At 41.2% G+C, this 57,671-nt stretch carries 51 protein-coding genes (1 of these 51 running past the window's edge); 36 read left to right on the top strand and 15 right to left on the bottom strand.

The window, feature by feature from the left end; all coding sequences use genetic code 11:
- Both RYH73_RS11155 and RYH73_RS11150 read right to left on the bottom strand, forming a co-directional pair.
- Nucleotides 1–2,342, bottom strand: the 5' portion of a protein-coding gene (locus RYH73_RS11155) for a S8 family peptidase (RefSeq protein ID WP_335313511.1). The gene continues 166 nt to the left of window position 1, outside the view; only the first 2,342 of its 2,508 coding nucleotides appear in the window; it begins with the start codon at nucleotides 2,340–2,342; its stop codon lies off the left edge, out of view.
- Between the two features lie 19 nt (nucleotides 2,343–2,361).
- Complete coding sequence (locus RYH73_RS11150) at nucleotides 2,362–3,342, bottom strand: AAA family ATPase (protein ID WP_335313510.1); 981 nt, start codon at nucleotides 3,340–3,342, stop codon at nucleotides 2,362–2,364.
- Nucleotides 3,343–3,735: 393 nt separating this feature from the next.
- On the opposite strand from RYH73_RS11150, the gene RYH73_RS11145 reads away from it, so the two are divergent.
- Together RYH73_RS11145 and RYH73_RS11140 are read left to right on the top strand one after the other, a co-directional pair.
- Nucleotides 3,736–3,942: a heavy metal-binding domain-containing protein gene (locus RYH73_RS11145; protein WP_335313509.1), complete on the top strand. Its 207-nt coding sequence runs from the start codon at nucleotides 3,736–3,738 to the stop codon at nucleotides 3,940–3,942.
- Between the two features lie 164 nt (nucleotides 3,943–4,106).
- A complete protein-coding gene (locus RYH73_RS11140) occupies nucleotides 4,107–6,506 on the top strand; it encodes an ABC transporter permease (RefSeq protein ID WP_335313508.1) in 2,400 nt (799 codons plus the stop codon).
- A gap of 627 nt (nucleotides 6,507–7,133) precedes the next feature.
- Here RYH73_RS11140 and RYH73_RS11135 read toward each other — a convergent pair.
- Nucleotides 7,134–7,697, bottom strand: coding sequence for a hypothetical protein (locus tag RYH73_RS11135; protein WP_335313507.1), 564 nt, complete (start codon nucleotides 7,695–7,697; stop codon nucleotides 7,134–7,136).
- A gap of 329 nt (nucleotides 7,698–8,026) precedes the next feature.
- Here RYH73_RS11135 and RYH73_RS11130 point away from each other — a divergent pair, with 329 nt between their 5' ends.
- The 16 genes from RYH73_RS11130 (at nucleotide 8,027) to RYH73_RS11055 (ending at nucleotide 20,635) form a co-directional block, all read left to right on the top strand.
- On the top strand, nucleotides 8,027–8,197 hold the full coding sequence (locus RYH73_RS11130; RefSeq protein WP_335313506.1) for a hypothetical protein: 171 nt from the start codon (nucleotides 8,027–8,029) through the stop codon (nucleotides 8,195–8,197).
- Between the two features lie 64 nt (nucleotides 8,198–8,261).
- The gene (locus RYH73_RS11125) at nucleotides 8,262–8,642 is read left to right on the top strand and encodes a DUF6232 family protein (RefSeq protein WP_335313505.1); all 381 of its coding nucleotides are present in this window, start codon (nucleotides 8,262–8,264) and stop codon (nucleotides 8,640–8,642) included.
- A gap of 575 nt (nucleotides 8,643–9,217) precedes the next feature.
- Nucleotides 9,218–9,556 (top strand): HTH domain-containing protein, encoded by a 339-nt coding sequence (locus RYH73_RS11120; protein ID WP_335313504.1) that lies wholly within the window; start codon nucleotides 9,218–9,220, stop codon nucleotides 9,554–9,556.
- Between the two features lie 27 nt (nucleotides 9,557–9,583).
- Nucleotides 9,584–10,771 (top strand): HlyD family secretion protein, encoded by a 1,188-nt coding sequence (locus tag RYH73_RS11115; RefSeq protein WP_335313503.1) that lies wholly within the window; start codon nucleotides 9,584–9,586, stop codon nucleotides 10,769–10,771.
- A 5-nt stretch (nucleotides 10,772–10,776) separates the two neighbouring features.
- On the top strand, nucleotides 10,777–12,936 hold the full coding sequence (locus RYH73_RS11110) for a peptidase domain-containing ABC transporter (protein WP_335313502.1): 2,160 nt from the start codon (nucleotides 10,777–10,779) through the stop codon (nucleotides 12,934–12,936).
- 63 nt (nucleotides 12,937–12,999) lie between these two features.
- Complete coding sequence (locus RYH73_RS11105) at nucleotides 13,000–13,506, top strand: CPBP family intramembrane glutamic endopeptidase (RefSeq protein WP_335313501.1); 507 nt, start codon at nucleotides 13,000–13,002, stop codon at nucleotides 13,504–13,506.
- Between the two features lie 141 nt (nucleotides 13,507–13,647).
- Nucleotides 13,648–13,821 carry a hypothetical protein gene (locus tag RYH73_RS11100; protein ID WP_335313500.1) on the top strand — a complete coding sequence of 58 codons (174 nt, stop codon included), beginning with the start codon at nucleotides 13,648–13,650 and terminating at the stop codon, nucleotides 13,819–13,821.
- 24 nt (nucleotides 13,822–13,845) lie between these two features.
- Nucleotides 13,846–14,016, top strand: a complete 171-nt coding sequence (locus RYH73_RS11095; RefSeq protein WP_335313499.1) for a hypothetical protein — start codon at nucleotides 13,846–13,848, stop codon at nucleotides 14,014–14,016.
- Nucleotides 14,017–14,176: 160 nt separating this feature from the next.
- On the top strand, nucleotides 14,177–14,680 hold the full coding sequence (locus tag RYH73_RS11090; RefSeq protein ID WP_335313498.1) for a CPBP family intramembrane glutamic endopeptidase: 504 nt from the start codon (nucleotides 14,177–14,179) through the stop codon (nucleotides 14,678–14,680).
- A gap of 440 nt (nucleotides 14,681–15,120) precedes the next feature.
- Complete coding sequence (locus RYH73_RS11085; protein WP_335313497.1) at nucleotides 15,121–16,194, top strand: YbjQ family protein; 1,074 nt, start codon at nucleotides 15,121–15,123, stop codon at nucleotides 16,192–16,194.
- Nucleotides 16,195–16,314: 120 nt separating this feature from the next.
- Nucleotides 16,315–17,133 carry a HipA family kinase gene (locus RYH73_RS11080; protein WP_335313496.1) on the top strand — a complete coding sequence of 273 codons (819 nt, stop codon included), beginning with the start codon at nucleotides 16,315–16,317 and terminating at the stop codon, nucleotides 17,131–17,133.
- Nucleotides 17,130–17,969, top strand: a complete 840-nt coding sequence (locus tag RYH73_RS11075) for a DUF3037 domain-containing protein (protein WP_335313495.1) — start codon at nucleotides 17,130–17,132, stop codon at nucleotides 17,967–17,969. The genes RYH73_RS11080 and RYH73_RS11075 overlap by 4 nt, the downstream gene beginning before the upstream one ends.
- A gap of 518 nt (nucleotides 17,970–18,487) precedes the next feature.
- A complete protein-coding gene (locus tag RYH73_RS11070; RefSeq protein ID WP_335313494.1) occupies nucleotides 18,488–18,625 on the top strand; it encodes a heavy metal-binding domain-containing protein in 138 nt (45 codons plus the stop codon).
- 4 nt (nucleotides 18,626–18,629) lie between these two features.
- Nucleotides 18,630–18,971 (top strand): hypothetical protein, encoded by a 342-nt coding sequence (locus RYH73_RS11065; RefSeq protein ID WP_335313493.1) that lies wholly within the window; start codon nucleotides 18,630–18,632, stop codon nucleotides 18,969–18,971.
- A gap of 162 nt (nucleotides 18,972–19,133) precedes the next feature.
- Nucleotides 19,134–19,949: a hypothetical protein gene (locus RYH73_RS11060; protein WP_335313492.1), complete on the top strand. Its 816-nt coding sequence runs from the start codon at nucleotides 19,134–19,136 to the stop codon at nucleotides 19,947–19,949.
- A gap of 155 nt (nucleotides 19,950–20,104) precedes the next feature.
- Nucleotides 20,105–20,635 carry a hypothetical protein gene (locus RYH73_RS11055; RefSeq protein ID WP_335313491.1) on the top strand — a complete coding sequence of 177 codons (531 nt, stop codon included), beginning with the start codon at nucleotides 20,105–20,107 and terminating at the stop codon, nucleotides 20,633–20,635.
- 348 nt (nucleotides 20,636–20,983) lie between these two features.
- Here the strand turns inward: RYH73_RS11055 and RYH73_RS11050 are convergent, their stop codons facing one another.
- The 3 genes from RYH73_RS11050 to RYH73_RS11040 are packed head-to-tail and all read right to left on the bottom strand — an operon-like array spanning nucleotide 20,984 to nucleotide 23,373.
- A complete protein-coding gene (locus tag RYH73_RS11050; RefSeq protein WP_335313490.1) occupies nucleotides 20,984–21,616 on the bottom strand; it encodes a hypothetical protein in 633 nt (210 codons plus the stop codon).
- Between the two features lie 3 nt (nucleotides 21,617–21,619).
- A complete protein-coding gene (locus RYH73_RS11045) occupies nucleotides 21,620–22,864 on the bottom strand; it encodes an AAA family ATPase (protein ID WP_335313489.1) in 1,245 nt (414 codons plus the stop codon).
- A 56-nt stretch (nucleotides 22,865–22,920) separates the two neighbouring features.
- The gene (locus RYH73_RS11040) at nucleotides 22,921–23,373 is read right to left on the bottom strand and encodes a helix-turn-helix domain-containing protein (RefSeq protein ID WP_335313488.1); all 453 of its coding nucleotides are present in this window, start codon (nucleotides 23,371–23,373) and stop codon (nucleotides 22,921–22,923) included.
- A 599-nt stretch (nucleotides 23,374–23,972) separates the two neighbouring features.
- On the opposite strand from RYH73_RS11040, the gene RYH73_RS11035 reads away from it, so the two are divergent.
- From RYH73_RS11035 to RYH73_RS11025, 3 genes are read left to right on the top strand one after another with little or no spacing between them, the layout of a single operon-like run.
- Nucleotides 23,973–27,584, top strand: coding sequence for a SusC/RagA family TonB-linked outer membrane protein (locus RYH73_RS11035; protein WP_335313487.1), 3,612 nt, complete (start codon nucleotides 23,973–23,975; stop codon nucleotides 27,582–27,584).
- 16 nt (nucleotides 27,585–27,600) lie between these two features.
- Nucleotides 27,601–28,971: a RagB/SusD family nutrient uptake outer membrane protein gene (locus RYH73_RS11030; protein WP_335313486.1), complete on the top strand. Its 1,371-nt coding sequence runs from the start codon at nucleotides 27,601–27,603 to the stop codon at nucleotides 28,969–28,971.
- Nucleotides 28,972–28,982: 11 nt separating this feature from the next.
- Complete coding sequence (locus tag RYH73_RS11025) at nucleotides 28,983–30,494, top strand: TlpA family protein disulfide reductase (protein WP_335313485.1); 1,512 nt, start codon at nucleotides 28,983–28,985, stop codon at nucleotides 30,492–30,494.
- 64 nt (nucleotides 30,495–30,558) lie between these two features.
- Here RYH73_RS11025 and RYH73_RS11020 read toward each other — a convergent pair whose 3' ends face one another.
- A complete protein-coding gene (locus tag RYH73_RS11020) occupies nucleotides 30,559–30,879 on the bottom strand; it encodes a hypothetical protein (RefSeq protein WP_335313484.1) in 321 nt (106 codons plus the stop codon).
- Nucleotides 30,880–31,141: 262 nt separating this feature from the next.
- On the bottom strand, nucleotides 31,142–31,693 hold the full coding sequence (locus tag RYH73_RS11015; protein WP_335313483.1) for a Crp/Fnr family transcriptional regulator: 552 nt from the start codon (nucleotides 31,691–31,693) through the stop codon (nucleotides 31,142–31,144).
- A gap of 268 nt (nucleotides 31,694–31,961) precedes the next feature.
- On the opposite strand from RYH73_RS11015, the gene RYH73_RS11010 reads away from it, so the two are divergent.
- The 5 genes from RYH73_RS11010 (at nucleotide 31,962) to RYH73_RS10990 (ending at nucleotide 35,369) form a co-directional block, all read left to right on the top strand.
- The gene (locus RYH73_RS11010) at nucleotides 31,962–32,099 is read left to right on the top strand and encodes a hypothetical protein (protein ID WP_335313482.1); all 138 of its coding nucleotides are present in this window, start codon (nucleotides 31,962–31,964) and stop codon (nucleotides 32,097–32,099) included.
- An 83-nt stretch (nucleotides 32,100–32,182) separates the two neighbouring features.
- A complete protein-coding gene (locus tag RYH73_RS11005; RefSeq protein WP_335313481.1) occupies nucleotides 32,183–33,214 on the top strand; it encodes an LpxL/LpxP family acyltransferase in 1,032 nt (343 codons plus the stop codon).
- A gap of 68 nt (nucleotides 33,215–33,282) precedes the next feature.
- Entirely contained in the window at nucleotides 33,283–34,350 is a 1,068-nt protein-coding gene (locus RYH73_RS11000) for a hypothetical protein (RefSeq protein ID WP_335313480.1), read from the top strand.
- On the top strand, nucleotides 34,347–35,132 hold the full coding sequence (locus RYH73_RS10995) for a LytR/AlgR family response regulator transcription factor (protein WP_335313479.1): 786 nt from the start codon (nucleotides 34,347–34,349) through the stop codon (nucleotides 35,130–35,132). Before RYH73_RS11000 ends, RYH73_RS10995 begins: the two co-directional genes overlap by 4 nt.
- Nucleotides 35,133–35,171: 39 nt before the next feature.
- Nucleotides 35,172–35,369, top strand: a complete 198-nt coding sequence (locus tag RYH73_RS10990) for a hypothetical protein (protein ID WP_335313478.1) — start codon at nucleotides 35,172–35,174, stop codon at nucleotides 35,367–35,369.
- Nucleotides 35,370–35,439: 70 nt separating this feature from the next.
- Here the strand turns inward: RYH73_RS10990 and RYH73_RS10985 are convergent, their stop codons facing one another.
- The 6 genes from RYH73_RS10985 to RYH73_RS10960 form a co-directional block, all read right to left on the bottom strand.
- A complete protein-coding gene (locus tag RYH73_RS10985) occupies nucleotides 35,440–35,604 on the bottom strand; it encodes a hypothetical protein (protein ID WP_335313477.1) in 165 nt (54 codons plus the stop codon).
- Nucleotides 35,594–35,866, bottom strand: coding sequence for a hypothetical protein (locus tag RYH73_RS10980; RefSeq protein WP_335313476.1), 273 nt, complete (start codon nucleotides 35,864–35,866; stop codon nucleotides 35,594–35,596). The genes RYH73_RS10985 and RYH73_RS10980 overlap by 11 nt, the downstream gene beginning before the upstream one ends.
- A complete protein-coding gene (locus RYH73_RS10975) occupies nucleotides 35,856–36,287 on the bottom strand; it encodes a DUF5675 family protein (RefSeq protein ID WP_335313475.1) in 432 nt (143 codons plus the stop codon). The genes RYH73_RS10980 and RYH73_RS10975 overlap by 11 nt, the downstream gene beginning before the upstream one ends.
- Nucleotides 36,287–37,045 carry a hypothetical protein gene (locus RYH73_RS10970; RefSeq protein ID WP_335313474.1) on the bottom strand — a complete coding sequence of 253 codons (759 nt, stop codon included), beginning with the start codon at nucleotides 37,043–37,045 and terminating at the stop codon, nucleotides 36,287–36,289. Before RYH73_RS10970 ends, RYH73_RS10975 begins: the two co-directional genes overlap by 1 nt.
- A 485-nt stretch (nucleotides 37,046–37,530) precedes the next feature.
- Complete coding sequence (locus RYH73_RS10965; protein WP_335313473.1) at nucleotides 37,531–38,247, bottom strand: LytR/AlgR family response regulator transcription factor; 717 nt, start codon at nucleotides 38,245–38,247, stop codon at nucleotides 37,531–37,533.
- Entirely contained in the window at nucleotides 38,244–39,320 is a 1,077-nt protein-coding gene (locus tag RYH73_RS10960) for a sensor histidine kinase (RefSeq protein WP_335313472.1), read from the bottom strand. Before RYH73_RS10960 ends, RYH73_RS10965 begins: the two co-directional genes overlap by 4 nt.
- Nucleotides 39,321–39,621: 301 nt before the next feature.
- Here RYH73_RS10960 and RYH73_RS10955 point away from each other — a divergent pair, with 301 nt between their 5' ends.
- The 4 genes from RYH73_RS10955 (at nucleotide 39,622) to RYH73_RS10940 (ending at nucleotide 44,403) form a co-directional block, all read left to right on the top strand.
- Entirely contained in the window at nucleotides 39,622–39,846 is a 225-nt protein-coding gene (locus RYH73_RS10955; protein ID WP_335313471.1) for a hypothetical protein, read from the top strand.
- Nucleotides 39,847–39,905: 59 nt separating this feature from the next.
- Nucleotides 39,906–42,230, top strand: a complete 2,325-nt coding sequence (locus RYH73_RS10950) for a TonB-dependent receptor (protein ID WP_335313470.1) — start codon at nucleotides 39,906–39,908, stop codon at nucleotides 42,228–42,230.
- A 17-nt stretch (nucleotides 42,231–42,247) separates the two neighbouring features.
- Nucleotides 42,248–43,060 carry a DUF4249 domain-containing protein gene (locus tag RYH73_RS10945; RefSeq protein WP_335313469.1) on the top strand — a complete coding sequence of 271 codons (813 nt, stop codon included), beginning with the start codon at nucleotides 42,248–42,250 and terminating at the stop codon, nucleotides 43,058–43,060.
- A 245-nt stretch (nucleotides 43,061–43,305) separates the two neighbouring features.
- On the top strand, nucleotides 43,306–44,403 hold the full coding sequence (locus tag RYH73_RS10940) for a Fic family protein (protein WP_335313468.1): 1,098 nt from the start codon (nucleotides 43,306–43,308) through the stop codon (nucleotides 44,401–44,403).
- 673 nt (nucleotides 44,404–45,076) lie between these two features.
- Here RYH73_RS10940 and RYH73_RS10935 read toward each other — a convergent pair.
- A complete protein-coding gene (locus tag RYH73_RS10935; protein WP_335313467.1) occupies nucleotides 45,077–46,165 on the bottom strand; it encodes a serine hydrolase domain-containing protein in 1,089 nt (362 codons plus the stop codon).
- Between the two features lie 1,013 nt (nucleotides 46,166–47,178).
- On the opposite strand from RYH73_RS10935, the gene RYH73_RS10930 reads away from it, so the two are divergent.
- The 6 genes from RYH73_RS10930 to RYH73_RS10905 all read left to right on the top strand — a co-directional run bounded on the left by RYH73_RS10930 (nucleotide 47,179) and on the right by RYH73_RS10905 (nucleotide 57,242).
- On the top strand, nucleotides 47,179–49,662 hold the full coding sequence (locus RYH73_RS10930; protein ID WP_335313466.1) for a T9SS C-terminal target domain-containing protein: 2,484 nt from the start codon (nucleotides 47,179–47,181) through the stop codon (nucleotides 49,660–49,662).
- An 85-nt stretch (nucleotides 49,663–49,747) separates the two neighbouring features.
- Complete coding sequence (locus tag RYH73_RS10925; protein WP_335313465.1) at nucleotides 49,748–51,259, top strand: pectate lyase family protein; 1,512 nt, start codon at nucleotides 49,748–49,750, stop codon at nucleotides 51,257–51,259.
- 112 nt (nucleotides 51,260–51,371) lie between these two features.
- Entirely contained in the window at nucleotides 51,372–52,616 is a 1,245-nt protein-coding gene (locus tag RYH73_RS10920) for a hypothetical protein (protein ID WP_335313464.1), read from the top strand.
- A gap of 4 nt (nucleotides 52,617–52,620) precedes the next feature.
- Nucleotides 52,621–53,652 (top strand): sensor histidine kinase, encoded by a 1,032-nt coding sequence (locus tag RYH73_RS10915; RefSeq protein ID WP_335313463.1) that lies wholly within the window; start codon nucleotides 52,621–52,623, stop codon nucleotides 53,650–53,652.
- Between the two features lie 19 nt (nucleotides 53,653–53,671).
- Complete coding sequence (locus RYH73_RS10910; RefSeq protein ID WP_335313462.1) at nucleotides 53,672–54,448, top strand: LytR/AlgR family response regulator transcription factor; 777 nt, start codon at nucleotides 53,672–53,674, stop codon at nucleotides 54,446–54,448.
- 184 nt (nucleotides 54,449–54,632) lie between these two features.
- Nucleotides 54,633–57,242, top strand: coding sequence for an outer membrane beta-barrel family protein (locus RYH73_RS10905; RefSeq protein ID WP_335313461.1), 2,610 nt, complete (start codon nucleotides 54,633–54,635; stop codon nucleotides 57,240–57,242).
- The last annotated feature ends 429 nt before the right edge of the window (nucleotides 57,243–57,671 follow it).

Below are 57,671 nucleotides of genomic sequence, written 5' to 3'. Positions count from 1 at the left end.
TAGATGGCGATTACGTTACGTGTTGCTAAATCTGCAGCTGTCCCTTCCCAAATATCTTTATGAATAGATCCTTTATTTCGCAATTTATCACCAAGGAGCCAATCCCGTTCTTTACCTTCTTTTTCATAGTCCTCTTCTTGCATATCGCTACTTATCCTTCCGGCAAAGGACTCGGGTGACTCATCTTTATCAATCATCTTAAAGCGTAAACCATGCGACATATAATTTCTTGCCTCCGCATACCTTTTATTGCCCGGATTTGGTTCAATGAAGTAAGAAAGAGTGATAATTAAACGGACAGGAGCCTCGAAGAGTTCGCTCAATACTTCCCGCGGCCATGGCAATTGATATAAATGAAATTGATCCGTTTTTATACGGGATTTTTCTTGTTTATAGGGCTTTAAAATCGCCTCAGCAATCAACGATAGAGAGTTCTTGACACTATGTAAAGCTCTTGGCAGGTTGGGTACACCATAACCAACGGTTTGAAGAAGTTTGGGTTTCTGTTCCGTTTTCAGTTGTCTAATATGCTTTTTGTCTTCTCCAAGCATCTCTGAGGTCCAATCAGCAGTATGTATGATCAGTGCACGTATTGTCTCGGGCCATAATTTTGGATAACGGGTATATACTTGAGCAGCAAATCTGCTAGCCAAAGCAGTGGCACCACTAGTGTCGCCAAAGGTAGTAAGCCAGGTAAGAGTGGTCCCTTTAGAGGTGCTCAAAAGTTGCATTGAATCTGGAGTTAATACACCTTGATGTTGCAGCGCCTGATTGCCACCTTCCATAACGATTTCAGGTTTACGGCACCAAGTATTTTCCCATATGATGGAAGTTGTATTGCAGGGGGACATAGCCCCGCGCCTCGCCAATACTTCGGCGTTCGGGTATTTATCCAGATCTACGTAATCTTTGAGGGTATAGGCACCGACCGTTATGGCGTTAAATGCTTGAGCAGGATCATTAATACTGCAATCTTCGTTAACGATAGGATAAGCATTTCTCTGCTCATCCAATAAATTTCCCGAGGAAACCATAAACAAGGTACTGTTGTTTGGTTCTTCAATGTTGCCGAATGATAGTTGGTCTATTGCCGCCGACCACGCCGTCGGTCTACCTTTATGAAAAACATCATCCGCGGTTACTGCCAGGCAAACAATACGTTTGTGTGCCGGATTTATCGTTATTGCTTTGGATACAGCCTCCATAGTAACCCAACCACGATTATCTGGGTCGTGGGGATGATTGGGATGAATAATCTTTACACTTTCCAAATGATGGAAAATTTTCACCTCTTCTTTTGTTGCTAATACGTCACTAAGATCTCCATAAAGAATCAGGCCTGCCATAGGAGTTCCGTGTCCGGTAGAGCTATTTGAATTGTCTGCTACATCAACCTCTGGAAGTATAGTATCCAAATTCCTTTCGGCCACCAAATCCTTCAAAAGAGGGTTACCTCGTGTAAGTCCAGAGTCCAATAAACATACTGAAATTGTTGTTTCACCTGCTAAATTTTGCACCCGTTTCCGGAGATCATCAATCCACTCATGCTGATCAGCTCTATTGAGATAAGTAAAGAATTCCGCGGTTTCCCGTGGCTTCCTCAATTCGCTTAAGCTGTCTGAATAAAGCAAAGTTTCACTTAACCTTCTAGCACTTGCTTTTATCAATCCAACGGTGTGCTCAGGGAAATCTATCCATTGCTGTCCAATTTGAATTCCAGCCGCCGCAAGTTGTGCTAAAACCCCCTGCTTCACATCTTTTTTATGTTTTTTGTCCAACCACACTTCCCACCATACTACTTCGTCAGAGGGAGGAAATGGTAGCTCTGGTTCTTGCCAAAAGCTTTCTAGTGTCGCCGCCCTTATATCTTCAATATTGGCAATTAACGCGAAGTTTTTTGGTTTTGGATTATTTTTGCGAAGACTTTGCCATGAAAATTCTGTTAAAAATTCTTCAATTTTCCTTAAAAAAGATGATATCGCATCACGGTTGAGAAAAATAGCAGATTCATAATAAACAAATTCCTGCCCAAGAGAGTCTTTTTCAGTTATTGTTTTAACATAGGCTATACGGAACGAACTCTTGTCGTCAAATTTATCAAGGTCCAGTTCAAAATTGATGGCAGATTTAAAAACTAGGTATACAAAATCAGTTTCGTCTCTACCTTCTTTAAAATCTTCAATAGCCTCATTGAAGCGTACCTTTACAAAATCGCCCTGTAGTTCACGATTTATGTCGCTTCTTGCGAGTACGGAAGCGCCACCCTTTAAAACTGAAGTGTAGGAAAGAGCCTTATAAAAACGCTCATCGAGAAATAAGTGATCCAGTGAATTTTCTGGCATAGGTTTATAGAATTAGTCCTTAATAGGGCTTCTTCCTGGCATCTACATATTCAAGCAACTTTTCTTGTGATATGCTTTCTTCACCATAAACCAAAAGGTCTTTCATGACATTGATAGCAATACGGTGGATATCTGCAAAGCTTAGTCCCAAAGCTTTTTGGGCTATGTGGTGTAGGTTTAGTGTATATGATAGGTTAAAGCCGGTTAATTCTAATTCAAGAAGGTGAAGAATATCTTCTTCAGTAGGTAGCGGAAATTGGATAATGTCGTCAAAGCGTCTGAAGAGTGCTTTGTCCAAGGTTTCAGGCATGTTAGTCGCTGCAATAATCAGACTGCGCGAGTCGTCTTTTTCAATCTGTAATAAGAAGCTGTTGAGTACACGTTTAATTTCGCCGACTTCATTTCCCGAAGCACGAGAGGTACCAATGCTATCAAACTCGTCAAACAGATATACGGCACGAAAGTCGTGCATTGCATCAAAAACCAAACGGAGCTTGGCAATAGATTCACCCATGTAACGGCTGATTAAGCCGTCTAGTCTGATAACAAACAACGGTAAACCAAGTTCGCTAGCTAACACGTGCGCACTCATGGTCTTACCACAACCGGGAACACCCGTAAAGAGTAATTTTTTACGTGCTTTCAATCCGTGGCTCTCCAAAAGATCTATCTTCCGTTGTTCATCTAACACGCGTTGCAGCGACTGGCGTACAATAGGGGAGAGCACCATGTCGTTTAGTTTTACATTAGGGTGAATGAGTTCCAAGAGGTCATTCAATTCCTTTTGTGCGCTATTAACAGGAAGCTTTTTGATAATAACAGATTCCTTGCTTTTAGAAAGCTTGGCTTTATCTATCATCTTCTTGAGCTCATCAGCAAGTGCAGAATGACCTTTTCTAGCCTCCGCTGCAGCTATTTGCATAGCCGTAGCGTAGAAACGAGAATCATCTCCTTCTCCGAAAGAACGTATAAGACTCTTTATTTGCTCTGCCGCTGCCATGTGCCTATTTATTGGTGCAAAGATATAAAATACCTTTAAGCTTGTCTAAAGCTAATAAAATTAGTTGGAGACGCAAAAACATAACAAAAATTCTTTACTAAAATTTAAATTATTACGGCTTCCCGTAAAAAACCCAAAAACAGAACCGATTATATTCGTTGAAGCATAGCAGGTCAAGAGAGGAAAATTTCTCAAATTTTCACATATTTTGTGAAATATCATTTAATTTATAAATAGTGGAACTAAACTGGAACTGTTAATCAAACCAAAATCAAAAAACAATAGAAAAATTGATCTCTATGGAGATGGGACGGCAGCACATAAAAAGTAATGCTTGTAGACAGATCCAATAACCAATAATTAATAACAAACAACCAAATCGTCTAAACCGAAATGAACAGCATTATTACTACGACCACCGATACTTTGGATGGTTATACCATTGAAGAATATTATGAACCTATTACGGCCAATGTAGTGGTGGGATCTAATGTGTTCAGTGATATCGCGGCGGGATGGACGGATTTCTTTGGTGGCAGGTCCAAAGGAATTAGCGTTGGTTTTTGGTTCTTTTTTAATTTCCTGTCTCGATGTAATTGATGCCCGGATTGTTACGCTATCACGGTTATGAACGAAAACGAACGTTTAGTGTTCGGATTCGAACAGTTTTATAAGGGCGATAGTTATCCCATAATTCAGATACGCAACATATCGCTTATGGCAAGTTTTTTGATTTTCCTTTATCAATATCAACGCGCGAGATTATGATAAAGACACTTTTTAAAATTTCATGGAGAAACCTTTGGAAGAATAAATCCTTTACGCTGATTAATATAATAGGTTTGGCAATTGGTATGGCAGCATGCCTACTTATTTATACTTACATCAGGTTTGAATTGAGCTATGACAAATTCAATAGCAATGTTGATAGAATTTATCGTTTGTCGGCAGATATAAAACTTCCGAAAGAAACACTTCGGGAAAGCTATTCTGCTTCAGCAGTGGCTTATCAGCTGGCGCAGGATATGCCTGAAATAGAAGATTTCGTACGTTTACTTCCAACCAGTCTGTTAGTACTCAAAGACAATAATAAATACCAGGAATCTCGAACATTCTATGCGGATTCTTCTCTTTTTTCTGTATTCGATCTGCCGTTGATAAAAGGGGATGCAAACACCGCCTTAAAAGATCCTTTCAGTGTTGTCTTATCAGCCTCTACGGCAAAGAAATACTTTGGAGAGGAAGATCCTGTTGGAAAAACATTGCATATTATGCAAGATGCCAAGCCTATAAAAGTAACAGGTGTTATGGCAGATATGCCGCTTGCCTCGAGCTTTCAAGCAGACCTGTTCGTTTCTATAGGTACGTACGGTAAAATATTCAAGTTTCCGGTAAATGATATGTGGGCCAATTTCACGAACGTGTCGTTCCTTCTGCTAAAAAGAAAAACTGATGTCGATCAGCTTGCCAGTAAACTGCCCAGTTTCCTGAAACAAAGAGTTCCGCAAGAACTTAAAGAAAGCAACATGTCTTTTACCCTACATTTGGAGCCTCTAAAAGATATCTATTTAAAGTCAGATCGGATAAGCCATGATAATTTCCAAACGGGAAACCAAAATAATGTTTATATATTCTCCATCATCGCATTTTTTATTTTACTGATAGCGGCCATTAACTTTATTAACCTCACTACGGCAAAGGCAGTTGAGCGATCAAAAGAAGTTGGTATCAGGAAAGTCGCCGGAGCGCACAGAGCACAATTGATCATGCAATTCCTTGCAGAGGGCCTGATTGTTAGCGTTTTTGCCTATCTTGTCAGCTTGCTTTTAGGACAGCTGTTTCTGCCGGCATTTAACGCACTAGCGGGAAAAGAAATCGCTCATACTGTTTTCGAACATTCTAACCACCTTGTATTGTTATTAGCCGTTGCGTTTTCAGTTGGCTTACTTGCAGGTTTATATCCCGCTATTGTATTATCCAGTTTCAAACCTGCGGGTGCGCTAAAAGGTCGGTATATATCATCCTCCAATGGAATTCGGCTTCGTAAAACGCTTGTCGTTGCTCAATTCACCATCTCCATTGCGCTCATCACAATTACGATGATTGTTTACAATCAGCTGCATTTTATGCGGAATAAATCGTTGGGTTTTGATAAGGAGCAAACGTTAGTTGTAGAAACGCGCTTTGATACACAACAGGAAGCGTTTAAAACAGCACTTTCAGATATTCCTGCGGTTAAAGGGGCATCACAGTCAAACAGCATACCTGGCGCTATTAGTAATATGCTCTATACAGAGTTGGAAAATAGTAATGGGGATATGCAGGCTGGCACCATTGATCAATATGTTATTGACTATGAATTCATCCCGCAATATGGAATGAGCGTAATGGCCGGTAGGAATTTCTCGAAAGACTTCGGCGATGATACGACTACCCGGATCCTGATAAATGAAGCTGCTGTACATAATTTGGGGTACACTAATAGCAATGATGTTATTGGTAAAAAGTTTAAATTTAACACGAAAGGAAAAGGTGGTCAGATTATAGGAGTAGTGAAAAACTTTAATTTTCAGTCGCTGCGTCAAGATATCAAACCTTTGAGTATGGCGCTCGGAAAGGTAAATTTTTCCAATTACATTTCCATAAAGCTCCAAGGGAATGATTTATCGGCTACGATGAAAACAATTGAAGATAGATGGAAGCAAACTATTCCCAATCGACCTTTTAATTATTTCTTTGCGGATGAATATGTAGATCAACAATATAAGGCCGAAGTACAATTCGGTAAGTTGTTCCTGAGCTTTACCATGTTTGCCATTTTTATTTCCTGTTTAGGCTTACTTGCACTTACGGCATATAGTGCGCTTCAGCGGCAAAAGGAGATTGGTATCCGGAAAGTTTTAGGTGCAAGTATTACGACGATTGTAAAACTTTTATCTGCTGACTTTCTCAAACCGGTGTTTGTGGCACTTTTTATATCCACACCGATCGTGTGGTTTGCGATGAATACCTGGCTGTCGAATTTTGCTTACCATATTGACGTTGAATGGTGGATATTTGTGTTGGGCGGAGCCTTAGCTATCGTTATCGCTTTTATAACCATATCTTTCCACTCGATAAGAGCTGCTATCATAAAACCTGTAACAAGTTTGAGAGATGAATAAATGAGGAGACAGTAATGTATTGAATTGCCGAAAATTGCATCTTACAATGTATATATCCAACAATCAGTACGTTTCGATAAGGGGTTATTTCTAACGGAGAATTAACTAACCGGTAAAAGCAACCAAGTAATTAATAAACACCTAATCAGTTGGATATTACGGTTTAAATGATGCCATTTCAGATTGATATTGACCATTGCCATTAATATTCGTTTTGCGCCACTTTAAGAGATCAGGGATTACCTTGCCGCTATATAAATAATACAGCGACATGGCCAACAAACTTGATCCGATGGACTTAAAACGGATAATCACCTACATCTAAGATATAGTTTAAACCAAAATTAAAATAAATTAGCGCTATTTTAGCGATACGAAGCTAACTTGTTGATCAGGTAATAACAGATGGTATTTCTATACACAGCGCGGGGTATTTTTGACAGATCTTATGAAAACGGATTATCCTGGGACAGATATATTGCATGGTCGAAACTTTTCCATTTGACTGAGGTAGTTTCTCTCGATTCTCAATTGAACGAACTATTGGTCGAGCCGGACCGTATTCCAATATTTGACCAAGGAACGCTTTGTCTGATGTTTCCGGTTAAAATATTTGTAAGCACATTTTTACTGATCTTTTAGCTGCTTTCTCTTTTTCCGTTTATATTGTCTGAAAGCTTTCATATCCGAAATCGCTTTTGTGATTATTGCCCCGTTGTATCTCCAGCTATAAAACGGAATTTCTTTCTCAAATAACTTCTTCTTAACTTGATAATCAATAATATTATCCAATTGTCTGTCAGCAAAATCTGAGAGTACTCTGGCTTCTTGCAAATTTATTGTGGCAGATGGCGTCCAATAGCGTTTGAAACTATATTGATTGTCCTTTTTCCACTCAATAACGTAAGTGATTCCATCAAAACCCTGAGACCAGTCCTCAATAAATTTATCGCTCGGGATTGGTAAGATATTAAGAGAGTCGATTAATAGCCCAATCTCAGCAGCCTGATTGGGTTTCAACTTAAACGATTTGAAATAATGAGATTCCGTCTGTTTGCCGTCCCAAATTTCGTCTGCATAAAAGATAACCAAGTTTGACTTTTTCGATAGCTCCAAAATATATTTAGTAGAACTTACCCTAAAAAAATCCACATCATCATTAGGATTAACGAGTCCTAACTTCTTAATCATCGGCAAATGGTAAGTTGTCAAAAACGTAGTGTCGCTACCTCTAGTTACTGCAAGTTTCTCCGAAAGAACTTGGCCGTGTAAATCCTTTGGCATCGTAGCTAGCCCATAAACCAAAACTATACAGATAATTGATTTATTCCGCTGAAAGATAAATGATATCAAGTTTATTACTGTAAAAAGGTTCAAGGCCTGGTTTTTCTAAATATTGCTTCGAAGTTAACATTTTCCGGTAGCAGCAGAAATTAAGATCAAGCTCTAGTTTCCGGTTTCCCGTAAAAAAAGAACGCTTCACCTATTTAGCTTTGATGTATAAACTAACAAATTGAATTATGTCAAAAGCACCATTAGGAACACAAGCTAGAACCGGAGAAATTTGTCCGGAATCAGGCGTATGGAAAGTAGTAGGCACCCCTTCAACAACAGCACCAATAGCCAAAGGCAATCGTATGCCTCCATATAATGGAGGGGCCGCTACTTGGGAATTAATAAGCTACGCTTAAACAAAGAGTATCCCATAGACGATGATTTATCGTCTATGGGTTTTATCTGGTCAAACTATTTAATATGGAAACACCAATACAAAACGAAATACACTTCTACCAAGACGGAGACATAATAGTAACGCAGTCTCGCTACATTGCACAAGCTACCACCTACGCAATGAGAAATATATCCTCTGTTAAGCTCAAAAAGATACCGGCGGAAAGAAGGATGGCAATAATTATGTTTTTAGGAGGCTTTTTAATGTTGTTCTCGAGTGATGCCAGGGTGATAGGCGTGCTCCTGATAGCCGTTGCCATTACCCTCTTTGTTTACATTAAAGATGAATTTGCTGTTCGGATAAGTACCAATGCGGGCGAAACCAATACGTTTATTTCGAAAAACAGAGAGCATGTGCAGAAAATCGTAGATGCGCTAAACGAAGCAATAATATATGGCGGATGAAAAGCAGACGAAGTGCTATTTTCTAAATTTCTCAAATTTTCACAAATTTTCCTCTGTAAAACGAGTTTTTGATGGCTGAGGAGAGACCGATAACGGCTTTAGCCCTCATGAACACTAGCAACACGTAACTGGCAACGCAAACCATAAAGGGCTCACAAAGCACAACTGGCAACTGAAAGTTAATAAAACAGCAAATAGAAAAATTAATCAATAAAAAGCGTGATCTATTTTTTTTGACCCATTATTTTACCTCGTTTTTCTATCATTGTACAAACAGATTTTATATCGATAATTATATGGAAATCGCCATAGCCATATTAAGGATGTTAATCATTTACACTCAGGTTTCTGCTTTTAATAACCTTGTAAAGATTCCATCGTTTTGTAGACTTTAATCTTTCTGTGTAAGGAGAAGGCCATTATATGTAATTAAATAGGTTGTTGGTGTAAATTTCTTGTCTTCTACAACATGTTGTTGTACATTAGTAAGTGTGAAAGCTTAGTATCCTAACTTAAAAATCTAAACGGCTGTTTTCAAGTAATAGAGAATTGGTCATGGATTAAAACTTAAACGTATGAAGTTGCTTGTATATATTGAACGAATTAACCTTTTGAATAAATTAATTAAACAAAAAAGGACAGGTAGTCCAAGCGATTTGTCAGATAGACTTGGATTATCAACTTCTCGACTGCATAAAATCATTGAGGAATTAAAGGCAAATGGCGCCCCAATAGCTTATTCGAGACAATACCAGACATATTTTTACAAACACGAATATGAAATTTCATTTTCCGCAACATTTAAGTCATTAAATAATCAAGAAATATCCCTTATATCTGGAGGGACATATTGCACGGCAGATGATATGGAAACTAAAATTGAAAATTTTAGTTTATTGACTGGCTCTATCTAAGGTTTTGGCAGTTTTATTCTTGACGTTATGGATGACAAAGTATTACCCGTGGCTGATCCGGAAATTCTTGAAATTACCTATTTACAGAAGATTAAAGTTAGTTCGCAGATCATATATGTTTTACTGTTGACAGTTGCTTTTACAGCATTGGCCTTGCTTCCTTTTATATATGTAGATGTAAGTGTTAAGTCAACAGGCATGCTGCAAACACCCATGGAAAGAAGCGAAATTCTGGTTCCGATAAATGGTAAACTGGATTATTTTAATTTAAGCGAATATCAAAAAGTAAAAAAGGGAGATACGCTGTTACGGATCGATTCACGAAATTTAACCGATCAGAATTTTTTGATAAACAATCGTATCCGGGAACTGGAATTGCTATTGCAGGATGTGGAGACATTGGGCAGCGTTGATGTCACGGCAAAACAACAGCCTAAGCTAAAAGCACCGAAGTATGTGGCCGCTTGGCAGCAGTCCCGTAAACAACTTACCAATGCGCTGATCTCCAAAACACAAACGCAAAGGGCTTTCGATCGATTTAACCGGCTTCACGAACGGAAAGTCGTCAGTGATGCCGAATATGAAGAACATTTGATGAAAAGGGATCAAGCGGCAGGGGAATACGACTATATTGCCAGTCAGTATAAAACACAATGGCAAAGTGACGCCGATACATACCGTACGGAATTGAGCGGCTTATATAGAGATCGTTCAAATACCAAAAGCCAGGAGATCTTTTACACGGTACTTGCACCTGTAGACGGAAGTGTCCAGAATTTAATCGGTATACAGCTCGGCGCACCTGTTTTCGCCAACCAGAAAATCGCGGAACTGAGTCCCGACTCGTCATTGATTGCCATGATGTTTGTTAAGCCATCCGATATAGGTCTGATTCAAAAAGGTCAATCGATACGGTTCCAGATAGATGCCTTCAATTATAACCAATGGGGCATATTGAGGGGAAAGGTGCTGAATATAGGGGAAGATATGGTGCTGGACGGGAACAAAAACCCGGTATTCAAAGTTATGTGCGAGCTGGACAAGGATCACCTGAAACTCCCTAACGGCTACATCGGTAAATTAAAAAAAGGCATGACCTTACAGGGACGCTTTATTGTGAACAGAAGAAGCCTGTACCAACTGCTCTATGATAAAATAGATGATTGGATCAACCCCAATCTGATAGCGGCAAACAGTTCCGGAGAAGGAAAATAACATTTATGGGAATCAAGGTAAAACAACGGGATATAACAGATTGCGGTGCGGCCTGCCTCGCTTCCGTAGCGGCAAAATACAAACTTAACCTTCCGGTTGCCCGTATAAGACAGATGGCAGGCACGGATAAACGGGGCACCAACGTACTGGGAATCATCGAGGCGGCAGCCAGGATCGGCCTGACCGCCAAAGGTGTCAAAGGACCCTTCGAAAGTCTCAATAAAATCGGACTACCCGCTATAGCACACATTGTCGTTAAAAATGCGCTACATCATTATGTGGTCATCTATAAGGTGACGCCAAAATATATCGAAGTAATGGATCCCGCCGACGGGAAACTGCATAAAAAATCACCTGAGGAATTTAAAGGTGAATGGACCGGTATCCTGATCCTTCTAGCGCCAAATGATAATTTCAGGCAAGGAAATCAAAAGACCTCGACACGTATCCGTTTTTGGTATCTGATCAAGCCCCATAAAACCGTTCTCATACAATCATTGGTCGGGGCCGTTCTATATACCATACTCGGGTTATCGACCGCGTTGTTTGTTCAGAAGATAATCGACTTTGTACTGCCCGACGGTAACCGGAACCTGTTGAACCTAATGGGCACCATCATGGTCTCCGTCCTTGTATTAAAGACGCTCATCAGTGCTTTCAAAACGATATTTACCCTTAAGACGGGGCAGGCCATCGATGCGCATCTGATCCTTGGTTATTATAAGCACCTGACACGGCTCCCGCAGGCTTTTTTTGATAATATGCGGGTCGGGGAGATCATTTCGCGTGTGAACGATGCGGTCAAGATAAGGGCATTCATCAACGATGTATCGCTGAACTTTCTCGTCAATATCTTCATTGTCGTATTCTCCTTCGCACTTATGTTCACGTGGTACTGGAAATTGGCCACGGTCATGCTTTTGGTTATACCGTTCTATTGCCTTGTTTACTACATTACCAACAGGCTCAATAAAAAAGTGCAGCGCAGACTGATGGAAGAAGGTGCCGAGCTCGAATCCCAATTGGTAGAAAGCATCAATGCCATGGGTACCATCAAGCGTTTCGGTCTAGAGGGGCACGCTAATTTAAGGACGGAAGTGCGATTTGTCAGGTTGTTGAAAACGATCTATAAATCCGGATTAAATTCGCTGTTTTCCGTAACTTCTTCCGAGTTTGTTTCCCAATTGTTTACCATTACACTGCTGTGGGGGGGTGCCGGTTTTGTATTGGATGTTGAGATAACACCGGGAGAACTATTGTCTTTTTATGCCCTCATCGGTTATTTCACCGGACCGGCCTCCACACTGATCAGCATGAATAAAACGATTCAGGACGCGGCAATTGCGGCCGATCGTCTTTTTGAAATTATGGATCTGCAACAGGAAGAAAATGACCGAAAAATAGCACTGACAAAAGAGAACATCGGCGACATTGTTTTTGATAAGGTCGGATTCAGGTACGGGACCCGGGTAACGGTATTCGATGAGCTTGATTTATGTATGCCCGTGGGAAAACTTACCGCTATCGTGGGCGAAAGCGGTTCTGGTAAATCGACATTGCTTTCGCTCCTGCAAAACATTTATCCTTTAACCAAAGGCAATATTTACATTGGCGAACACACATTGAAATACATCAGTAACGAATCGCTGCGGAGTATTATCAGCGTGGTACCACAGCAGATTGATCTGTTCAGCGGGAATGTCATTGAAAATATAGCTGTTGGCGATTATGAGCCGGACATACAGCGTATTATTGAGCTCTGCAAGCAATTGGGCATTATTTCATTTATTGAAAGCCTTCCCAATGGTTTCAATACCTACCTGGGCGAGAATGGAGCCAGCCTGTCGGGAGGCCAGAAGCAACGTATAGCGATTGCCAGGGCTTTGTACAAACTGCCTGAAATACTGATCTTGGACGAAGCGACCTCGTCATTGGATCCGGCGGCAGAGGAATATGTACAGCAGGCCATCCACTACCTGCGTAATCAGGGCAAAACGGTGATTCTGATTGCCCATCGTTTAAGTACGGTACAAACTGCGGATAAGATCATTGTTTTGCAGGAGGGCAAATTGCTGGAAGAGGGAACGCATGCGTCATTGATGTCATCAGAAGGCAAGTATTATAGTTTGTGGCAACAGCAGATGCCGATAACAGCCAGCAATTGATATTTCATCTAATAAAATGTAAGTTTAGCGGACAGATCGCGATTATATCTAATGATTAATAAAATGATTGAAACTATAGGGGCTCATGAATATGGTATTCGCAAATACTTTCTGCAAAAGTCCATTCCGGTATTATTCGGAATGTTTTTTTTGATCGATTCTATTTACGTATTCAGTACATCATTTGTTGTTTCTATATTCGATGAATCGCTGTTAGAAACTCCGTTTGACAAGCTTCCACCTTTTAAAGTATTCGTCACTACTGTAATAATGGCTCCCCTATTGGAAACGCTGGTGTTCCAGGTTCTGGTAATTGAGGTATTGCGAAGATTCAGTGTTTCTATGAAGTATGCAATTTTTATTTCCGGTCTTGTTTTCGGCTCGGTTCATCAATATAATGTGGCTTACATGATCGCCATCTTTTTCTCTGGGCTTTTATACGCGTATGCTTACGTAATTGTGAGGTATCGGTTATCCATTTTTAGGTCAGCACTGTTCCTTATAAGTTTACATGCATTGGGGAACTTAATGACTTTTTTTGTTAACCATTTGAGTAAAACGTTGTCATGAAAAAACATACAATCTGATTTTTTTTCTACTCACTGTTTTTTTTGTACACTGGAGGAAATTAACTTTGATAAGTTGATCAACAAAAAGGTGGATTCCGAAAAACCTGAAAATAGAGTAGGAGTATGTAAAGTTTAATGACATATGAATTTTGTTGAATTAGAAATAGCGGAATTCCAAGAATTGGAATTGGCCGAAAAAATAGAAGTAGATGGCGGAAGTATATGGGGAAGAGCTCTTGAATATGCGTTAATGGCTTATGATGCCAGTACAGAATTCATTGGCGGATGGCAAGAAGGATGGAATGCTCCAAGATAATGTTGAACGAAAAAGAAAATAATCATGAAAAAAGAAGAATTAAATTTTGATATAATAGAATTAACTGAATCAGAGCTTATTACAGTTGATGGTGGCGGTTTTTGGAAAGATTTGGGATATTGGGCGGGCCGAGCTTCCAGAGAATATGCTGAATATGCAGCTGAATATGGACAGCATAATGGTTACGGTACCTAATAGACTTAAATAAGCCATAGATATATTAATATATCTATGGCTCACTCAGATAATACATTTTCCAATATTTCAACTATTATAGAACCTTATTCACCCATTATTAGCTTATATTTTATTTGTCTTATTCTGGGTAACAAACGCATTTATAATTTTTGAGTAGATGACTGAAGCAATTGATGGAGTAAAATACAAATTAAATGTCTACCTAACACCGAAGTCATACGGCAAGCTCTTCTTCATTTTTCTTATTGTTAAATTGACCTTTTCAACAGTCACTTCATTTGTCGTGACAATGATTGATCCAAACCTAACATCTAATCCTGTTGAAAAAGAGAGCGATCTATTCATTTTTATGATGTCAGTTGTCGTTGCACCTTTGATAGAAACTTTTGTTTTCCAGTTAGCCGTCATGGAAATTGGCAGAGAATTTATGATAAGCAGAAGATGGTTGATGTACCTATCGGCAATCTTATTCGGTACCGCCCACTTTTATAATTTGATATACGCCTTAACAATGTTCTTTACGGGGCTTATTTTTGCTTACTCATACTTGTTTATCCGGAATAAGTATGATATCGCAAAAGCAACTCTTTTTGTTGTCTCCTTGCATGCAGTTTCTAATTTGGTAGCATTTTTAAATAATAATGTTTTTCATTTTTTCTAGCATAAAAAATTGACGCAACTGAATGTCAAATTCACTGTAATTCATTTGCGCTTGAATACTACCCCCAGAGTTTGCATCGTTCTATTACTTGCTGAATCTAATATAAAGTGTACTTTAGCCTTTTTTTTGAAAGAGATGATTTTTTTATACACTTTCCCTTCCTTACGGCTTCCCGTAAAAGCCCAAAAACAGAACCGATTATATTTGTTTCCGAAACATAGCAGGCTAGGAGGGAAGGCTTTCTCAAATTTTCACAAATTTTGTGAAATATCATTTAATTTATAACTTAGTGGAACTAAACTGGAACTGTTAATCAAACCAAAATCAAAAAACAATAGAAAGATTGATCTCTATGAAGAATGGGACTGGCAGCACACAAAAAGTAATGCTTGTGGACAGATCCAATAACCAATAACAACAACCAAATCGTCTAAACCGAAATGAACAGAATTATTACTACGACCACCGATACTTTGGATGGTTATACCATTGAAGAATATTATGAACCTATTACGGCCAACGTAGTGGTGGGGTCTAATGTGTTTAGTGATATCGCTGCCGGATGGACAGATTTCTTTGGTGGCCGATCCAGCACTTACGAACGGAAGTTGCAGGATATTTATAAACAGGCAATAGAAACACTGTCCGAAAGAGCGAAACGGGTAGGAGCTAATTGCATTGTGGGTTTACGGATCGATGTGGACGAAATCAGTGGTAAAGGCACACAAATGTTTATGATCACAGCTTTAGGTACTCCTGTTAGAGCAACAAAGCAGGGGGAGAAGCAAAGTTTAAACACAGGTAAATCTGTTGATGGCAATCTCGTTAAAGACAAGATTGACGCAAAAATCATTATCGATATCCATATGGACAATCCGAAGTTATCTGGTATTTCGGACGCGAAAATCAATTTTATTCTTGAGAAACGATTTCCAGAATTTGCTCCTTTAGTACTTTCCATTATTCAGCAGAATTACAAGTTGGTGGATTTTGAGACCAAAGAACGCCTGGAAAAATTGTGTAAATACTTTGGCGGAATTGATTCGGCTTTAGCGTCGGCCATCTTGTTCAATGAATTACAGTCAAGCGAAGTTTCCAAAGGCTATAGAATAACCTTAAATGAAATAATAATTACCTATGATCTCATCGATTACGAAGCCGTATTACAAATTCTTAGGAACGAAAATGATGAAATAGCAAAAACTGCCTTAGCTTTTGTAAAAGCCAATAAGCTGAACTATACCGTGGAAGATAAAATGCTGTTGGCGGCAATCAAGCAAGCAGCGGCCGATAGATTCAAACCCATTGTAGAATTCACCACTAAGAAAAAGATGTTCTCTTCGTCTGAAAATGAAGTATGGAAATGTACTTGCGGCAACCTAAACGAGCTGTCTCGTAATCGGTGTTCTTCTTGTACAAAAGATCACTATGGTTTTAGAGAGAATGAAACTAGTGTCGAAGCTGCAACAAAGATTATTGATAATAGGATAGAGGTGATTGAGGAGTTAATGTGAAAAATGGAGGTTTAGGTAAGGCAGATGTAACTACATAAATTCTCCTAAAAATTTCGTGTATAAATCATATTTGTTAATTTTAACTGATAATATTTATTAAGAACCTAAAACATTAAAACCTTGTCTATAAAAATACCTGACTTTAAGCTTGACTATGTTTTCGCAATTGAAGGACATGAAGAACTCGGCAACAGTGCAAATAAGCCAGTCATAGTTACCGCTATAAATAAAGAAACGGGAGTAAGGTCGGATTATGTTGTTAAACTCAATGCGTCAGAGAGAATGCACGTAGAAGCGCGTATGTTAGAGATTTTAGGAGCGTTTATCGCTATTGAGCTAAAAATACCGGTTGTAGTCCCAGCTGTGATTGAAATTGGCCAAGATTTTTGTGCCACATTGATTGGCAAAACATACTTTCAGAAAGCTGGCGAAAGCCTGGGTTATAATGTTGGTTCGGAGTACAGATCCGCACTTAGCATTTTAGCAAATAATATTCCTCTCACTGAATCCCAGGAAAAGATTGCGCAACACATATTTGCATTTGATTTGTTAATAGAAAATGTAGATAGAAATAATGATAAGCCTAATATGCTCACTGATGGACATACTTTGATTGTTTTGGATCATGAGCTAGGCTTCGGATTTATGAGAGTATTACCCTTTTTACGTAATCAGAAACCATGGGAATTAGGCGAGGCAGAACTACAATGGATCACAAAACATTGTTTGTACAATAGGCTAAAAGGGAAAGTATCTGAGTTAGATTCATTTTGCGAAAAATTAGTTACCTTAGATGCCGAATTTTGGGATAGAGCAAAATCGCTTATACCACCTGAATGGATCGTCGACGATTTGTTCAATGGAATAAAAAAACATATTGAAGCGATGATAATAAATCGAGATGAATTCAAAAAAAATGTTAAGCACCTGTTAGCATGAAAACTTTTCAATATCAAATTTTACGTTTCCAACCTGATAAGATATCCGGAGAGTTCCTGAATTTAGGGGTGGTTATTTTCGATCCATCGACCCAGGCATTAGCTTTTGATATTTTAAGGAAGGCCGGGGGTGTTTCAGACGTTTTTCATGGTATCAATACACGTTACCTTAGCAAGCAATTGAACTATATTGCAACAGGGTTAAGTAGGATTTCTAAAGAGCTTCTTTCCGAGTTCAAATTTCAAAATGTTGAAAATATAGAAGAGCTGACAAAAACTGTATTCCCAAAAGATGATAGTTCACTTTTCTTTTCGGAAGTTCGAAGAACTTTGGACATGGATATACAGGTCTTAACTGAATATCTAGGAAATAGGTTGATAAGTTTAGCCCATAAGGAAAACGATAAGGATATTAAGAGCGATAAAGAGGTTTGGACTAAAATATATAAGAAATATTTTGACGATTTAAATATCTCTAAATACCTGACCCCTGTTGTTGTACCAACAAAATTTGGTGAGATTAATTTTGATCATAGTTGGAGGAACGGGCATCTTAACTTTTTTGAAGCCGTTAATTTCGACTTAGAGAAGACAGAGTCAATCAAACAAAAAGCATATCGTTGGGCTGGACAAATTGACGAACTAGTTACTGCTGACGAAAAAATTCATCTTTATTTGTTGGCTAAAATGCCAGAAAAGAAGTTAAAGAATAAGGTATTTGTAGAAGAGTTTCTGTCTGCCAAATCAAGCCAACAGGTCAAAGTTGAAATTGTTACACCCGAAAACGCTGTTGAGACCACTTCTGAACTTCAAAGGGAAATTTTGACGCATGAATAGTTTGACCGGATAGTTGATCTCAACTACCCGTCATTCCATGTACAAATGTATCAACGAAGTTTAAAATCTTACCGAAGATTCTTTCACCTGTTTTCTTACGTTGTAGAATAGAAGGTTTTTCACCTTCAATCAAATCCAGAATTTCTTCACGTAAGGGCTCCCGTTCAGCAAAGAGGTAGTTTTCAACGAGCTTTTCTGTCTTTTCACTTGGAAGACTTTTTCCTAATACTAGTTTAAGGAAAACCGTAAAAACTAAAGAACAAAACCGATTATATTCGTTTTCTAAGCATGGTAGGCTAAGAGTGAAAAATTTCTCAATATTTCACATATTTTGTGAAATATCATTTAATTTATAACTTAGTAGAACTAAACTGGAACTGTTAATCAAACCAAAATCAAAAAACAATAGAAAAATTGGTCTCTATAGAGATGGGACTGGCAGCGCACAAAAAGTAATGCTTGTGGACAGATCCAATAACTAATAATTAATAACAAACAACCAAATCGTCTAAACCGAAATGAACAGCATTATTAGCACTACCGCCGATACCTTGGATGGTTATACCATCGAAGAATATTATGAACCTATTGCCGCCAATGTAGTGGTTGGGTCTAATGTGTTCAGTGATGTGTATGCGGAGATAAAAACCTTTTAATGATATGGAGACATACATAAATATTGCCATCCCTATAATATTGGCTTTATTTGCTGGAGTTGGCTGGCTCTACAGGCATGAAAAAGAAAGGCGATTATTAGTTGAACGACAACTTTCTGAAAAGAAATATCAAGTCTATATAAAATTCGTAAACTTGTTTTTTGAGCTATATGAAAATCAAAAATTTAAGAAGTCGATGTCCGAACAAGAAATGTTTAAGACAATGATAGAAATGAGAAGAGATATGGGCTCTCCTAAAACTAAGATTACGACTACTAGTTTTCTAAGAAGTCTGGTCAAAGAGAAAAATGAGTACGAGAATCTAAGGAAAAGCGGAGTAGTGTGATTTTTTGATGGTAGATCTATCAGAAGGAGGAACACGAACTGCGTTGGTAGAGTAAGACTAAAAAACATTAAATTCGAATATTCAATCAACAGATTTCCAAAAGAAAGAACATCTTGCTTTCGAAGACTTACTAAGATGTTCCTATAAAATAGAATGAGCAAGATGAATAATATAAGTGATGAAACAAAGAAAATTTTAGAGGCCGAGACACTTTCCAATATTGATTCCTTTGTTGATTTGGCGGAAAGTATTCGAAGGTCAGTACGAATGATTGATAGGGCTGGACAGTATATGGAAGCTAGTGGTATTGAGATACCTAAAGACAATTTTTATTTGAAGCGTATTAGTGAATATAGTATGTTGTTGACGCTTATTTGGCTAGACATTACTGCAGCTTTCAGGGTTTATTTTAATGCAAAAAAGAATTACGAAGTTGCATATGCTTCCAAGCAACTTCTTATTATTATTAATGAAGGCTTTAAAAAGATTTATGGATACTTAACTTTTGATAAAAATGGAAATTTAAGGACAGGAGAACGTAATAAGTCATTTTGGATATATGATATCGGAAATCTTATTCATGAGAAATTACTGTTTCTAGAAAAAGAATATGATTTTATAACCTTGGAGCTGGATAAGTATGACGACGATGATTTGAAAAAAATGAAGGACCCAAGGGATCTCTTTGTACATTACGATAAAGTGCCCACTAAAGTTTACGATGAATTGGAAAATATAGATATTGAGCGTATAACAGTTAAAACTATTCCATTTATGCGTATCCTCTCCAAGATGATTCCTTTTACACATACGTTGTTAAAAGAATATGCTTTGTTAAATGAAAAAGAGAAAAATGACGCTTTCGATAGCCATCATAAAAAACTGGAAGAATTCAAAAAAATGCATTCCAATAATCCTGACGTAATTAAAATGTTAACTGATGTTCAAGTTGGATTACTAAAATTCAAAAATAGGTGATCTAGCTTCTTTGTAAGCTTGAATGGCTCCATGTTAAAAGTGAAATCATGTAACCTTTATCTTATATCTTCAAAATTGAAGAAGAACCAACTTGCTTTAAGAGTAATTACCTAATGGTGGAATATCATCATTTATCAGTTCTTAAACATATTAACATGAATAGAAAACATACATTTGGATTACTACTGGGTTTAGTTGCCGTATTAGCAATAAACTTGTTATTCGTTTTAGTGGTGTTGTCGCCAGCTAAATATTCGATATTTGATTTTACGTCTGGGGAAACCTCTAATATTGCGACAACAATAACTGGTCTTACTACACCGATACTCACCTTATTTAGTGCTTATCTATTATATCTAGCTCTAACAAAGCAAACAGAATCAAATGAAACGCAAAAGCTCAAAAATGATGTAGACATGGTTGCGTTTTTGTTTAATCAGCTTGATACGGAATTCAATGGTATAAGTTTAAGACAAACAATTACTAGTCGAACTGGCACTAATCAGCCTGAGAAGAGAATTGAAGATAGCTATGGATTAACAGCAATGCAAAAGATATGCGCGTCGTATCATAACGAGCCGAAATATTATAAGACAATGTACGCGATGGATCAGGTAAAGTCTACAATAGCATCATTTCTCATCGTTGAGGAAGCTATTAGCTGTTTAGGCAATTCCCAATTTTGAGCAAAAAATGAGATTTTTTTATGACTTTAAATTGCGGGATCCTTTGAAAGAATTGTACTTTAATATAAGAAAACTGAAAGAATCTGACCGGCCAGAGCTTGTGTTTGATTTCTTTATTAGCAATCAAAAAAAAATATACCCAGATTTTGATTTGTTTTCATATGAAACAATCGACCAGATGTTCAAGTCTAAAGGGTAACTGTCAAGAGACTAATTTACACTACCTTGAAATAAGAAAAAAGACTTGGCAACATCGTGAAAGAATTGATGTTTTGATGAAAGATCTTGGTGTTAAAAATTAATTTTCCAATAAGTTCTTTTACTTGTTTGGAAGCTTTGTAATCTTCTTCACAATAGGCCATGTTTAGTTAATAGTTTTTTAAACATTAGTGAGAATGGTCTATCTGGCATAGCAAAGCTCGTTAATATGTCTCGCAATTCGTCATTTAATTCTCTATTTTGGAGCGCTATCTCATAAATAATTTTGTTGAACTTTTTCAATTCAGCAGTTCTCATAGTATCGTAAATAGGTTTGTTAAGCTTGTACTTTTTTATAGTGTTTAACCCCCTTTCGCTCAGCGAAAATATTTGTTCATCTTCGAAATGTAGGTTGGCTTCGATCGTAGTATCCTCATCTAAAAACGGATCTAGACAACTCGAATTTGGCAATGCTATATTACTAGGCTTGCCGATATTACTTTCTTTATGAGAAAGATATAAATTCTCCCATTCAAAAGCTTTTGTTTTATCTTCTGATACTTCTATATAATGGTCAACTTGGGCTTCAGTAGGCCCTGCGAATTTGACTTCGCTGTAAAAGCATTTATTATGACTTATGTTACATAAAGTTTCTTTGATAACATTGTGTCCGTATTGTTTACTATTCGGCCTGTCCTTATTTGACTCTATAAATTTCTCTGTCCATTGAACCTCTTTATCTACTAATATCTGAGGCTTACCTAATCTTTGTAAATGCCTCATTACTTATTTTTTCTTTATTTTTTCTATGATTTTGTCGATATCTAAATACGAAAAATACTGAGGGTTGATTTTTAAAAGCTCTTCTTCAATTCTATTTTCCTCAACTTTATTTCCTTGTTCGATCGCATTTTTTCTAGCTTCTAGCAATTTGTCTATTTCTTCATTAGCAAACGGACTAGTTTCTCCAAAGACCTCTGTACTTAAAATTTCATTAATCGGTTTGTTTGAATATATATCTGTTTCATCTGAAATCACAGAGTATCCTATGTGAGGTTTACATACATATACCTTTGAGCCTTCAACAGAACCCACTATAAAAGGGGAATGGGTTGCGACTATTATCTGCAGGTTTGGAAACATCGTTAAAATGGAATTTAAAAATGTTCTTTGCCACTTTGGGTGCAAATGATTTTCTGCCTCGTCAATAAGGAGAATACCAGGAGTGTTACATAGTTCTTCAATGGATAGGTTATTTAGCTTGTAAACGGAATACATCTGACTAAGAAGTGAGACTAGTCGTTGAACTAAATACAAATTTCCACTGCTCAGTTTTTCTAAGCTAACTTTAAAGCCATTCTGTTCGATAATAGGAAGTAAATTTTTTCTTTCTACATGGACAAACTCTCCGTTGTATAGACTTATTTTAAAAATTTCCTTTAGTTTATTAAATATAAACTCTCCCTCGAGCTTTTCATTTGGATCATCGGACGATTTGTAATAATCAAAAAAAGTGGCGATTTTAGTCGTTTCTGCATTATTTTGTATACCAGTTAGGCTAAATTGAAGGTAGTCCTCCGGTTTTATGAAATCTAAACTGGATATATGAAATGGGGAATGGTCATTTTGAGAAGTCCAATAATTGGCAATCCATAAGTTACCTTTCGTATATCTTGAATCTGAAAAGGAATTCTGAATGTCGTTATAATGGCGCCCGTTTACATATGGTTGGAAATTCTCCTCTATTGAGCGTTCATTTAATCTACATTCTAAGGTAATATCTTGTTGATTATATGCTAACAACAATTCTAAGAGGAAGTTATCACTTCTTCTAATAGATCGTATGTTTTTATATTGGTAACTGGTTCCCACTAATGCTTTACGGATTGCATCAATTATAACTGTTTTACCCGTACCATTTTCTCCAGTTAAAATAGTAACCTGACTTGCTGAATTTTCAAAAGTTGCAAAATCAATGCTGTCGTCAAGAAATGGCCCAATATTTTTAAGAGTTAGTCTTTGCAGTTTCATTTAACTCGTTTCAGATTTTGAAATCAGATTTTAATCATTCTGATGTGATGATTGTCTTAATGCCTCTTCAATTTTTTCACCTCCTCAGCCAAATCACTCACTACCTTAGTCAGATCCAAGATAGCTTGTGTCTTAACCTTATCATCCTCAACGAGTTTTTTCATTAGTGCTTCTACCTTACTGGAATTATTATAAGTTACGTTAGGTTGATTACTTAATCCAAATGAGTTTTCGCTTACTTCAAAGGTGTTGTTATTCTGTATATTGTATATTGCTTTCTCTTCGCTAAAAGAGCGTATAAATTCAATAGTGACACCGAGAGCATCAGCGAGCTCTTGAAGTGTTGGTTCAGGGATTGTCCACATATTTTCGAACTCCGAAATGCGCCTTTGATTAAACTTGCTTTTGCACCTTTGACCTAATGCTTCTTGTTTTAATCCTAGTATTTCACGAATTCTTTTTGAATTTCTCCCTTCGTGTATTTTCTCTTCTTGGAATGCAATACTCATTTTTCTACAGATTTAAATACGCTCGGTAATTTACCGGACTTTTACCATTTGATAGTGGTTAATTGGTTTTTTACCTTTGAAGTAAAGATACGAATATTTATGTATAAAAGCTGGGTGATTGTTGATTAAACACGGTTTTTATGATATAAAATTTGTTGTTTTAGATTAATGCAATAAATTTGCACCATCTTAATAGGTGGTTGCACTTATGAGTCTTGTCAGTGAAACGTGAGAAATTTCAATTGGAACAAGGCGATAAGTGGAAAGAGCGCCCGTCAGTAATGGCGTGGCGTCCGCTTACTCGTTCCAAAGGCTTCTCACGGCCCCACTGACGGTAGGTTGGATGTTGCGCCATTATTGACGATATTTTACCTCGGAGACTCGTTAAAAGAATAACGAGTATATGTACAACCTAAACGAACTAAACCAAAAAAACAATGAATTTTCTTTATTAAGAAATTCCGTTCGTTATGTCATTTTCTTACTTCGTTCATTTTCTAAAAAACAGTTTCTTAAAACGCTTATAACCGCGCCTGAATAGTTGTTGATATTCAAGTCAATTTTACAATTAAAAATCTTTAACCAACCTATTCAAAGAAATGAACGATATAATCGTAAGGGGAGCGGTATGCTCTTTCCGAAAGAATAATATATTAATACAGCGCAAGAAGCCGTTAATGATGCCTGCCTGCGGTAGGCAGGAGTATGAATTATTAATGATAAATACTGTTTTTTCCTCAACGGGCAGTTTTTCGCGAGAACCATCGCACATACAAAAAAATACTGAAAAAACTACCTGTAACTCGCGAGTTACAGGAAAATGGGGTTTAAGAAGGTTCAAAACCACTTTTTGGTGGTTTTTTTTCGCTAAAGTTTGTATAAAAAAGTACTGGAAATTTAGGCGCAGATACCTTTTTTCGTCTCAAAATGTTGCCTACGAAACTATAAGAATCGGGATGCGACTGGGCGTCTTTAAACCTTACACCGTATACCTTATAACCTTAAAGATCTTGTTCTGTGTTTGTTTGGCACACGCCCGGCAGTCCTCCTCCCCGGAGGCTGCCCATGGCGTGGCTTTGCAAAGTTCCTATCTACTTAACGGGCGAGTTGTATCTGCCGAAACAAATGAACCGCTGGACGGGGCTACTATAAAAATATGGAAAGGGGACATCAAGGTGCTGACCGATAAGGATGGTAAATTCCGTTTAAGAGTGCCCGACACAGGTGGGGTTTTGCTCGTCAGCTATGTAGGTTACAAGATTGCCGAAGTCCCCTTCGGAGGGAGGGATTCGAAGCCGTTAATCGTTCAATTGGAAAGCAACGGCACTCAACTGGAAGAAGTGCAGGTAAGTACCGGTTACCAAACCTTACCCAAAGAACGCGCTACGGGAAGTTTTGTGCAGGTGGATAATGAGCTGTTGAACAGGAGGGTGTCAACCAATATTCTCGACCGCTTGGATGGGGTGACAAGCGGCCTGATCTTCAATACCAACAACAACCGCCAGTTCGGACAGAGCGATATACAGATCAGGGGCAGGGCAACGCTTTTTGCCAATTCAGATCCCTTGATCATCCTGGATAATTTTCCTTATAAAGGAGATATAAGCAACATCAACCCAAACGATATCGAGAACATAACCATTCTCAAAGATGCGGCCGCAGCTTCGGCCTGGGGCGCCCGGGCGGGTAACGGCGTGATCGTTATCACCACCAAAAGGGGGCGCATCGGTAATAAAACCAAGGTGGAAATCAATACGAATCTTACCATTAGCGAAAAGCCGGATCTCTATTATACACCTCAATTGTCTGCCGCAGAATATATCGAGGTGGAACAGTTTCTGTTCAATCAGGGATTGTACAATGTGGCTATCAACAATGGTTTTACACCGCTATCACCTGCGGTGGAGGTATTTGCAAAAGCCCGGAGCGGATTGATCGGTAGCGCGGATTCGTTGAGCAGCATCAGGCAACTGGCTACTTACGACAGTCGCGCAGAGCTGTTGCAACATTATTATCGTACCGGTGTCAATCAGCAATATCAGGCAAGTTTGAGCGGGGGAGAGGGGAATCACAGTTACTTCTTTTCGGCCGGTTATGATAAAAACCTGGAAAGTAATGTGACCAACAAAAACGACCGTATTACGCTCAATGCTACTAATACGTATTACCTGTTGGACCGTAAACTGGAGTTTTTTTCGAACATCCTGTTTACCTCTTCCAACAGCGAGTCCTTACCCCGCTTTACTCCGTCAACTCCTTATGATCGTCTGGCGGATGATGCGGGGAATCCGCTGCCGATAGCGCGGGATCTGCGGCTATCCTATGCCGATACGGTAGGGAACGGGCAATTGCTCGATTGGCGTTACTTTCCGCTCAGGGAACTGCAGCAGGGGTACAGCAAAAGCACAGCGAAGCATACCGACTACCGTCTGAATACTTCGTTGAGCTACACCTTTCTGCCAGGCCTGAAAGCATCAATCAATTACAGCTTTCAAAAGGGAACGACGGACAATGTTTCGCATAACGAGCTGGAATCTTACTATACCCGAAACCGGATCAACACGTTTACGCAAACAGATGCAGCGGGGGGGCTATCATATCCCATTCCCATGGGAGCTATCAGAAACGTGGGAAACACACGGTCAGCTGTTCACTACGGGAGGACGCAGCTTGATCTGGCAAAGTCGTGGGATGCCCACGCCATCAATGCGCTGGCAGGTTTTGAAATCCGTTCGTCCACTAATTTTTCAAATACTATCGGACTTTACGGTTACAATGAAGAAACAGCTACCGATCAGAATGCTGCCATCAATTTTAGGGAGCTGTATCCTTACTACTATGGCTTCAATACCGCAAGGATTCCTACCAATACGCAACAGAGCGGCGCCGACCTGCGTTATCTGTCGTATTACATGAACGCCTCCTATACCTATCTGGACCGTTATATCCTCTCTCTAAGTGCGCGTAAAGATGAATCCAATTTATTCGGTGTTTCCTCGAACCAAAAGGGCGTGCCTTTATGGTCTACCGGACTGTCATGGCTATTGAACCGGGAGCCTTTTTATCAGGTTGGTTGGATGCCTAAACTACAGCTTCGTGTCACCTTTGGTTATACCGGTAATGTAGACAACAGTCTCTCGGCTTTGTTGACCGCCAACAGAGGTTCGGGGCAGCAGCGTTACAATACCTATTTTACCGAGATCGTTAATCCGCCCAATCCTTCGCTGCGATGGGAAAAGATACGCAATGTGAATTTTGGCGTTGATTTCGGGCTATTGGATAATCGGCTGAACGGCAGCATAGAATACTGGCTGAAAGATGGGCTTGATCTGATCGGGAATAGCCCTATTGCGCCCCAAACTGGAATTACACTGTTCAAGGGAAATTCGGCCAATACAAGCGGGCACGGTCTTGACTTCGTGTTGAACACTATAAACACCAAGGGGGCGTTGCGCTGGTCTACCAACTTTTTGTACAACTATGCCAAAGATAAGGTAACGGATTATAAGGTTTCGAACGGGAGTAACTTCAATGTGGTTTCCGCCAATTATAATAATCCATTGGAGGGGTATCCGTACTATGCGCTTTTTGCCTTTCCTTATGGCGGTCTCGATGGCCAAGGTGATCCTATCGGACTATTGGATGGTAACCAAACAAAGGAATACGCGGCTATTATGAACAGCCAGGACCGGAACAATCTGGTATTCGTTGGCTCCGCTATTCCCACGCACTTTGGAAGTGTGCGGAATAATTTCCGATATAAGGGCTTTGATCTGTCTTTCAATATTACCTATAAGTTGGGGTACTTTTTCCGTCGACCATCGCTGAATAACGGTAGTATATATGCAAGTACCGGTAGCCCCGCCGCCTATCAACAGGCGGATTACAACAACAGATGGCAGCAACCGGGCGATGAGGAATGGACAGATGTCCCGGCACTACTCTATCCTTCCAATCTTAATCGGAACAACCTCTACTTATATAGCGATGCATTGGTGGAAAAAGGTGATCATATCCGTTTGCAGGATATACGTTTCGGCTATTCGCTCACGTCAAGGCAGCAAAAAATATTCAGATCGATCAACTTCTTTATGTATCTAAATAATATCGGAATCCTGTATCGTTCGAATAGCCGCCATATCGACCCGGATTACCCCACAGGCGTTCCACAGGCAAAGACCATCGCCTTTGGCCTGAAAGCTATTATATAAAACCAATATGCAGACAATGAAACAGCTTATAATGATATGTACTGCTTTAATCGTCCTTTTGATGGGATGTGACAAAGAAACTTTTTTAGCCAAAAAACCGAGTACGTCCATTGTGCAGCCTAAAACGCTCACCGATTTTCAGAATTTATTGGATAATACCCTCGTGTTGAATTATACCGGCGGCCTGGCGCAATTGAGTGCCGATGAATATGAGGTGAACGATGAGGCCTTTATGGCCGGAACGGAAACCGAGCGTAATGCCTATTTATGGCAGGAGCAGATCTATAACGGCGATAACAGCATTTTGGACTGGAACAGGCTTTATGCACAGGTTTTTTATGCCAATAACGTGCTGGACGGCTTAAGCCATTCGGACAGCGCTGCTACAGCTCAGGGCAGGTTTATAAAAGGATGGGCACTGTTTACCCGGGCTTTTGCCTATTATGATCTGGCAAAAAATTTCTGCTCTCTATATAATCCGTCAACGGCGGTTAATGAGCTTGGTTTACCACTAAAACTTAAACCGCAGATCGATGAAATACTTCCCCGCTCTTCGCTTGAAAATACTTACCGGCAAATCTTCCGAGACCTTGAGGATGCAAAGCCATTGCTTCCGTTTCAGCGCCCGAACAATAATTTAAATAGGCCTTCCAAAATCGCTGCCTATGCCTTGCTTGCACGTATTTATCTGGATATCCGCCAATACGATGAAGCAGAATCAGCAGCTGATAGCGCGCTTGCGCTGTATAACAAATTGATAGACTATAATAAGGTGAGCCGCACTTCGGCCACGCCCTTCTCCATCACGCATGATGAGCTGATTTACAATACCAGTCAGGTAAATACCTACTTTTTTACCACGGCTTCCGCTATTTCCCCCGGTCGGGTGCCGGATCACATTATGGCACTTTATGATGAAAATGATTTAAGGGTTCCGCTTTATTTCAATAGAACAGCTGACGGAACATTTAGTAAGAAGCGTGGCTATAATGGGGCAGGCGCGTACGCTTTCACGGGTCTGGCTACCGATGAACTCTATTTGATCAAAGCCGAGTGTTTGGCCAGGCGGAATGAGCTTGGTGGTGCGATGGATTGGTTAAATACTTTATTGGAAAAACGCTACCAAAATAATGTTGTGCCGTCCTTAACAGCTGGCTCAGCAGCGGAGGCCTTGCGATTAGTGTTAACCGAACGGCAAAAGGAATTGATATGGAGGGGATTACGTTGGCAGGATCTGAAACGGCTGAATGCCGAGAGTGCAGATATAACCTTATCCAGAACGGTAAACGGTCAGACCTATATACTACTACCTAACAGCCCGCGCTACGTTTTTCCGATTCCGGATGACGAAATAGCGCTTAGTGGCATTGAGCAGAATAAACGTTAAAAGAAATAATCATGAAATACAGAAATACCGGATTTTTAGAACTGATACAGGCGTCGCTGATTTTTTGTTGCATTTTCCTGTTTTCGCAGAGCCCGGCCAACGGGCAACAGGGAAAAGCTTATTTGGAGATGAAAGGACCTGCTCCTAATGTCCTGATTGAAATCAATGTGCTTAAAAATGGAATCAACTCGGGGTATATCGGTGAAGTGGATACCTATGAATGGCAACCGGAAGTTAACCGATGCTTGGAAATACCGATGGAAGATTCGCTCTCTTATGCCAGGATACTGGTATTTGATAAAACCAACATCAACACGGTACATAAAAGCTTTTCAAATTTCTTCTATCTATTGGAAAGAGGGGACTCTATACAGATCGAAGACTTATCTGGAGATATTCATTTCAAGGGCAGAGGCAGTGAAAAGTGGAACTGTATTGATCAGGTTTACAGACATGAAGATATAGGATCACGCCACATAACGAATAAGCTGATCAAAGAGGGGCGTTATCGAGATGCGTTGTTGGCCGATAAATCGAAACTCGACTCCCTACTTGCGGTTCAGCAACTGCTATTGAGGCAATTCCAACCGAAATTGAGTAAACATGTTTATGATTTAATTTTTGTGGATCTATTGGCAGGTCATTATAAAAAGTGGAGTTTCATACTCAGTTCAAAAGCTCGTGACCTGGCTTTTGTAACGGCCAAAAAAGATTTATGGAAGGAATATTGGGCAGCATTTAGCTTTCCCGTAGATGATGAGAAATTGTTGGCACAATCATACCTCTATGCCGACTTTATATATGACAGGATTAAATTTGGTTTAAGGTTATTACGAACTGACGAAAAAGGACAAACCTATCGGCGTCAGTCAGGAGATTTATTAGCTGTTATTGAACAAATGCCCAAGGGAATCCTAAGAGATAAATTGTACCTGATCACAATTTATCAGAACCTGAACAACAGAACAAGCGAAATCAATAAAATTGATTACCTGATAGCAAACATAGGGAATAATCGGTATAGGAAGCAGATAGAAGCACTTCAGCGGAATAAAAAGGGAAATCCGGCCTTTGATTTTAATTTACCCGATCAATATGGCAACAGACATCGACTTGCCGATTACCAAGGTAAACTGCTTATTATGGATTTTTGGTTTACTGGTTGTCATGCCTGTCGAGCGCTATATGAAGGCTTTTTGAAACAGATTGTTACAAAATATAAAAATGAAGAGGATGTGGTGTTTATGTCCGTCAATGTAGATAAAAAGAAAGAGTGGTGGTTAAAAAGTGTGAAGGAAGGAATCTATTGTTCTCCGGATGAAATCAATCTTTACACAGAAGGTCTGGGACGATACCATGACATTATCAAGTACCATTTTATTATCGGGTTTCCTACGATTGTTATGATATCGAAGGACGGACGAGTTATTACCGCCAGTCCGCCACGACCTTCGGAGATAACAGATCCTGCGGTTGCCGCTGCAGAAAAAGCCTTTATTAAACTGATAGAAGAGAATCGATAAAAAAAACCTCCTATCGGCAATAAATTCGCTGATAGGAGGTCATACATAACACTCTTTCCTTTACCTATTCTACATACAATGCGGGAGAAGAATTTGGGTCGGCTTGCAGCCATCCTTGCGACACGTAGTTATCAATCTCTGTTGCGCTATAAGTTGGCTGGTCCGGTATATTGGCTTTACCGGCGGCTGTTACATCGTATACACAATTTCTAGTTGCTGTACTTTGGCAGCTGGAAAATTCCGGGTCACCTTCCAATTGAACAAACTGATCGGTAGCAGGTTGCACCAAATGGTCAGCCGTAATTGTTCTTCTAGATGAATTTGCCTTTACAATAAAAAAGGTGAATAAAGCCAATGTAAATATTCCAAAAATGATCTTTTTCATAATGGTTGTTTTTGGGTTAAAAAATAATTTTTATTCGAACTGCTCAAAATCGAACACAATCATTGCTTCAAAGACAGTATTCCATTGTCATCTTTGATATACGGCCAACGCCGAAATACCGCAAATTTTCTTGGATAAAACTGTGCTTTCATAACACGTAAAAAGTAACGTATAACGAACACTAAATTAGCCTGAAAAGCAACATTTGGATTTGCCGGAGGGAAAGGAATACGTTGTGCTAGATCAATTTAAGTACTTGTGCTTAATTGTCTTTTTTACTGCGACTTAAGGTGCTTTCGCTTACATGCAGAAAGTTTGCCAGGTCTTTGTTTTTTACATAAGGCCATAGATCGCCTTGATACTTGTTGAATAAGATCAACTTATGCCGCACTTCTTCTTCCAACAACAATATTTTATGATCCAAAGCCTGTTCCTGCATATCCCGTAAGGTCATATACAGCTTCAACAATTGGGGATGGGCCGTTATCACCTGCCGAAGGGTGTATTCATCCCAATAATAAAGAACACTTCGTTCGATGGTTTTTACATAGATCGAATGATAATCATAGGGTACAAATAAGACCTGCCCACGTGTTATAAAACGAACAATGCTGGGTTGTGTTCTTTCGGCGCGGGCATATTGCTTAATGAAGCCTTCCCCTATATATAACATGCTGCCTCCATCCAGCTGTACCGCACGTGCATTGCCATAGCGGCGCTCTAAGACTATCTCAGTTAGCGCTTGCCAAGCCTCGTTTGATAGCGCACCTAATTGTTTTAGCTCTTCTTGAAAGGGATTGAGTAAGGGATACATGATGCCGAAGCTAAGGTTCTTGCTTTTGATATGCAAGATTGCCGGGACGAACGACCGTCAGCCGGGACGAACAACCACTTTGGTCGTTCGTCCCGGCTTTTTTCGTTTCGTATACTCCTGCCCGGTTGTCTGTCCCACCCTTTAGGATAAGCTGCTTTTTCACTGCAATATTGTCTCCGTGATCATCAAAATCCTTGGCCAGGGGATGGGAAGAAGTCGGATGCCCAGCAATAAAGAAGGCAATGGTTAGAATTAAAAATGTATTAACATGAAAAAGTTAAATAGAAAATTACGCTTATCCATCAATGGAGGTATCGTAGAAAGTCCGGTTCCGCTTCATCGCGCATTTGGTCTGTATGAGGAGGACGGAGATGATGAATTGAAGTGTGATTATGATATCCTCTAAATAGTCGCTGCTACCCGAAAATTTGAAGGCCGTTCTCCTTCAGCGATCGGGTAGCATGTTTAGATAACCTTAATAAATGAATCATGAAAAAGAATATACTTGCTTTGCGTCAACGAATTATACAATCTTATCGGCAATTTGATTTAACGGATGCCACGATAAAGCAGGAGCGGCAGTTTGCTGTTTTCAGTGCTAATTTATACAATGCCCTGCCCACACTTTCGCCCAAGAAATACCTGTCTTTGTTTAAGCAGGTGCATATTAACCGTCGTTTAAGCTTTCTGGATATCGAGCATGCCGTGCCTCCCGGTATCCTGCACATAAATGGCTGGGAGAACGCTTGGGTACAGTGCGTAAAAGATCGGCCGGGTATTGTTTGTACCTATCATACAGGTTCTTATCGCTTGCTCAATTATCTAATGATACAAGCGGGTATACCTATCAGTTTGGTCGTATCTGCAAAGGCTTATCAAATGGAGGAAAAATTTAAGCAGAACCTTTATCGCGGTTTGGCGAAGAATATTCACCTACAGGTTGAGTTGATTAATGCGGAGGAGAGCCATGCGCTTATTCGAATGACCAGGGCCCTGCGGAATGGACGCAGTCTGGTGCTTTATATTGATGGAAATATGGGGACGAAGGTGGAGACCGGTGTGTCGCATAATTTATTGCCGATCAAATTCTTTGGGCTGGAAATGAGCGTACGCAAGGGCTTGGCCACTTTAGCCTTTCGATTAAAATGCCCGATTTATCCGCTTATTTGCCGACGCTTGCGAAATACGGGCATCGCCTATTCCATGCATAGGCCGATTATTTCGACTCAGCTTGATGAAGAAGCTTCATTTGTGCATTGGGTTACCAAAGCTTTATATAAACAATTGGAAGATTTCTTAAGGCAATATCCGGAACAGTGGGAGGGATGGTTATATCTACAAGAGCATCTTGTTGCTCCCCGACAAAATTGTATAAGCCCGAATTTTGAAAATTGGAATGCGTGGTCGCTTTACAGAAGCCGACAGAAAGGCTTTCTTCTCCACCGGCCCGATTATCGGATTTACCCGATCACGTTGAACGATTACGACACCTTAAAAGCTTTCTTTGGTACTTATTTATAAATAGTGTGTTGATTATTAATTAATTATGAGTAACTTAAGAGCTTCTTTTATTACCGAAAGCCAAACAAATGAACTTAAACGAGAACCTATATCGTATTAACCGTTCTATTTCTATCCGATCGCAGCTTCTTCTGATAAGTGCCTACGTGCTCTTGTCTTACCTCGCCAATCTCCTGCGGCATGGGAATAGGGATTTTCTAAAATCGATGCTTGTATCAGCCTGTGTTATCGCTTTTTTTTATCTGCTTGCTTATATCGTTCGGTTGTTATTTAATCCGAATCGACGGGTGCGCGGACTTATACTGGGGGGTATTATTTTTATCTTGTTTCCGTTACTTACATACTTAATTGTTTACCTACTGCTCCCTTCATTTAACTATTATCTTTATAAACCGCACGTTGCTTTTAGCTGGTCGCAATTCTTTGGTAATACACTTTTTGCCGGATTCAGTATTTTTCTGGCCCTGGGCTTGTATACAGCTTTCTATAGCCGACAGCTAAAACAGCAGCGGGTAAATGATTTGGAACAGGCCGAGGCACGGCGGCTGCGGGAAACGGAACAGATGAAGCGGGAGCAAACGCTTTCGCTCTTGCAATCGCATCATATAAAAGGAAGTTTACATGCTATTGTTTGCCGCGCGGAAGAGCTTAACGATGCCTTGATCCCGCTATTGATCACTAATTTGAGTGGTATACTGGATTATTCGATCGATTTAATGCGGGGCACACTTGCTAAAGTCTCGGTAAGAAGGGAGCTTGCCACGGTCAATAAAATGATCGAATCGGCGCAGGTAAGTTATGGCGATTCGGCCTTGCAGCTTACTACGCAAGGGAACGATACGGGCCAGTTTATTGCACCGCTTGCCCTGGTTACACTGGTAGAAAATGCGTTCACACACGGCGAAATCAGCAACGAACATCCGCTGCGTATGGACCTCGTTTTTAAACCAAATTTTTTCAGTTTCACCATTACAAATAAAATATCGTCCCAATTGCCAAACACGCAAAGTTGGGGGAAGGGAACCGCGTTGGTACAGCAAAGTTTATCGATGTTGGCCAATGCGGAACACGCTTTATCCCGACACGAGCAACAGGGCTTGTATACTGTATGTTTAACCATAACTTATAATCCATGAGCAAAACAATTACTTGCGCAATCTTAGAAGATGATGTCGCTGCGATGAATCTGCTGGTTACTTATGTAAAAAGGCAGGAACAGTTGCAACTGAAAGCAACCTTTGCCGATCCGCTGGAAGCAAAAGATTTCTTATTGGAAAATGAGATTGATCTGTTGATCGCTGATATTCAGTTGCCGCATATGAATGCCTTTGAGCTGATTAATTTATTACCCATCAAACCGCTTGTTATTCTGTGTACCGGAACAAAAAACATTAGCTATGCAATAAAGGGTTATGACATTGATGTGGTGCACTACCTTACCAAACCCTTTTCGCATAAACATTTTGAAGAAGCCATTCAAAGGGTATTTATAAAAAGACATGTTAGTTTAGGGGTGCAGGAAGTGGAGGTGGAATACACTTCACTACCGCAAGATGGCGGAATGGTACGCATTCATTTTGCGGACATTATTTACCTCGAGGCTGTAAAAAACTATGTCTATATTCATTTAATAAATGACGAAAACCAGAAAGTAAGGTGTCCGCTGCAGCAATTGGAAGACGAACTGCCCAAGAGCCTTTTTATACGGATCCATAAGAGCTATATGGTATCAAAGCGTTTAATTGCCAGTTTTAGCAGCACACACGTGAAACTGTATTATTTAAAGAAAGGGCTCCCTTTGGGCCGTACCTATAAAGACGGATTAAAAACGTACATGAGCCAGGGAGAGCGAAAGCAGAAGACGAGTTATATTCGATCTACTGCGAAGAATCTGGCTCGGCTAATGGTAGGAAGATAAGGAGGCTGCGTTTAATGTGCCGATCATCAAAATAACCTCGTGAAACCGAAAAGAATTGTGATTTACGCACAGGATGTAAGTAACCTCACCGGCAAAAGCATTCGACAGGCGCAACGTCTGTTAAAGGATATCCGTTTCGTACTGGGCAAGGAGATACATCAACCTGTTACCGTTAAGGAATTTGCGGATTACATGGGGATTGAAGTGGAAGAGGTGGAGCAGGGGGTTGGGGGGTAGTTGTGAGTTGCGGAAGTTAGTAGAGAAGTAGCTGAAAACAAGCCGCCCCGTTGATGGAGCGGCTTGTTGTTTACCGACGTCTGTTTAACCAGCGTAATAATAGACTGACTAAAAAACTGACGGTGGCACCTAAGGCGGCTAAAATAGTGGTTTTTAGCAGTTCATCGGCACCGAGATGCGGTAGTGCACTTAGGAGGGTGCCGAATAGGGTACCCGTTTTAAGGTCATGGCGCATCTTGTTGATGTTCGGTATGGGGCTTCTCTTTTTGCGATGCTTCTAGATTATCCCAAACTCCCAACAGCAAATTGAGGTATTTTGCTGCCTTGACAAGCTTGGCAGGTAAGCCGATGGGGCTGGCAACCACCAGCTGGCCGGCTAACTGCAAACCTTTCTTCCAGGGCTGCCACCAAGCTGTTTGCGTTTGTCCGTTCGATGCCCCGGTAGGCCCGGTATTTCGCTCTTCCGTTGAGCGCAATGCCGTATTTTTAGTCTTCATTTTTGTTGTTAAGTAATTGTCTGTCAACACTCGTAATCACTAACCAAACCTCTTCCTCCACATCTAATAGGGGGTACACGAGATCTTTGATCCGTTCCAGCGCAATACGACTGTAGTTTCCTACTCCGGGTGCGATGCATTTGGTTACCGGCGCAATACAGCCCTGTAACTCGTGTAAGGCATTGTTTCCTGGATGGAAAAGGATAGCTTCCCGGCCGGGTACATTTACCACCGCCAATTGCTCCCGCCAGCGGTAATGCATGCGTTTGATCAGTCGGTATCGCCCCTCGGGAATACAACTGATCAGTCGTCTGTTGTTTCGCCAGGGCAGTTCGATGCATTCGCAGATCGTCTTGTCTGCATAAGTGATTACACCGTTGGTACCATTTGAATGGTATGTCCGCGTTAAGTGGAGCTCCATTACATGATCGCTATCTGGATAATGGAAATGGCATTGTAGGCACCGTTATTCAACGGGTACAAGATGGTGTTGACTTCTTGGTAAAAGGTGATACCGAACAGCACAAATACGGGCAATTCACCGGGATTAGCAAGGTTAACGCTCAGTGTTTGGCTATCAATTACCATCTCCTTCAATGCGAAGCTTTCGCTTTGGGTCGTAGCCATTTCGGACATGTCTTCGCTATCGAAGTCTACGGCCGATGCACCGAAATTCAGCTGGAAATGGGTAGCACCTTGTGGTGCCGCAACGGCTAAGGATGGCCGCAGCGCTTCGATCGTTAAATTCACCGTACCTGCCGTTCGATCGATCGCTACATCGGGTTTTGCAAATAGGGTGTTGCTGAGCTCTGCGGCAATGTTGAAATTAAATTGCCTTAGTGGCCCCAGATTTTCGGCCAGCACTTTCCGTTCGCCACGTGCATTGATGGCATCTGCCCTTAAAATGCGCATCATTCGGCTGAAGAGACGGTTTGGCATTTTGGTGTCGTACGTGAGCAAGATTAACGGTCGGAAGGCTTGGCGCAGTCGCTTTGCTGCCGCGCCGCCTGTACCAAACTCGGCGTTGTTCTCGCGTGTACGTTGAAATTTGGGGTCATTGGCAATCCGATCGGAACTTACGCCTGTTACCTGACGTGCCTGATACCCTGTTTTGGTTTTGTAAAAGGTCAAATCCCCGATTTTCCCTTTTAATTTAATGATACTTTCTTGTTGTGCCATGATATGGTTTTTAAAACAACACTACAAAGTTCGGTACCCTGAGAAGAAGCTTGGTCGCAAATGACGCGAGATGACGCATTTGTCGCAAAATGACGCATTTGTCGTTGTTGTTCGGACGGGCATAGCTGATCTTGGAGCTAAGGCAAAGCCGACCTTGATCCGTGTCCCATTCGTGTCCTATCCCATCTATATCCTAGTGATATCCCTGTAGGGTCCGCAAAAACCAGCAAAAAGCGGCTTTTTAAGCAATACCTATCGGACTCCTATCGGACTCGGCTTAGACTGGGATGGGGTGGGGAGGGTTGTTGGTTATTGGTTGTTGGTTATTGGTTGTGAGATTAGTTAATGAGCCAATGAGCCAATTAGCCAATGTGATAATGAGCCGATGTGATGATGAGTCAATTAGCCGATTAGCCGATGAGCTAATTTGATGATGGGCCAGTGCTGCCTAAAGCCTACAGTGCACGGCTCAACCTGTGCAGTATTTACAGGCTATCGGGAAGATTTTTACCCAGGTATATTTCAAAAAAAGCCTTCTTGAAAACGTCACCGATCGGGATTTCGGCATTTTTTATATAAATGGTGTGCACATCAAACGAATCGATGCGCTTGAGGTTTACCAAGTAAGATTTACTCACTCTGACGAAACGACCGGGCTTTAGGTATCCGGAGATTGTCTTCAGGTTCATGGCCGTGATGATCTTGTTATTTTCTGTAAAGATCACGACGTAATCTTTTAATCCCTGAACATACAAAATATCGTCGAAGAAAATTTTGTGGTAGCGCCGCTCGGCTTTTATAAGGATGAAATCACTTTCGATACTTTCCGTAGTCCCTTGCTTGTCTAAAAGACCGCGATAGAAAAATGCCTTAGCGATGGCGCGCTCTAATCGTTCTTTTTCAACTGGCTTTACCAGGTAATCGATCGCATCGGCTTCATAACTTTCTAAAGCATATTCGGAGTAGGCGGTAACGAAAATCACCAATATTTCCTTTGGAAGTGATGCCGCAAAATTTACCCCGTTTATTCCGGGCATCTCTACATCTAAAAAAATAAGATCGACGGAATTGTTGCTGATAAAATCATACGCTTTTCTTGCACTGTTGAAACTGCCCAATATAACGATATCCGGAATTCCTTGCAGGTGCAATAGTATTCCCTCCCTGGCCAATGGCTCATCGTCGACGATAATACAATTCATATCGGTACACTTAAGATTACTTTATACAAATCGTCCCCATTGTCGATGTCAAGTTTGTAGCTCTTACCATATAATAAATCTAATCGACGAATGATGTTTGCAAGTCCCAGTCCGCCCGTTCGTATAAAAAAAGGTTCATTCGGTTTTGTATTGACACAGGTAAAGATCAACCTTTTTCCGATGTTTTTAAAACATAATGAAATGCCCGAAGGCGCTTCGGTATCGGCACTGTGTTTCACGGCGTTTTCTACAAAAGTAAGAAAAAGACCGGGGGGTATTGACGTGTCCAACAATTCGGCGGGTTCTCCATTGGTAATTTCAAAGCTAAATTCGTCACGCCTAATTTTTTCCAGCGCTAGGAAATCCCGTAAAAATTCTATTTCTGACTGTAAGGATACGGTCTGTCCACGGGTTTCATAGAGTTGATAGCGCAAAAACTGGGATAGCTTCTTGATAACGGTTGAAGCTTTTTGTGGATCTTTTGAAACCAGTACATTGACGTTGTTGAGCATGTTAAACAAGAAATGTGGGTTTATCTGGTTTTTTAGTTCACGAAGCTCAATCTGCAAGGTGCTTTTTTCCAGGTCATTAATCCGTGTGGAGTCTTCTTTCCATCGCTGCAATAGCTTAATTGACGTGGAGGCTATTACGGCTATGCCCAATATGTTCAAATTATCTATAATGGTGGCAAGGACACCGTAATTCTCCCGATCGCTTGTCAATCTATAGGTTTTGAAAAAGTAGTCAAAGATACCGTTTGACAGCACCTGCATGATCGATATCATGATCAGGATCATCAGCAGGATCGTAAATAAGTAAACGAAATAACGGTCTTTAAACAATAGTTTGGGAACAAGAACATACATGTTCATATACACCATCGGTATAAATAGCAATAATTTTGTAGCACCATAAAATAGGTCGTAATTTCCGGCATACTTCTTTGTCCCGTTGAAATCCGGAACTTCAGTTAAGATGATGTAAATCCAGATAAGTAGATGCCGATAAATCCGATACTTGTCTTCGACAAGAAAATCTACAAACCAGTGTTGTCGGGAGGAATTGTCTTTCATTTACGATATTAATGTGCACACCCAATTATGCTAAACCAAAATAAGGTAAAAGATTGTTGTCGTAAACTGATTTTTATACAAACCTACCTTTTTTTTATATAAACCTACCATTTTCACCTTAATTAGGGGATGCTTCTGACCGGTCTTTCGGGGATTATATACAAATGAGACCGATAGCCGGATTTGGTATAAAAAACCACCCCCTTTGTATAAAAAAGCTACCGACCATGATACCGCCATATACATTTGTCCCATGCTAATTCTGAGCAACAGCAGGGATTTTTCAAATAAAAAAGAGATTATGGATCAGGTGTTAATTTTTAAAACAGACGTTGATTGTATGGACGATGTAAATAGGATAGCCGCTCTTTTTGCATCAACCGGTAAGATTAGGCAATGGAGTTTTGATCTTACGGATTGTGACCGAATCTTACGGCTTGTCTCAACCGACCTGCATCCGCGAACAATTGAAAAATTATTACGAGCAGAAGGGATCTGCTGCGAAAACATGGCATATGAATTATAACGAGTAACTAGCCTCGGCTAATAGCAACGTATCATATTCACCGACATCAATTATATTTAATGAGTAGATCACTGTTTTTAATTATCCTGCTACTTCCAGGCTTAAGTAGCTATGCGCAAAAGAAATTCGCCATCCATGGAACGATCAAAGATGCCAGTACAGGAGAGACCCTTATCGGAGCATCCATAAGAGTGCAGGGCTTCAGTGCTTTAGGCACTACCACCAATAGCTACGGCTTTTATTCACTTACGCCCGCAGAAGGCGAACACACCCTGTTGTTTAGTTATATAGGCTATGAAACCGTTGTTGAAAAAGTTTCATTACATAGCGATCAAACGTTGAACGTATCGCTTACACCGAGGGGTACATTAGAGGAAGTGGTTATTCGGGCAGATCGTTCAGATCATGATCAAATCCGATCGCCACAGATGGGGATGGAGAAACTCAATATGGCCCAGATCAATATGGTGCCCGTGGTAATGGGCGAGCGGGACATTTTAAAGACAGTCACGCTGATGCCCGGTATTAAATCGGGAGGAGAGGGGAACACAGGGTTCTATGTTCGGGGTGGTGCCGCCGACCAAAACCTTATTCTTCTGGATGAAGCGCCTGTCTATAACGCATCTCATTTACTGGGCTTTTTCTCTACCTTTAATTCGGACGCCATCAAAGACGTGAGTATTTATAAAGGCGGGATGCCCGCTGAATATGGAGGGCGCTTATCATCTGTGCTGGATGTAAAGATGAATGAAGGCAATAATAAAAGATTTACCCTTGAGGGGGGCCTGGGATTGATTGCTTCGCGTTTAAAGGTGGAAGGGCCCATTGTGAAAGATAAAGGATCTTTCATGGTAAGCGGTCGCAGGACCTATGTGGACCTATTTCTGAAGGCTTCCTCCGATTCTACCGTTAATAGCAGTACCTTATATTTTTATGATCTGAACGCCAAAGCCAATTATCACTTTGACGATAAGAATGCGCTCTATTTATCGGGGTATTTCGGTAAGGACGTATTGGGGGTGCAGGATATCTTCGGGACGGATTGGGGCAACAGCACGGCTACTATACGGTTTAATCACTTGTTCAGCAGCAAGCTGTTTTCTAATACTTCCCTGATTTACAGCAATTATCGATACGCCGTTCAACAGTTTCAAAATGACGAGGATGTTAAGATTACTTCGCGTATACGAGATTTTAATCTGAAACAGGATTTTCAGTACACACTGAATAGTAATCATGCCATCAAGTTTGGCGCAAATGTGGTGCATCACAAAATATCGCCGGGTGATATCCGTGCTAGCGCTAATTCCAGTTTTAATGATCTTCATGTTGAAGATCGATACGGTTATGAGGCCGCAATTTACGCGAGCGACGAGTGGAAGCCAACTGATAAGCTTACGTTGCTTTATGGGCTACGTTTGAATGGGATGTTTGTAATGGGCCCCGGAACGTTTAAAACATACAATCCGGACGGAACGGCCTTAACAACTACAGTGGTTGGCTCAGGCGATCTGGTGAAATCCTACCTTATGCTGGAGCCACGGTTTTCTGCTAGTTATCTGTTGAACGATCGGACTTCGGTTAAGTTGTCCTATAATCGCAATACGCAAAATATACACTTGCTCAGCAACTCTACCAGTAGTACGCCTACTGATCTGTACGTGATGAGTAGTAATAATATTAAGCCGGAAATTGCCGACCAGCTATCAACGGGATATTTCCGGAATTTCAGCGATAATAATTATGAATTCTCTGCTGAAGTTTATTATAAATGGATGCAAAACCAGATCGACTATAAAGACGGTGCTGAACTGATGGTTAATCAGGATGCTGAATCACAGTTAACCTATGGTACGGGAAGGGCTTACGGCATGGAGTTATTTGTAAAAAAGAGACACGGCCGACTCAATGGCTGGATCGGTTATACCTTATCACGCACGGAAAGAAGGTTTGATGCAATAAACCAGGGGAATTATTACCCTGCCCGGCAGGACAGAACGCATGACCTTTCAATCGTGGGAATTTACAAATTAAATGATCGCTGGACTTTCTCGGGTACCTTTATATACGGAACGGGCAATGCGGTTACTTATCCTACCGGCAAGTATAGCCTCGGCGATCGAACCAGATTTTCCTATTCGGAACGCAATGGGTATCGCCTACCGGCTACGCACCGGCTGGATATAGGTGCTACCTTGGAAGGAAAAGAGCATAAGCGCTATCACTCGAGCTGGACTTTTAGTATTTACAATGTATATGGCTACCACAATCCTTATGCAATTACTTTTCGGGATAGCAAGACCAATCCAAATACTACTGAAGCGGTACGGACGAGTCTGTTTCCCATACCGATCCCTTCTGTAACCTGGAACTTTAAATTTTAACATTTATACAAGCACGGATGAAAAATTCAATAAATTACATCATTTATCTCCTTATCGTTTCTTTTCTAAGCTCCTGCGAAAGGGTGATTGAGCTCGAGCTACGGGATGATACAGGACGCCTGGTAATTGAGGCTAACTTTCATGATCAACAGGGGGCGCAAACTGTTCGGCTTAGCACCAACGTTCGTTTCTCGGAACCGAATACCTATCCCCCTGTGACGGGAGCGCAAGTTAGTGTGGAAGACGACGCGGGTAACCATTATATATTTAAGGAGGGGCCCGCCGGTATATATACCACGGATACGGTGGCCGGTGTTTATGGAAGAACTTATTCGTTGAAGGTGCTTACGGGAGATACAACGTTTAGTGCCCACTCAAAAATGCCTTCCCCGGTAAAATTGGATTCGATAACCGCCCGAAAGGATGAATTCGGAGACAACGAAAATGCGCGGATAATCAGTGTCCATTATCAGGATCCTGCGGGCGTTTCTAATCAATACCGGTTTGTCTTATACTTGAACGGCGTACTTGTTAAACGCGATTTTGTGAATGACGATCGGTTTAGCGACGGACGTTCTGTTGAATTGGATCTGCCTTTGGGCGATGATGACGATGATTTAGAAGTCCTTCCGGGAGACCGTGTTGAGGTAGAAATGCAATGTATCGATAAGCCAATTTATACCTATTGGTATTCATTGGCCTCGCAGCAGGGGAGCGATGGCCCGGGCGGAAGCGTAACCCCGGCGGACCCACCTACGAATATCACACCCACATCATTGGGATATTTTAGTGCACATACCACGGAAAGAAAAAGTATAAGAGTGAAATAATGTTGATGGAGTTTGTTGGTTATTGGTTGTGAGATTAGTTAATGAGCCAATTAGCCGATTAGCCAATGTGATGATGAGCCGATGTGATGATGAGTCAATTAGCCGATTAGCCAATGTGATGATTAGCCAATGTGATGATGAGTGCGAAAGTCTAACAAAAAGCAAAGACCTGAGCTGATTATTTCTTTTAATCGGCTCAAAAAAACGTTATATTTGAGCCGATTAATTATGCTAATCGGCTCATTATGTACAACTGGCAATATAAAGATTGGCCCAATTTTACCTATTCGGCAACGCATCTAGCATCTACCGGTGTTGCATTTGCTAAGGAACTCGGATTGATAGGTGGTCTTATAACCGGCTTGAATGATGAGTTGAGGCAGGAGGCTCTAATAGAGGTTCTGATAGCAGAGGCCATCAAAACATCTGAAATCGAAGGAGAATATATGAGCCGTGAAGATGTTATGTCTTCTATCAAGAGAAATTTAGGGTTAAATGATGAAGCTCCCGTTCGCGATAAGCGAGCGACTGGGATAGCTAAATTGATGACCACTGTTAGAACAGATGCTGCGGAAAAGTTGTCTCTCAATATGATCCGGCATTGGCATCAACTTTTAATGGAGGGCTTTCCAAAAATTAGTGGAGGCGAATGGCGTAAAGGTGAAGAGCCGATGCAGGTTGTCTCGGGCGCTTATGGAAAAGAGACTATACATTACGAGGCACCTCCATCTTCCCAAGTGCCCAAAGAGATGGAACAGTTTATGGACTGGTTTCACCGCGATCATTTTTACGTAAAAGACGACATCATGCGGGCTTTATTAAAGGCTGCAGTTGCCCATGTTTATTTTGAATCTATCCATCCCTTTGAAGATGGAAACGGACGCGTTGGACGAGCCTTGGCCGAATATACACTCTCCAACACACTCGGGAGCCCTGTTTTGCTATCCATATCTAAAACCATTGAAAAAGACAAAAAGCAATATTACGATGCACTAAAGCAGGCACAAGCGGGCTTAGACTTAACAGCATGGATTCATTATTTTACGCAGGTTATAGTAGAGGCACAACGAAATGCAAGAGAGCTGGTTGAGTTCACCGTAAAAAAGGCCAAATTTTTTGATCGGTTTACCGCTCTTCTGAATGAGCGGGAATTAAAGGTCATTAAACGAATGCTCGACAATGGATTGGAGGGCTTTGAAGGTGGGATGACAGCTAAAAAGTTCATGGCGATAGCTAAAACTTCTAAAGCAACTGCTACGCGAGATTTACAGCATTTGCATGCTATAGGGATTTTAAATCAAATTGGTGCCGGGCGGTCTGTTAGGTACGAATTGGTTTTGTAAATAGGCGTTCGTGGAAATAAGTGATGCCTGCCTGCCGGTAGGCAGGAATTATGAGTGATGAATGATGAATTTTTTTGTTGCCGCCCCTTATAGCGGAAAGCTGACTGCTGATGGCTGAAAGCTGAAATAATTAGCCAATGTGATGATGAGCCAATGTGATGATGAGCCGATGTGATGATGAGTCAATTAGCCGATTAGCCAATGTGATGATGAGCCAATGTGATGATGAGCCGATGTGATGATGAGTCAATTAGCCGATTAGCCAATGTGATGATGAGCCAATGTGATGATGAGCCGATTAGCCAATTAGCCGATGAGCCAATTAGTTAATTGGTCAATTAGTCAATGGCGTTGAACCGTTGGATAGGGAAGTGGTTGAGTTGTTGAGTAGTTAAGTTGTTGAGAAGTTAAATAGTTGAGTAGGGAAGTGGTTGAGTTGTTGAGTTGCCTGTTGTGTGTTGCGCGTGATGAAATCATACGGGGCTCTCGCGCGTAGGCAAAACGGCCTCATAAGACGAGCGTTAAGAAAAATTTGCCTAGCTGGGAAAAGAAACAGCGTGAAGAAGTGAGGGACGAACGGCTCCGCGCTGTTGCGGGAAGGAGCACATTTTTTAGCGAAGTAAGAAAAAGAACAACAAAAAAATTGATCCTCTGTATGGTTAATGTGCTCTGGCTAATGAATTAAGGTCTTTATAATCTCGTTTTGAAAGGTGTTAAGACTGATTGTATACATATTGGTAAGGAGTATAATGGTGATCTTCTCCTGTGGGATATATAGTAGCCGTGTTGTGGTCCCCCAAATGGAACCTTGCCGCTCATTCATAACAATTTCGCGATTATTGATCTGTAATTTTCGGATCCATAAACCGAAACCATAGGATTCTAAATAGGGGGTAAGTAACATCTTTAAACTGGAATCAGCCAGTAACCCACCGTTATATAACGCTTCCGAAAACAATAGAAGGTCTTCGGCAGTGGAGTACATCGCTCCTGCTGAATAGAAGTTTTCGATATAATAAAATGGATCGTTTTTTAGCTCTTTAGAACGCTCGTCTATGCTATAAACAGCGGCAAGATTTTCTATTACTTGCTGATAGGAGCACATCCCCGAATGATTCATTTTCAAGGGCTGCAATAGTTGAGTTCTCAATACTTCTTCGTAGGGCCTATCATAAATTGCCTCAATGATTTTGCCTAAGATCACATAGTCTGCATTATTGTAGCTATAATGTTTGCCGGGTTCGTTTTCCATTTTTCCGCTACAATATCGCTGTAAAATTTCGTCGGTGGTGTACTTCTTCAAAAACATCGAAGGTACTTCATTTGGGTCTTCACCTGCCTCGCTGCTTTCTATACCAGAGGTGGCGGTTAAAAGGTGAAAAATGGTTGCCTTATCACCGGCTGCTCCGGTATAATTGGGTAAATACGTTTTTATCGTAGCATGTAAGTCCAGTTTACCAGCTTCGTATAATTGCATAATCAGAACGGCTGTAAACAGCTTAGTAATGGAAGCAATCTTATACTTCGTATCCGGTTGATTGGGTACGTCAAATTGAAAATTAGCCGTTCCAAAACTCTTCAGGTATGTTTTGTTGCCCTGTTTTACCAAAATAGTTCCATTGTAGCGGCTCGTTTTTGCATACTCATCTATAAACTTTTCGGTATGCTTCCACTGTCCTAATGAGTCGGTTGTCAGAAGTAGGAAATAAGCAATCCATATAAAAGTTCTCACCGTATTAAAAATAGATAGCGTGTTTAGCATGATTTGTGTTCTTTCCTGAATGTCTACGAATTAAATGCCATAATTGTATTTTATTGTTTTACAGTGTTTTGATTGTGGATTATTCCTTTTTATTGCACGTTTTCGGACAACAAATGTTCGCTTTTGGTTTTCCTTGTTCTTAGTTGTTGATTAGCCGATTAGCCGATTAGCCGATTAGCCAATTAGCCGATTAGCCAATGTGATGATTAGCCAATGAGCCAATGGCGTTCGTTGGGTAGGGAAGTGGGTTGAGATGTTAAGTAGTTAAATAGTTAAGTAGGGAAGTGGTTGAGACGTTAAACGGCTCCGTGCTGTTGTGTGGAGGAGCACATTTTTTAGCGAGGCTTATGAAGCCTTGATTATTCATTTGTGTTGCAGAAATAAATTCGCCACGTTCTATTTGATTATTTCCATTTTCAAGATCTTCATTATATTCTGTTAAAGTTTGAGATGTTTCACTTGTTTGAAATGTTATTCCCATTAACTTTAAGGTGCTTAAAAGCCATTCTCTTTAAGAAGCATCCTTAATCTTATCTATATCTATTATCAGTTCCATTGTATATAATCCTTCTAAAACAAAAATACACTTTCCTAATCGTTTTTTTTAAGCTTATAAAAACTTGCTCAGCAGATGACTTTTACTTTAATTGCCAAGACAACCTTTTTAGGGTTTATCGATTAGAGTTGCAGGCCTGCTGCGGATTGTGTGATTAGTTGAATGGTTCATTGTCGTACAGTTTGTCATTCTGAGCGGAGTCATTGATAGCTAATAACGGACAACTAATAACAAATAATGAAAAATAATTCAGAAAGAATATATCCCTCTTCATGCCAAAAAAATCCTATTCGAGGGAATTCATGTGCTTTTGGACCATCCGTATTTTCTATATTAAAGCCCTAATAAGAATTGAACCAAGCATGATCCTATCAAAAAATCTATGTTGTACAACCAGGTTTGGGTCGTATTAATGGAAGATAAAAAACAAGGCTGTTTGTAAATTAAATAGAATGAGATGCACAAAAACAAAACTAGTAATACGTTTCTGTTAGCCCTTTTTATAGGCTTGTTTTGCTGTTTACTATCCACTAGGCAGGTATGGGCGCAAAAACCGATCATAAAAGTGGATTTTAATTTTAACGGCCGTAAGGAAGCGGAGGTAAATGAGCCCGGCTATTTTCCATGGACGATTGAAGCCGGGGCAAACGACAGTCGGACCTTCGGCAGTGTTAAGGTAGCGCTGAAAGGTGCCTATGTTTCTGATTGGTATAAGGCGGGCGTGCAGGCCCCTTTTTATGCAAAATGGGTAAATGATGGGCTTGTTTCCAACGGCCCTGTTGAACTTATTATAAGTGGCCTGCCAACGGGAGAGCATTCGCTGCTTACGATCCACAATACATTTGATAAACCGGAAGACAATACGGTTGCTCCCATGGATATTTATGTAGATGGCAAACTGGTAGCCGATAACCTGGTTCCCAGCAATCGTGCAGAACAGACGATTGAATCGCAAACGGCTTATCTTTCACTGCAAGCTGAAAGCGGCAAGCCAATAGTGCTACGTTTTGAGGTTGACCCAAGCGCAAAGGCTTCCGTAAAGCAGATCGTGCTGAATGGTTTCGAAATAAATACGCCCGATATTAAAAAACAGGCCAGAAAGCCAATACCGATTGATGGCGATGAGCATGTTGATACCGAAAATAAAAAGATAAGCCTGAGCTGGTCTCCTGCGCCTCATGTGGTGTCGCATGATGTCTACTTTGGAACCAGCAAAGAGGCCGTTGCAAGCGCGGATCATGCTTCGCCAACGTTTAAAGGGACACGTAGCGATACTTCTTTTCAGCTGCAAAATAGCTATAGCATGAATACGTATTATTGGCGGGTTGATGAAAGGGATGCAGCCGGTAAAGTGATCAAAGGAAATGTTTGGCATTTCCGTCCGGCCCAGCTGGCCTTTCCGGGAGCAGAAGGCTATGGCCGCTTTGCCCGTGGAGGACGCGGAGGGAAAGTGGTGCATGTTACAAATCTTCAGGATAGTGGCCCGGGCAGCCTGCGTGAGGCGGCTACAAAAGAGGTGGGGCCACGGATCATTGTCTTTGATGTTTCGGGAATAATCAAATTAAATTCGAGATTGGTAATAAGTCAGCCCTATGTAACGGTGGCCGGGCAAACGGCTCCCGGAAAGGGAATAACCATTATCGGTGCTCCGCTGGGGCTTACCGGAGATGATGGCATTGTACGCTTTATGCGGGTAAGGATTGGTGCAGGAAGAACTTACGACGGAATGGGGCTCACCGGAGCCAATCACAGTATGATTGACCATTGCTCAATCAGTTGGACAATTGATGAAGCGTTTAGCTCTCGCGGAGCACACAATATTAGTTTGCAACGGACACTCATTTCGGAAGCACTCAACATTGCCGATCACGGGAAGTATGAAAAGGGGAAAATGCATGGTTTCGGGGCCACTATTGGCGGAGATATTGGAAGTTTTCATCATAACCTGCTTGCCCATAATTATGGTCGAAACTGGAGTTTGGGCGGTGGAGTGGATGGAAACGGAGTTTATACCGGCAGGATGGATATCCGAAATAACATCGTATATAATTGGGGAAAACGAACGACTGATGGCGGTGCCAAAGAAGTTAATTTTGTGAACAATTATTACAAACCAGGGGCCGCTACCTCTTTCTTTTATGCATTAAAGGCCCAGCATGAAGCATATGGCGGTGGTAAGCAGCAATATTATTTTGCGGGTAATGTAATGCCCGGTTATTTTGATGAAGATAATCAGGAAAAGGGCCGTACGATCCAAGGGAACGTAAACTACAAGACATATGTAGACGCTCCGTTTTTTCCTTCTTATGTTACTACGCTCAGTGCCGAAGCGGCTTACAAAAATGTGCTGTCTGATGTCGGCTCGAATCAGCCCATATTTGATGACCATGATATCCGTATTATCAATGAGACACTTCAAGGTACTTATCAATATAAAGGAAGCAGAAGTGGTTTACCGGGTATGCCTGATACGCAAACCGATGTAGGTGGATGGGAAGCGTATCCTGAAATTAAACGGAAGGCCGACTGGGATACCGATCAGGATGGCTTGCCGGATTGGTGGGAAGAAGTATATGGCTTGAATCGGGATTCTAAAAGGGATGATTTTTCTGAAAGCAATGCTGATATTGATAAGGATGGTTTTACAAATCTTGATAATTATCTCGACTGGATGGCCAACCCTCACTACTTTACCGTGCCGGGCGAAAAATTGAATATCGATTTGAAACCGCTTTTTAAAGGATTTACAGCAGCTCCGGTTTATGCGGTGAAAAAAGTAGAAAATGGAGCAATGCAACTCATAGAAAATGGAACCGTTGCGCAATTTAAACCTGAGCATCCGGGTTTGGCAACTGCCGAGTTTATGGTTAGGGATAAAGATGGCGACACCATGATTAGAAAAGTGGGGTTTTATGTGGCAGGCCCTGATAAACAAAAATAAAAATACAAGGAAAGGCCTCTTGAGGGAATAGGCCCTTTGAATAGAATAACAAGAACATATCGTGAAAATGAAAAAATCGTATCGAATGATCACCGCAAGTTTGTTTTTGCTTGCATTTTTGTGCCCATTTCCGGACGCCCGTGCACAGAACGCCGATGATGCCACGGCACAACCTGAGCCCGGACAAATACCTCCGCATCCTACGCGATTGCCCGAAGGTGCTATCCCGGCATTCCCGGGTGCATGGGGAGGGGGGATGTTTACCACGGGAGGGCGCGGCGGGAAAGTTATCACCGTCACAAACCTCAACGATAGCGGCGAGGGCAGTCTCCGTGCCGCTTTAGAAGCAAAAGGGCCACGTATTGTGGTGTTTCGTGTAGCAGGCACCTTAAAGGTTAAGGAGGATCTGCATATCAATGAGCCTGATATCACCATTGCCGGTCAAACGGCGCCCGGTGATGGTATCTGCATCGCCGGTACGCTTAATATTAATACACACAATGTAATCATCCGTCACCTGCGGGTACGCCGCGGCATACCAACCGGCGGGCAAGGTGATGATAATATCGGGGGGAATCCGCACCATCACATCATTATCGACCATTGTTCTACAAGCTGGGGGATGGATGAAAACATTTCGCTCTACCGGCACATGAGACCATCGTTAGACGAGCGTACGCAAATAAAAGATGCGGCTGAATACATTACCATTCAGTGGACGATCTCCAGCGAAGCGCTTGATGCCAAAGGACATGCTTTTGGCGGCACATGGGGAGGAAACCCCGCTACGTTCCATCACAATCTCTTCGCCAGCAACACTGCCCGAAATCCGTCAATCGGTATGTCCGGACCGTTTGATTTTCGGTACAATGTGGTTTTCAACTGGCGTCATCGCTCGGTAGATGGAGGGGATGAAACTTCGATGATCAATTTCATCAACAACTATTTTAAACCCGGGCCTGCTACGAATGAAAACATGCGGGCGGTTTTTGCCCGTATAGAACAGCGTAGTATGTACTCTCCGGGCAGTGCATGGAAAGAGGGCGACTGGTTTCCGAAAGCAGCTAACCGCCCGGGTAAATGGTATGTTGCCGGCAATATCATGCACGATAATAAAGAAGTAACGGATAATAACTGGGCGGGTATGCGCGGGCCTGAGCGACTTGCACGTGTGAACACCCCATTCGTTGGGTGGCCGGTGGCACCACACCAAACAGCTGGAGCCGTTTTTGAGTCTGTACTGGCGAAGGTGGGGGCTACTTTACCCAAACGTGACGCGGTTGATGCGCGGGTTACGGAAATGGTGCGTACCGGAAAGCCGATGACTGAAACGGGTATCATCAAAGATATTTCTGAAGTTGGCGGTTATCCAAACTTAACGTTCGATCCTGCTCAGGTGCCTCTTGATAGCGATGGCGATGGTATGCCCGACCAGTGGGAGATCAAACACCAACTTGATCCTAAAAATCCTGCCGATGGTGCCATGGATGCTGATGGTGATGGCTATACAAATGTGGAAGAATATCTTAATGATACAAATCCGCAGGAGAAAGTCAATTACCGTAATCTTGGCAATAACGTCGATACAATCAGTTAAGCGAAAGAACTATCCGGATTTATAAGCACGAAAGTCTGCTGGGTCTTTTTTAATTTGTTTAGTTTACGTGAATGCCTTTATTTAGAAGTTTATTTTGATAATACCTTATGGAATGTGCTTAGGATTCTTTTTTCGAAGTGTTGGCTTTATGATGCTGTGTTTTTTTCTGCCGTCAGCTTCCCTGGCTCAATACCAAGGTTTTATCTATGGCAAAGTAACCTTGAAGAATAAACGGACTTATACCGGCCCGATCAAATGGAGTGCCGATCAGCGGTTGTGGAGCGATGTGCTCGTTGTCAGGAAAACGACGCATAACGCATGGCGATACCTGTCGGGCCCGCAACGGAAGCGTCTGCTCCGGGCCGGCGATGAAAAAGAGCTCGATTGGAAATTTATGAGCCTATGGAAGGATAAAAATCCAAAAAGAAAAGCTGAAATACTGTGTCGCTTCGGGGATATCCGCATGATCCATGTAAACGGAGAGGAGGAAGCGCAGATCTATTTCAAAAATGGCGAAAAATTACGGGTGGCAGCGGAAGAGCGGGACAGCCGGCATTTGGGCCGAAGCATTGTTGTCTATTACAAAGGTGATTCGCATACCATCCACTGGGACGAAATAGGTTCGGTTGAATTCAGCGAAATGCCAAGGGATATGCGAGCTGCCAATGGAGAGCCGCTCTATGGAACAGTATATACTACTAAAGGTGCAATTACGGGATTTATTCAGTGGGACAAATATAAGTACCTTGACAGCCATCAATTGACGGGAAAAATAGAAGGCGAAGGGGCGCTTAAACGCTATGCCTTTCAACGGATACGGCAAATTGAAAAGGATGATAACGCCGCTAAAATTACTTTAGCAGATGGGAAGCAATATCGATTAAATGGAACACGGGATGTAGGTGCTTCCATAAGAGGCATCGTTGTAATGCATCCCATTTTGGGGAGAGTGGTGGTTGAATGGAAAGCTTTTGAGTCGGTTAAATTTACAGAGCAACCCGAAGAAGGCTTGTCTTATCGTGATTATGTTAAGCCAAAACGTTTACAGGCCGAGGTTTTGGCAAAGGATAATATGAAAGTAAAGGGTGTCTGTATCTTCGACCTGGATGAAGAATGGGATATGGAACTGTTGGAGGGACGCCGGGATGGCCTGCATTATCAGATTCCTTTCCGGGAGATCAGGAAACTGGTGCCGCAGCAAGGGCGTTATACGAAAGTGCTTCTTCACAATGGGAAAACGTATTTGCTGGGCTGGGAGAATGACGTAAGTGATAAAAATTGGGGCGTGATTATCCGAGCAGCGAACGGCGATTATAATTACTTCACCTGGGATAAAATAAAAGAAATTACATTCTGAAGCTATGGCAACGCGCTCAAAATCAACCGTAATTTTCATCATGGCAATCGCATTGATGATGCTTGCAGTGTTTGCGGGTGTGCTGACTTTGACCGACGATCTCGATGCGCTATATGTGGTAATCCTGTTATGGATATTTTTTGTGATCATTCTGCTTTGGTTTGGAAATCGGTACCTCTACCGTTTGCTGGACCAATCAGTTCCCTGGCTTCGTCATCCCTCGAAAAGGTTCTTTCTACAGCTAATATCGAGCACGGTATTTTCTTTAGTTGTTATTAACCTGACTTATTACCTTTTTAAACGATGGGTGAATGAAGACCCGCCTGATCATGCCCAGATGCTGGTGCTCAACATCTATGGCCTGTTGTTTATCATCCCGATTTTGTCCATCAATTTTGGTATTTATTTTATGATGCTTTGGAAGAAAGCGGAAGTTAAATCAAACTTATTGAACGAAAGACATCTGCGCAGCGAATTGGATGCACTTCGCCTACAGGTTGATCCGCATTTTTTGTTTAATAGCTTAAACGTATTGGCCGGATTGATTGAAAAGGATAGCAAGGGCGCGCAGTATTTTTTGGAAAAATTTGCGGAGGTGTACCGTTACGTGCTGCAATATCAGAAAGAAGATCTCGTACCTTTACACATTGAATTATCATTCGTACAGGCTTATATACACCTGTTGGAACAACGCTTCGGCAAGGCGCTGCGCGTAACGATGGCGGTCCCGATTGATGAAAACAATCCATTGGCGATACCGCCCATGGCACTGCAGATGCTTGTTGAAAATGCCGTGAAACATAATGTGATCGCGAAAGAAACACCTTTGGTGGTGGATGTTCGCTTAACGAAAGGAAATAGCTTAACGGTTATCAATAATTACCAACCCTTATCCTTGGCTAAACAGGATAGGCCGGGGACGGGGATGGATAATATCCGTAAACGCTACAGGCATTTATCGGATGAGCTGCCGGTTGTTCAAATAGATGGTGCACATTATAAAGTGGAGTTACCTTTATTTGAAATGGAGGAATAATCAGCTAAAAAACGCATAAATGATGGATGTTTTAATCATTGAAGATGAGGAGCCCGCTGCCGAAAGGTTGATTGAACTGATCGGGCAATACGATTCGAACATAGGTATATTGGCCGTGCTGTCGTCTATCAACGCTTCAATAAAGTGGCTTTCGGAAAACAGGCAGCCCGACCTTATTTTTCTGGATGTGCACTTATCGGATGGATTGTGTTTTGAAATTTTTAATCAGGTGAAAATCCAATCGCCCATCATTTTCTGCACGGCCTATAATCAATATGCCCTGGACGCTTTTCAATTGCATAGCATTGATTATCTATTAAAACCCCTGCAATACGAAAAACTGGAAAAAAGTCTTAAAAAGATGGACGCGATGCTTGGCCGCCCTGCATCGCCGTTACCGGAGATTGACCTTCATAAACTGGCCAAAGCAATCCAGGTTCAAAAGCAGCCTTATAAAACCCGGTTCATGGTAAAAATCGGGACGAAAATAAAGCCTGTTAAAATAGAACAGATTGCCTACTTTCTGTCAAGCAATAAACTCACCTTGCTCGTTGATAATGAAGGCAGGAATTTTCCCATCGATTATTCGCTGGATGATTTGATGACACAATTGGATCCGGATTTGTTTTTTCACGTAAACCGCAAACTTATCATTCATATCGATGCAGCTCAGGAAATTCATCCCTATTTCAAAGGGCGCTTGAAATTAATCCTGCATCCACCCATGGAAGATGGTGCTGACGTGATTATCAGTAGCCAGAAAACACCGTATTTCAAAAGATGGCTAGGTCAATAGTCTGCTTGCCTATTTTCGGCTACATTTGTTTCATCCCGGAATATTCCTGTTTCAAACCGTAAATATCGGTCTCCGTCTCCATCTTGTTTTTTAATCGATTTTCATCCCTTTACTTTAAGCTGTAAACTTAAGACCACTCGATATGGGCGGCCGTCATCTTACAGGTATTTTATAGCCGCGTTAAATGAAAATAATTCTTTTATGTGCTTTCTTTTTCGTGCTTGCCAACCAGGGCTTCGGGCAGCTAAGTCACCATGTGGAGGGGCTTGCCCAAGATAGCCTGGGTAATCCCATTCCGGGTGCTTCGGTAAAACTCTTAACACCGGAGGATACGATGATAACCGTTACTGATGAGCGGGGTCTTTTTGCATTTAAAAATGTAAAGGCAAAAAGGCTTTCGTTGGCGGTTTCGACTATCGGCTTCCATTCTTTTAATAAAAGCTATGCCCTAGATGACAATAAACCGGTATTTAAGGTTCCGGCCATTATTTTGGCAGAAGCTTTTAACTTTTTAGACGAGGTGGAAATTACCGGTGTTCATCCGGTAACGGTGATGGAAGACACGATTGCGTTTGATGCCATGGCTTACCAGGTACGGGAAGGGGATGCGGTGGAAGAAATGGTTCGTAAACTCCCCGGTATGGAGGTGAGTGCAGATGGAAACATAACGGCACAGGGTGAACCTGTTATGAAGGTGCGATTGAATGGTAAGGATTTTTTTGGCGACGATGCTGCGGCTGCACTACAGAATCTTCCGGCTGATATTGTACAGAATATCCAGCTTATTGATGATTATGGCGAACAGGCAAATGTAACGGGTGTGAAGAACGGGGAATCCCAAAAAATTATCAACATCAATACGAAGCCTGATAAAAGGAATGGCTACTTTGCAAAAGTAGGTGGTGGAGTGGGCTCTTTTGACCGCTATTCGGGTCGCTTGCGAGGCAACAGGTTTAAGGAAGATCAGCAGATTTCGGTCGATGGCTCGATTAACAATACTTCGGCGCGATCTGCGGGCTTAACGGATGCCAGATCCTTCAAAATGAACTATCGGGATAACTGGAGCGAGAAACTGACCTCCTATGGAAGTCTTCGTTTTAATAATAACGTTAACAGAAAGCAGGAACGTAATGCCAGTCAGCAATTTTACCGGGATTATACGCGTACAGAGGATGAAAGTAACAGCGATTATAACAACCAATCTGAATATAAACTGGATTGGAACCTGGAATACCGCCCGGACACAGCTAATTATTTGAAGGTTGAACCCGAGATCAGTTATGACAACAGTCGAGCTACCGGTCAGGGGGTAAGTACGACTCATTTATTGAATACATCTTCCCTAAGGAATAGCCAGCTGGAACAGCATGCAAAATCAGGCTCTTATGGTATTGAATGGTTCTATAACCATAAGTTTGCGAAACCGGGTCGGAATTTAAGTGCAGGTGGAGATTTAAGTTATGCTGACGGAAAGGAAGAGCAGGAGGTAAGTAACGACTACTATTTTGTCGATTCGCTGGGAGAGGGTTATGAGCGCCAACATCAATTTCGTTTCAATCATAATAAAACCGCAGACCTCCGATTGAAGGCATCATATATGGAGCCTATTACGGAACATACCGTGCTGGAAGCCAGCTATCAATGGAACAGAAGCTCAACCGATAATGCAAAGGAGGTGAATGATATTGATTCGGCGGATACGTGGTTGTATAACCCGCAGTTGAGTAATGCGTTCAACTATAAGTTTACCACCAATCAGCTAGGGCTCACCTGGCGTACCAATCGGGAAAAGTTTAAATACAATTTGGGGCTGACGGCGCAACCCACCGTATTGGAAGGCACTGATCTGACCCGGAACTTGAATACCTATAAGCGGTCTTTCAATTGGATTCCCAATGCACGATTTGTATATCGATTTTCGAAGAAAAATCAATTGATTGCCAAATATAACGGACGTAGCAGCCAGCCGGCATTCAATCAACTGCAGCCTATTACGGATAATTCGGATATTCAGAACGTGGTGACGGGTAATCCGAACCTCAAGCCTGAATATACGGATAACATGGGGCTGGAATATCGGCAAGCGGATTGGGAAACGGGTTATGTGTTGTTCTCTAAACTCAGTTTTAGTCAGACCCGGGATAAGATTGTTACGACCAAAGAAATTATTCCGGATAGTTTAAAGGAGATTACTACTTATATGAACACCGATGGATTCTATACCGCCAGAGGTAACTATTCAATATCGAAACCTTTTGACGACCGAAAATATACGCTTACTTACTATGGAAATGTAAACTACAGCAATAACATTGCCTTTACAAATAACGAAAAGAACATCGGAAAAAATACGGAATTTAGGCAGGGGCTTAAATTCAGGATCGATCTGGATGATATTATAGATACGGAGCTCAATGCTAACTACACCATCAACAGCACACATTATAGCTCATCTACTTTTGATGACCGCCGCACCAATCAACTTTTTATTGGTCTGAGAGGTCGGAATTACCTCTTTAACGATTGGACAGTGGGTTATGATTTTTCCAAAACCATCAACAAGGGATTTAACGCCACAAATGCAAATCCTACCTTATTAAATGTATACGTGGAATACCGATTTTTTAAAGGAAACAAAGGAACGGTACGCTTGGAAGGCTTTGACCTCTTCAATGAAAATACCGGAATCTCCCGAGACGTGTTCGATAATGAAATTGTTGATCGACAAAGTGATCGCTTAGCCCGCTATTTTATTTTGACGTTTAATTACCGATTGCAAAAGTTTGGGAGTTAGTTGAGTGGTTGAGACATTAAGTAGTTAGATAGTTGATTAGGGAATTAGCCAATTGGTCAATTAGCCAATTAGCTAATTGGTCAATGGCGGTGAATCGTTGGGGAGGGTTGCGGGAATATTTGAGGCCGATTTATAGAATATGATTAGATCTCCCTTCGAAATTACATGCTTCGAAACGGCTATGCAACGGGGCTCTCGCGCGTGGGGCAAAATGGCCTCAGAAGATGAGCGTTAAGAAAAATTTGCATAGCAGGGAAAAGAAACAGCGCGAAGAAGTGAGGGACGAACGGCTCCGCGCTTTTGGATCAAGTGGCTGTTGCACAACTCACCTCCGTTGATAACTTCTTTTGATGAGGTTATTGAATAATGTTAAATTAGGTCATGCAAGGAAGGAAGACATATCAGGAAAAACTGTTCATCCATTTTCAA

This window comes from Olivibacter sp. CPCC 100613, from assembly GCF_036959255.1.
Lineage (GTDB): Bacteria > Bacteroidota > Bacteroidia > Sphingobacteriales > Sphingobacteriaceae > Olivibacter.
The sequence above is the reverse complement of the archived record's forward strand: the minus strand, read 5'-3'. Positions and strand labels throughout refer to the sequence as shown.

Bases quoted from the DNA above. Each gene is read 5' to 3' on its own strand.
- RYH73_RS11150 (WP_335313510.1), bottom strand. From the start codon at position 3,342: ATGGCAGCGGCAGAGCAAATAAAGAGTCTTATACGTTCTTTCGGAGAA.
- RYH73_RS11145 (WP_335313509.1), top strand. From the start codon at position 3,736: ATGAACAGCATTATTACTACGACCACCGATACTTTGGATGGTTATACC.
- RYH73_RS11140 (WP_335313508.1), top strand. From the start codon at position 4,107: ATGATAAAGACACTTTTTAAAATTTCATGGAGAAACCTTTGGAAGAAT.
- RYH73_RS11135 (WP_335313507.1), bottom strand. From the start codon at position 7,697: ATGATTAAGAAGTTAGGACTCGTTAATCCTAATGATGATGTGGATTTT.
- RYH73_RS11130 (WP_335313506.1), top strand. From the start codon at position 8,027: ATGTCAAAAGCACCATTAGGAACACAAGCTAGAACCGGAGAAATTTGT.
- RYH73_RS11125 (WP_335313505.1), top strand. From the start codon at position 8,262: ATGGAAACACCAATACAAAACGAAATACACTTCTACCAAGACGGAGAC.
- RYH73_RS11120 (WP_335313504.1), top strand. From the start codon at position 9,218: ATGAAGTTGCTTGTATATATTGAACGAATTAACCTTTTGAATAAATTA.
- RYH73_RS11115 (WP_335313503.1), top strand. From the start codon at position 9,584: ATGGATGACAAAGTATTACCCGTGGCTGATCCGGAAATTCTTGAAATT.
- RYH73_RS11110 (WP_335313502.1), top strand. From the start codon at position 10,777: ATGGGAATCAAGGTAAAACAACGGGATATAACAGATTGCGGTGCGGCC.
- RYH73_RS11105 (WP_335313501.1), top strand. From the start codon at position 13,000: ATGATTGAAACTATAGGGGCTCATGAATATGGTATTCGCAAATACTTT.
- RYH73_RS11100 (WP_335313500.1), top strand. From the start codon at position 13,648: ATGAATTTTGTTGAATTAGAAATAGCGGAATTCCAAGAATTGGAATTG.
- RYH73_RS11095 (WP_335313499.1), top strand. From the start codon at position 13,846: ATGAAAAAAGAAGAATTAAATTTTGATATAATAGAATTAACTGAATCA.
- RYH73_RS11090 (WP_335313498.1), top strand. From the start codon at position 14,177: ATGACTGAAGCAATTGATGGAGTAAAATACAAATTAAATGTCTACCTA.
- RYH73_RS11085 (WP_335313497.1), top strand. From the start codon at position 15,121: ATGAACAGAATTATTACTACGACCACCGATACTTTGGATGGTTATACC.
- RYH73_RS11075 (WP_335313495.1), top strand. From the start codon at position 17,130: ATGAAAACTTTTCAATATCAAATTTTACGTTTCCAACCTGATAAGATA.
- RYH73_RS11070 (WP_335313494.1), top strand. From the start codon at position 18,488: ATGAACAGCATTATTAGCACTACCGCCGATACCTTGGATGGTTATACC.
- RYH73_RS11065 (WP_335313493.1), top strand. From the start codon at position 18,630: ATGGAGACATACATAAATATTGCCATCCCTATAATATTGGCTTTATTT.
- RYH73_RS11060 (WP_335313492.1), top strand. From the start codon at position 19,134: ATGAATAATATAAGTGATGAAACAAAGAAAATTTTAGAGGCCGAGACA.
- RYH73_RS11055 (WP_335313491.1), top strand. From the start codon at position 20,105: ATGAATAGAAAACATACATTTGGATTACTACTGGGTTTAGTTGCCGTA.
- RYH73_RS11050 (WP_335313490.1), bottom strand. From the start codon at position 21,616: ATGAGGCATTTACAAAGATTAGGTAAGCCTCAGATATTAGTAGATAAA.
- RYH73_RS11045 (WP_335313489.1), bottom strand. From the start codon at position 22,864: ATGAAACTGCAAAGACTAACTCTTAAAAATATTGGGCCATTTCTTGAC.
- RYH73_RS11040 (WP_335313488.1), bottom strand. From the start codon at position 23,373: ATGAGTATTGCATTCCAAGAAGAGAAAATACACGAAGGGAGAAATTCA.
- RYH73_RS11035 (WP_335313487.1), top strand. From the start codon at position 23,973: ATGAACGATATAATCGTAAGGGGAGCGGTATGCTCTTTCCGAAAGAAT.
- RYH73_RS11030 (WP_335313486.1), top strand. From the start codon at position 27,601: ATGAAACAGCTTATAATGATATGTACTGCTTTAATCGTCCTTTTGATG.
- RYH73_RS11025 (WP_335313485.1), top strand. From the start codon at position 28,983: ATGAAATACAGAAATACCGGATTTTTAGAACTGATACAGGCGTCGCTG.
- RYH73_RS11020 (WP_335313484.1), bottom strand. From the start codon at position 30,879: ATGAAAAAGATCATTTTTGGAATATTTACATTGGCTTTATTCACCTTT.
- RYH73_RS11015 (WP_335313483.1), bottom strand. From the start codon at position 31,693: ATGTATCCCTTACTCAATCCCTTTCAAGAAGAGCTAAAACAATTAGGT.
- RYH73_RS11010 (WP_335313482.1), top strand. From the start codon at position 31,962: ATGAAAAAGTTAAATAGAAAATTACGCTTATCCATCAATGGAGGTATC.
- RYH73_RS11005 (WP_335313481.1), top strand. From the start codon at position 32,183: ATGAAAAAGAATATACTTGCTTTGCGTCAACGAATTATACAATCTTAT.
- RYH73_RS11000 (WP_335313480.1), top strand. From the start codon at position 33,283: ATGAACTTAAACGAGAACCTATATCGTATTAACCGTTCTATTTCTATC.
- RYH73_RS10995 (WP_335313479.1), top strand. From the start codon at position 34,347: ATGAGCAAAACAATTACTTGCGCAATCTTAGAAGATGATGTCGCTGCG.
- RYH73_RS10985 (WP_335313477.1), bottom strand. From the start codon at position 35,604: ATGCGCCATGACCTTAAAACGGGTACCCTATTCGGCACCCTCCTAAGT.
- RYH73_RS10980 (WP_335313476.1), bottom strand. From the start codon at position 35,866: ATGAAGACTAAAAATACGGCATTGCGCTCAACGGAAGAGCGAAATACC.
- RYH73_RS10975 (WP_335313475.1), bottom strand. From the start codon at position 36,287: ATGGAGCTCCACTTAACGCGGACATACCATTCAAATGGTACCAACGGT.
- RYH73_RS10970 (WP_335313474.1), bottom strand. From the start codon at position 37,045: ATGGCACAACAAGAAAGTATCATTAAATTAAAAGGGAAAATCGGGGAT.
- RYH73_RS10965 (WP_335313473.1), bottom strand. From the start codon at position 38,247: ATGAATTGTATTATCGTCGACGATGAGCCATTGGCCAGGGAGGGAATA.
- RYH73_RS10960 (WP_335313472.1), bottom strand. From the start codon at position 39,320: ATGAAAGACAATTCCTCCCGACAACACTGGTTTGTAGATTTTCTTGTC.
- RYH73_RS10955 (WP_335313471.1), top strand. From the start codon at position 39,622: ATGGATCAGGTGTTAATTTTTAAAACAGACGTTGATTGTATGGACGAT.
- RYH73_RS10950 (WP_335313470.1), top strand. From the start codon at position 39,906: ATGAGTAGATCACTGTTTTTAATTATCCTGCTACTTCCAGGCTTAAGT.
- RYH73_RS10945 (WP_335313469.1), top strand. From the start codon at position 42,248: ATGAAAAATTCAATAAATTACATCATTTATCTCCTTATCGTTTCTTTT.
- RYH73_RS10940 (WP_335313468.1), top strand. From the start codon at position 43,306: ATGTACAACTGGCAATATAAAGATTGGCCCAATTTTACCTATTCGGCA.
- RYH73_RS10935 (WP_335313467.1), bottom strand. From the start codon at position 46,165: ATGCTAAACACGCTATCTATTTTTAATACGGTGAGAACTTTTATATGG.
- RYH73_RS10930 (WP_335313466.1), top strand. From the start codon at position 47,179: ATGCACAAAAACAAAACTAGTAATACGTTTCTGTTAGCCCTTTTTATA.
- RYH73_RS10925 (WP_335313465.1), top strand. From the start codon at position 49,748: ATGATCACCGCAAGTTTGTTTTTGCTTGCATTTTTGTGCCCATTTCCG.
- RYH73_RS10920 (WP_335313464.1), top strand. From the start codon at position 51,372: ATGTGCTTAGGATTCTTTTTTCGAAGTGTTGGCTTTATGATGCTGTGT.
- RYH73_RS10915 (WP_335313463.1), top strand. From the start codon at position 52,621: ATGGCAACGCGCTCAAAATCAACCGTAATTTTCATCATGGCAATCGCA.
- RYH73_RS10910 (WP_335313462.1), top strand. From the start codon at position 53,672: ATGATGGATGTTTTAATCATTGAAGATGAGGAGCCCGCTGCCGAAAGG.
- RYH73_RS10905 (WP_335313461.1), top strand. From the start codon at position 54,633: ATGAAAATAATTCTTTTATGTGCTTTCTTTTTCGTGCTTGCCAACCAG.